This window comes from Blastococcus sp. URHD0036, from assembly GCF_000701365.1.
In the GTDB taxonomy this organism is placed as follows: Bacteria; Actinomycetota; Actinomycetes; order Mycobacteriales; family Geodermatophilaceae; genus Trujillonella.
In genome coordinates, this window is the sequence record NZ_KL370778.1 from 112,158 (window position 1) to 167,736 (window position 55,579).

Below are 55,579 nucleotides of genomic sequence, written 5' to 3' on the forward strand. Positions count from 1 at the left end.
GGCGCTGGCCGACCGTGTCGGCCAGCCGGCCGAGCAGCGGGCCGGCCACCGCGGTGGTCACGGCACCGGCGGCGGCCACCGCTCCGCCGAAGCCGTAGGAACCGGTCTCGGAGGCCACCAGCAGCACCGAGCCGAGGCCCACCATCGACAGGGGGAGGCGGCCGATGAACGCAGCCAGCACCATCGGCACCGCGTGCGGGGTCCGCAGGACGTGCAGGTAGGGAGACACCAGCGCAGGAGCCCGTCGTCTTCGGGGGCAGAGGACCGCAGCCACGCTAACCCACCTGCGCCAGGGAGGCGGGCCGACGCCGGACCTGCCGGACGGAACGGAGCCGGAAGTCGCTCAGTCCCCGGGCGCGGCGTACTGCGGGCCGACGACGGCCACGAAGGCGTCCCACTCCGGCGGCAGATCCGCTCCGGTGAGGACCGCGTCGAGCCGGTCCAGGTACCAGTGCCAGCCGGTGGCGATGTCGGCGACTCCGGTGTCGTCGGGCAGCACCTGGGTGAAGACGAGCGTCGTCGTCCCGCCGTCCTCGGTGAGCTCCACCTCGATCCGCCAGGCCATCTCGTCGAGGTACTGCAGGACCAGCCGGTGCGGCGGCGCGCACTCCACGATGCGCACCTGCCCGACCGGCGAACCCTCCTCGGCGGTCATGGTGAACGGACCCTCCGCGCCCGGGTGCCGCTCACCGTCGTAGTGGCCGATCCAGCGCGCCGAGCGGTCCGGCTCGGTCAGCGCCGCCCACACGGCGGCCGCGGGGTCCGGCCAGGAGCGGCGGAAGACCAGCCGCCGCCGGCCGTCGGCGTCGGTGCTGATCTCGCCGCGGCGTTCGGTTGCCGTCATCGGGGTCCCTCCTCGGGGGCCGCCCGCCGTCCGCGGGCGATCTCGGTGTCCAGTGCGTCCAGCCGCTGCGCCCACAGGTCGCGGTAGGGCTCCAGCCAGGCGTCGAGCTCGCGCAGCGGCGCCGGGTCGAGCGCGTAGAGGTGCCGGCGGCCCTCGACCCGCGCCTGCACGAGGCCCACCTCGCGCAGCACGCGCAGGTGCCGGCTGACGGCCGGCCGGCTGACCGGGAACCGCCGGGCCAGCTCCCCCGCCGAGACCTCGCCCCCCGCCAGCAGGGCGACGATCTCCCGCCGGATCGGGTCGGCGAGTGCCGTCAGCGCCTCCACGGGAGAATGCGTAACACACGAGTTACGCATCTGGCCAGGGTTGCGGTCGCGCGAGCTCGGGAACGGTCCGGGCATGACCGTCACCGATCCCGACGTGCCCGACCCGCTCAACGACCCGCGGACGCTGCAGGCCGACCCCGGCGCGAACGGCCAAGGCGACGACCTCGCCTCGGCCGCCGACGACCCGGCATCGACCGGCGAGGACGAACTGACGACCGGCCGCACCCCGGCCGACGACGCCGGCGGCGCGGACGTCACCGGCGGCCTCGTCGAGGGCGAGAGTGACGAGGACGTCGTCGGCGGCCCGCTGACCGGCGGTGGGACGACAGCCGGCGGCGTCTCCTAGCCCGCGACGGATCGGTCCGTCGCGGCTCCCGTGACGATCTAGACCGCGCAGCTGCCGTCCTCGCAGCCCTCGGCTGCGGGGACGGTCTGCAGGGGCTGCGCGTCGGCCCACGCCTTCTCCAGCACCTGCAGGAGCAGCTCGGCCGGCTGGGCGCCGGACGCGCCGTAGCGCCGGTCCACCACGAAGAAGGGCACGCCGGTCGCCCCGAGGGCCCGGGCCGTGGCGATGTCCTCCTCCACGGCCGGCCGGAACCGGTGGTCGGCCAGCGCCGCGCGGACCTCGTCCTCGTCCAGGCCCACCTCGGCCCCGAGCGCGGCGAGCGAGTCGACGTCGAAGACCGAGCGGCCCTCCTCGAAGTGGGCGTGCAGCAGCCGCTCCTTCGCCGTGTCCTGCACCCCGCGCTCGGCGGCCAGGTGCAGCAGCTCGTGGGCCAGCAGCGTGTTGCCGCTGACGCCGTTGGCGAGGTCGTAGCGCAGGCCCTCGCCGGCAGCGGTCTCCTCGACGTGCCGCATGGTGCCGCGCATCTCCTCGACGCTGCGCCCGTACTTCGCCGCCAGGGCCGGCAGCGTCGCGTGGGTCTCCCCCTCGGGCACCGACGGGTCGAGCTGGAAGGACCGCCACACGACCTCGACGTCGTCCCGGTGGCCGAACCGCTCGAGCGCGGTCTCCAGCCTCCGCTTGCCGATGTAGCACCACGGACAGACGACGTCGCTCCACACCTCTACGCGCACGCCGCGGCCAACGACGGCTCCGCCGCCGTCATTCCGGCCGGTGCACCTGCGCCCGCGCCCGCCCGTCGCCGGGGGTCGGGTCCAGGAAGACGTACCGGACGCCCTCGTGCCGGCCCACCAGCCGCTGCTCGGCCTCGTCGGAGGCCCGCTCGATGTCGGCGACCGTCACCTCGTCGGAGAAGTCCACCTTGGCCATGACGGCGATCTGCCCGGGGCCGAGGACGGTGGTCAGCAGCACCGGGACGGCGACGACCTGGGGCAGGGCCTCGATCTCCGACCGCAGCTCCTCGCGCAGCCGCTCGGGCACCGACTGGCCGATGAGCAGCGACACGTTGGCGCGGGCCAGCACGGTCGCGACGAGCAGCAGCAGGAACCCGATGAGGATCGCCGCGACGCCGTCCCACACCGGGTCGCCGGTGATCTGCTCCATCCCCAGCCCGAGCGCGGCGAGCACCAGGCCGACGAGCGCGGCGGAGTCCTCGAAGGTGACCGCCTTGACCGTGGTGTCGCTGGTCTCGGCCAGGTAGCGGCGGGGCGTCGTCCCCCACTTGCGGGCGGCGCTGCGGACCTGCCGGACCGCCTTCAGCCAGGACGCGCCCTCGAGCACGAAGGAGATGCCGAGGACGATGTAGGCGATCTTCGGGTCGCCCTGCTCCTCGCCCTCCAGGATCGTCTCGGCGCCCTGGTAGAAGGAGAACCCGGCGCCGAGGGTGAAGGTGGCCAGGCAGGCGAGCAGTGCCCAGAAGTAGGTCTCCCGCCCGTAGCCGATCGGGTGCTTCTCGTCGGGGGCCTTGTCGCCACGCTTCAGCGCGACGAACAGCAGCACCTCGGTGATGGTGTCGGCGAGCGAGTGCGCGGCCTCCGACAGCATCGCCGAGGAGTGGCTGATCAGGCCGCCGATCAGCTTGGCGATCGCGATGCCGAGGTTGGCCAGCCCGGCGACGACGACCGTGGCGGTCGACTCACCGCCGGACTCCGCGCCGCCCTTCCCGCTCGCCTCGGGCTGCTCCGCTCCGGAGCTCCCCGCCTCGGAGCGCTGCGCCTCGGCGATCAAGGTGTGCTCGGGGGCGGGCGACGGGTCGGTCATGGCCGCGGGGGTGCCCCTCCGGGCGGCCGGTCATGCACCACGCCGAGGCCTGAGCCGCCCGGTGCGGGCACCGGGCGGCTCGGCGACGGTGCAGCGGCTAGCGGACGCCGACGAGGTCCACCACGAAGACGAGCGTCGCGCCCGGCTTGATGACGCCGCCGGCCCCGCGGTCGCCGTAGGCCTTGTGCGCCGGGATGGTCAGCCGGCGGCGGCCGCCGACGCGCATCCCCTGCATGCCCTCGTCCCAGCCCTGGATGACCATGCCGACGCCGAGGCGGAACTCCAGCGGGTCGCCGCGGTCCCAGGAGGCGTCGAAGGTCTCGCCGGCGTCGTGGGTCACGCCCACGTAGTGGGCGCTGATCAGGTCGCCCGCCTTGGCCTCGGGACCGTCGCCGACGACGATGTCCTCGATCACCAGGTCCGCCGGGGCGGGACCGGTGGGTGGGTCGACGTCCGGTCTGGTCAGCTCGGCCACGGTTCTCCCTCCTGCACCGGGGAGGTCCCGGCGCCGCGGTCCATCCAAGCAGCGCCGGCCGGGGCCGGCTCCCCGACGGCCGCCTCCTCCCCGTCCGGGCCGACGTCGAGCGGGTGCGCCAGCTCGTCGGCCGGCAGCCGGGCGGCGACGACGGCGACGACGGCCATGACCGGCGGCGCCAGGCCGGCGACCAGGAAGGTCGCCGTCGTCCCGATGGCCTCGCTGACCGTGCCGGCCAGGGCCATCGACAGCGGCATGAGGCTCAGCGAGGTGAAGAAGTCGAGGCTGGAGACCCGGCCGAGCAGGGCCGGGGGCACCCGCCGCTGCAGCAGGGTGCCCCAGATGACCGCGGCCGCCTGGAACGTCGCACCCATGACGCCGGCAGCCGCGATCATCAGCCACAGCGCGGGAGAGGCGCCGAACACGACCAGGGGAACGCAGCCGAGCCCCCACAGCAGGTTCATCAGCGTCAGGTAGCGCCGCGGCAGCCGCAGCGAGGCGACGACCAGCGAGCCGACCGCGCCGCCGATGCCGAAGGCCGCCAGCACCCAGGCGTGCTGCGCCGGCCCACCGCCGCCGTCGGCGACGACGTAGGGCACCAGCACCTCGAACGGGCCGATGAAGACCAGCACCATCGCCGCGGCGAACAGCAGCGTCGCCAGCAGCCACGGCGTCCGGACCATGTAGACGAATCCCTCGCGGACGTCGGCGAGCAGCCCCGTCCCCTCGGCCAGTTCGCGGCGCACCGGGGTGGGCGGCAGCGCCCGCACGAGGACGGCGGCCAGCAGCGAGACCACGGCGGTGGCGGCCAGGGCGGTGCCGGGGGAGGTCGCGGCGACGACGAAGCCGGCGGCCGCCGGCCCCCCCGCCTGGGCCAGGAGCGGCCGGACGACGCCCTCCAAGCCGTTGGCCGCGAGAAGCTGGTCGGCCGGCAGCAGCCCGGGCACCAGCGCCGAGTAGGCCGGGTAGTACAGCCCCACCCCCATGCCGGACAGCAGCGAGGCCAGAGCCAGCTGCCACGAGCTCAGCACCCCGGCCAGCGACAGCACCGCGACCGTGCCGACGGCGGAGACCTGCAGCAACTCGCAGGCGAACAGGATCCGCCGTTGCGGCACCCGGTCGGCCAGGGCGCCGCCGAGCAGCGTGCTGACCAGCATGCCGGCGGCACTGGCGCCGGCGACCAGGCCGAGGACGGCGGGCCCGGCACCCAGCTCGACGACCTGCCACACCAGGGCGATCGCCCACATCCCCTGGCCGAACAGCGACAGGGCCAGCGACCCGGCGAGCAGCCGGTAGCTCCGGGCGCGCAGCGGTGCCAGCGCCCGCGGCAGGGTGGCCATGGCCGCCGTCCTCCTCGTCCGCGTGCTCGTCGGGCGCCCATCGTCTCCCGGGGCGGAAGGCCGGTCGCGCGGTTTTCCGGCCGCGGGTGCGCCGCGCGGCCGCTCGTGCTGGGCTGGGCGGGTGCTCCCCGAAGAGGCCCCGTGGTGGACGCGGGCCGTCGTCTACCAGGTCTACCCGCGGTCGTTCATGGACTCCGACGGCGACGGCATCGGCGACCTCGGCGGCGTCCTCCAGCGGCTGGACCACCTGACCGCGCTCGGCGTCGACGTCCTCTGGCTGTCGCCGGTGTACCCCTCGCCGCAGGCCGACAACGGCTACGACATCAGCGACTACCAGGGCATCGACCCCCTGTTCGGCGACCTCGCGACCTTCGACCGGCTGGTCACCGAGCTGCACGCCCGCGGCATCACGCTGCTCATGGACCTGGTGGTCAACCACACCAGCGACCAGCACCCGTGGTTCCTCGAGTCGCGGTCGTCGCCGACGAACCCCAAGCGGGACTGGTACTGGTGGCGGCCGCCGCGGCCGGGCATGGCCGCCGGCGCGCCGGGCGCCGAGCCGACCAACTGGCAGTCGTTCTTCTCCGGCCCGACGTGGGAGCTCGACGAGGCGAGCGGCGAGTACTACCTCCACCTGTTCGACCGCCGCCAGCCCGACCTCAACTGGGAGAACCCCCAGGTCAGGCAGGCGGTGTACGCGATGATGCGGTGGTGGCTCGACCGCGGGGTCGACGGTTTCCGCATGGACGTCATCAACATGCTCAGCAAGGACGTCGCCCCGGACGGCTCGCTGCCCGACGGGCCGCCGCTGCCGGGCTCGGCGTGGGGCGACGGGTCGGCGTCCTACCTCTGCGGCCCCCGCATCCACGAGTTCCTGCAGGAGATGCACCGCGAGGTGTTCGCCGGGCGCGACGGCGCCTTCCTCACCGTCGGCGAGATGCCCGGCGTCACCGTGGAGCAGGCCCGGCTGTTCACCGACCCGGCCCGCGCCGAGGTGGACATGGTGTTCCAGTTCGAGCACGTCGGGCTCGACCACGGGACGTCGAAGTGGGACGTGCACCCGCTGCGGATGCGCGACCTCAAGGCCTCGTTCGGCCGCTGGCAGGCCGGTCTGGCGGAGGTGGGCTGGAACTCCCTCTACTGGGACAACCACGACCAGCCGCGCGCCGTCTCCCGCTTCGGCGACGACTCACCGCGGTACCGCCGGGACTCCGCGACCTGCCTGGCCACCCTGCTGCACCTGCACCGGGGGACGCCGTACGTCTACCAGGGCGAGGAGCTCGGGATGGCGAACGCGCCGCTCCCCACGCTCGCCGACTTCCGGGACGTCGAGTCGCTCAACCACTCCGTGCACGCGGTCTCCGCCGGGGCGGACGCGGCCGAGGTGCTGGCTGCGCTGCGCGTGGCCAGCCGGGACAACGCCCGCACCCCGGTGCAGTGGGACGCCTCGCCGAACGCCGGCTTCACCACCGGGACGCCGTGGATCGGGGTCAACCCCGACCACACGGAGTGGAACGCCGCGGCCCAGTACACGGATCCGGCCTCGGTGTTCGCCCACCACGTGCGGCTGATCGAGCTGCGGCACACCTCGCCCGTGGTGGCGGTCGGGGACTTCACGATGCTGCTCCCCGACCACGACGAGGTGTACGCCTTCACCCGATCGCTGGACGGCGAGTCGCTGGTCGTCGTCTGCAACCTGTCGGCGACACCGCACGACCTGGCCGGCCTGCTGCCCGAGGCGCCCGGCGCCGAGCTCGTGCTGGGCAACCTGGCCGACGCCGGCCCGGAGCTCCGCGCCTGGGAGGCCCGGGTCCTGCGGCTGCCCTGACCGACGAGATCGGGGTCAGCGGACCCCGGCGGCGTCCTCGACGACGGTGTGCAGCTCGGTGATCGCGTGCACCGGGCAGTCGAGCAGGGCGCGGCGCACGCCGTCCTCCTGCTCGGGCGGCACGTTGCCGGAGTGGGTGAGCGACACGTACCCCCACTCGTCGAGGTCGAAGGTCTCCGGCGCCCACTTGGCGCACGCGCCGAAGCCGTCGCACTTGGTCCGGTCGAGCTTGATCTTCACGTCGGTCTCCTCGTCGGACGTCAGGCGGCCGGCACGGCGACGGCGAACGGCGCCCGGGCCAGAGGCCGGCCCTCGACCGGGGCGCAGGTGGCGCAGGTGCCGTCCAGGTGGGTGCTGACGGCCTCGGGGAACTCGCGCAGCACGGCGGCCGCGACGTTCGTGGCCCCGTCGAGCGTGCCGCAGGCCCCGCGTCCGCGGAGCTTGACCGACCAGTTCGTCAGCCGCTCGACGTCGTCGGCCTCGGCGCGGTGGTCGCGCAGCGCCTCCAGCACCGCGCTCATCGCCGCGGTGCCGTTGAAGCAGGAGCCGCACTGGCCGGCGTTCTCGCGGGCGAAGTACGCCATGACCGCGGCCGACACCTCGACGGCGCAGGTGCCGGACGACAGCACGGCGACCGCCCCGCAGCCCAGGCCGCTGTGCAGCGCCTTGATCGCGTCGTACTCCAGCGAGGCGTCGAGGACGTGCCGGCCCAGGACGCCGGCGAAGTAGCCGCCCATCAGGACGCCGTCGACCTGCGCCGGGTCCTCGCCCAGCCAGGTGAGCACCTCGGTCAGCGTCACGCCGAACGGCACCTCGTACAGCCCCGTCGAGGCGCAGCCGCTCAGCGTCAGCAGGAAGGTGCCCGTCGAGGCCACGGTGCCGAGCTCGCGGTAGCCGGTGGCGCCGAGGCGCTGCACCAGCGGGAGGTTGGCCAGGGTCTCCACGTTGTTGATCAGCGTGGGCCGGCCCTTCACGCCCTCCTCGAAGGGCCGCGGCGGCTTGTCGGTCGGCAGGGCGGGGCCGCCGTCGATCGCCTGCACGGCCGCGGTCTCCTCGCCGGCCACGTAGGTCGGCTCCACGACGGTGACGCCCACCTCGGCGTCCCATACGCCGGCGCCGCGCAGCTCCTGGACCGCGGCCGTGACACTGGCCGCCGCCTCGGGGTCGGAGACGTACACGTGCACCTCGTCCGCGGCGACCATGAGCGCGGCGAGCCGCAGCCCGTCGAGCACCAGGTGCGGGCGGGTGCGCAGCAGCCAGCGGTCCTTGACCGAGGCGGGCTCGCCCTCCTCGCCGTTGGCCACGGCCACCGGCACACCGCGGCCGTCGCGGACCGTCCGGATCTTGCGGGCGATCGGGAACGCGGCGCCGCCGCGGCCGCGCACACCCGCCTCGTCCACCTCGTCGAGCAGCCGCTCCAGGTCCTCGACGGCCGCGTAGCCGCCGGTGGCCCGGTAGGCGGCGAGGTCCTCCCGGCCGCCCGCGCGCAGCAGCCGCCCCTCGACCCCGGGATAGGCGGCCACCGTGGCGGTGGCCGGCGCGTCTGTCGCCAGGCTCATGGTGCGGGGACCTCCGGGGTCATCCGGGCACGCCGGAACGGTTCGGTACGGACGAGGACCGTCGGCCGGCGGGCGCGGGATCGCGCCCGCCGGCCGGTGCGGCCGTGCGGATCAGGCCGCGGGAGTTCAGGCCGTGACGATGACGTCGGAGCCCTGCACCCGCACCGGGTAGGTGCGGATGCTCCACTCCGGCTTCACCGCGGTGGTGCCGGTCGCGAGCTCGAACCCCCACTGGTGCCAGGGGCAGTAGATGAACTCGCCGGCCCGGGACTCCGCCGCCCCGCCGGGCACCTCCGGGTCGACGACGGTCACGCCGTGCGTCCGGCCGGAGCACAGCGGGCCGCCCTCGTGCGGGCAGTAGTTGGCGATCGCGTAGAAGCGGCCGTCGACGTTGTAGACGCCCACCCCCCAGCGCCCGATCGGGACGACCTTGTGCTCGCCCGGCGGGATCTCCTCGACCGTCGCCACCACGTGTTCCCGCCCCCGCGCGAGCGGGGTCCGTACGGTCGTGCGCTCCCGCACGCCCCGTTCCTCCACTACTGGGCCCGCTTCTGCCCGGGCAGCGCCGGGACGGTCTCGGGCAGGTTCTTGAAGACCTGCAGCGCGTTCTGGTACATGATCTTGTCCTGCATGTGCAGGGGCAGGTGCTTGCGCACCCACTGCGGGTCGTCGAAGGTCCAGTGCGGGTAGTCCGACGAGAACAGCAGGACCTTGTCGGCCTCCATCCACTCCAGCGAGCGGGTGAACTCGAGCTTGTCCTCGGGCATGTCCAGCGGCTGCGTCGTGCACCAGATGTGGTCCTTGACGTACTCCGACGGCTTCCGCTTCAGGCCGTTCTCCGGGCCGCGCTTGGCGTGGATGGCGTCCATCCGCCACATCAGCGGCAGCAGCCAGTTGAAGGCGTGCTCGATGAAGACGATCTGCAGGTCCGGGAAGCGGTCGAAGACGCCGTCGAAGATCAGGCTCATGACCTGGTTCGCGGCCAGCATCGAGTAGCTGACCATCAGGTCGTGGTTGTAGGTCATGAAGCCGACCGGCGACATCGGCAGCTCGTTGTGCTGCCCGCGGCCCAGGTGGCAGGCCACCGGCAGGCCGTTGCGGGTCGCGGCCTCCCAGACCGGGTCGTACCGCGGGTCGCCCCACGCGGGCCGCAGCTCGGCGCCGATCAGCACCTGGCTCATCATCGGGTGGCCGGCCCAGTGCTCGATCTCGCGGGCGGCGGCCTCGGGGGCCTCCATCGCGGCGACGATCGACCCGCGGTAGCGCCCGTGCCAGTTGTGCTCGCTGTCGAGCCAGCACGCGTCCTGCCACAGGTTGGTGGCCTGGGTGACCGCGTGGTGCTCCTCGTCCGTCTGACCGCCGCCGTTGAGCGGGCCGAGGATCAGCAGGTCGCAGCCGGCCTCCATGATCACCTGACGGAACATCAGGTCGGGGTCGGACCCGGCGAAGTTGCCGTCGCTCGGGAACGAGTCGGTGCGCATCGCGAACGAGTGCGCGAAGTCCGGCGCGTCGTAGTAGACCGGGCTGCCCGCGCCGGTGGCGCGGTTCTCGAACAGGCTGCGGAACTTCGCCGGCAGGAACGGGGTGAGCTCACCCCGCTTCGGGGTGGGGTGGATGTCGCTGTCGACGACCCGCACCTCCGTCATCTCCTGCGAGGCTTCCTTCGGACGCTGCATCTCGATGGTCATGCCGGGTTCCTCTCGTCGCTGCCGGACGGGTCGGGGGGAGCGAGCGCCTCAGGCGGACGCGGGGACGGGGATCGGAGCGGGTGCGGACAGGGGTAGCTCGATGCCGTAGAGCCGGGCGGCGGTCCGCCACAGCACCTTCTCCCGCTGCTCGGGCGTCCATGCCCGCGGGAGGTCGTCGGGGGAGTGCATCTGCCAGTCCGGGTAGCTGGACCCGAACATCGAGTGATCCTCCTTGCCGGTCATGCGCAGCCAGTCGTCGGCGAAGTCGGCGTCGGCGCCGGGACCGTCGAGCGAGCTGTGCACGAAGTAGACGTGGTCGGCCAGGTAGGCGCTGGGGATCTTCGGCGCCCAGGGGGTCTGCTCCAGGTGCGGCCGCCCGAAGGAGTCCATCCGCCAGATGAACGGCGTCAGCATGTCCGCCGCGCCGTCGGCCCAGACGATCTTCAGCTCCGGGAACTCCTCGAAGACACCCTCGGCGATCATGTTGAGCAGGTGCCAGACGAACGTCATCGGCTGGTAGGCGGTCAGGTGCGAGAAGGTCCGGGTGATGCCGGACGGCGTGGGCGGGTGGGTGACGCCGACGCCCATCTCGATGTGGACGGCGACCGGCAGCCCGGCCTCGACCGCGGCCCGCCACAGCGGCCGGAAGTGCGGCCGCCCGTAGGGCGACTGGGTCTGCATGGGCAGGCCGATCTGCACCACGCGCGGGTGGTCGGAGTACCGCTTGATCTCGCGGACCGCGCCGTCGATGTCGTTCGGGTTCACGCGGATGGTCCCGCGGAAGCGGTCGGCGTAGGTGCCGGAGTCCAGCCAGCGCTCGACGAGCATCTGGTTGTAGGCGGCGAAGATCGCCGTCGAGAGGTGCCAGTCCGGCAGGATGCCGGCGTTCGACATCGGGTGCAGGACGGCGATGTCGACGCCGCGCTCCTCGAACAACTGGCGGCCGACGAGCTCCGGGTCCGAGCCCGGGTGGCCCGGCATCCTGGTCACGGGCTGGCCGAAGGCCTGCTGCTCGATCACCGAGTCGGCCTGCGTGCCGGGGGCGTAGCGCACGCCGTCCGGCGGGGCGAACCAGGCCACGTCGACGTCGGGGTACCCGCGGCTCTTGAACGGCTCCTTCAGGTGGTCGCGCAGGTCGCGGTCGGACGCGAAGAACGCGTGCACGCTCGCGTCGATGACGGGCCGGCCCTCGGAATCCAACGCATTTCCTCCCAGACGGCCCGGCCGCGAAACGGCGGACCAAACGATTGCTCCGCCCAGTCTACGACCGCATGACCGCCGTCACAAGGGCGGGGGCGCGAGGCCCGCGGCGGGGGCGCCGGGGTCCGGGGGCGGGGGCGCCGGGGTCCGGGGGCGGGCCGCGCCGCCCCCGGACCGCGGACGTCAGGCGCCCGGCCGGCCGTTCCAGGCGACCGTGGTGGCCGTGCCGGCCTCCTTGCCGTCGAGGAAGTCCACGAGGATCGGGGACGCGAGCACCCAGGAGTCGAAGATGTTCCCGGTGCCGGCCTCGCGGGCCGCGCCGCCGGCCTCCCAGGCGTCCTCCGGCCACGGCGGCTCGATCAGGCGGGAGCCCTTGATCATCGAGTGCACCCGGAACGACGTCGTCGGCGGGTGGTCGATGTCGTTGACGCCCGGCCGGATGACCAGCGTGGGCACCGTGATCTCGCCGAACTGGTAGTCGGCGACCCCGGGGATGGCCTCGTTCGGCTTGGGGATGAACGCATCGAGCCAACGGGTCATCACCCGCTCGAACTCCTCGGCCCCGAGCGCGCGCAGCCGGTCGGCGTTGCGCGGGTTCGCCGCGATCAGGTCGGTCCAGCCGCCGGCGGCCCCGCCGAGCTGGAGGATCCCCTCGATGCCCTTGGCCCGCACCGTGCGGATCTCGTTGAGGATGTAGACGCCGGCCAGCGACATCGTGCTGAAGTTGCCGCCCACGATGTTCCACAGCGCCAGGTGCGTGACCTTCTCCGGGTACATCAGCGCGAAGACGATCGAGTCCCGCGCACCCCCGGACCCACCGAACTTGGCGACCTTCTCGATGCCCAGCTTCTCGAGCAGGACACCGAGGGTCTCCGCGCGCATGTGCGACTCGGACTGCCCGTAGAGCTGGATGTCGGAGTTCCCGCAGTTGGGGCGGTCCCACAGCAGCACCCGCTTGCCGCCCGCGGCGATCCCCTCCGCCATCTCGCGGACACCGGGGAACTCCTTGCTGAACCGTCCGCCGGGCGTCAGGACGACGACCTGGCCGTCCTCCGGTCCGATGAACTCGTGTACGACGATGCCGCCGTTGACCTCTGTCTCAGCCATGTGCACCTCTCCTCATCGTTGAGCGATCTGGGTGAACTCCGGTGATGCGGTACTCCGCCGCATCTCGGGAGCCGCGACGGCGGCCATACTCAGGGGCATGGCCGGCGTGCAGGAGACCGCGGGGCGCGCGGTGTCCCGCGACAGCGCCCGGGCGCAGGTGGTGCGCGCCACGGCGGCTCGCCTGTTCGAGGCGTCGGGCTACGCGGGCACGACCATGAACGACATCGCCGACGCCGTCGGCCTCCTGCCGGGCAGCCTCTACCACCACTTCGCGTCCAAGGAGCAGATCGCCGCCGAGCTGCTGACGGCGTACAGCACCGCGCTCGGCGAGGTGGCCGACGCCGCCGTGGCGGACCCGCCGGCCCCGGGTGCGGCCGCCGAGGAGCGGGTGCGGCAGCTGAGCGCCGACGTGATGGCGCTGAGCTTCGAGCACGCCGCCGCCGTCCGGCTGCGGGCCTTCGATCCCCCCACCGTCGCCACCGCCCGGCTGCGCGAGGCCATGCGACTGCCCACCGAGGCGCTCGAGATCGCCTGGCGCGACGCCGTCGACGGGCTGCGCCCGGCCCGCGAGGGCGGTGCCGACCCGGCGCTGCTCCGCTTCGCGCTCCAGCAGGCGACGCTGGACGGGCCCGGCAGCTACCCGTCGGGCCAGGACCCGCGGGAGGTGGCCGCCCGGCTCTGCGACGTCCTGCTCCAGGGCGTCACGACCGGGTGCCCGCACGACGGCGAGCTCGACGGGTCGGCGGCGTCCCGCGCCGCGGTCGAGGCCCTGGCCGGCTGGCCCGAGCAGGAGCCGCCGGCCGGCCCGCGCGACCGCGACACCATCGTGTCCGCGGCCCGCGCCGAGTTCGCCCGCCGCGGGTACGACGCGACGACCGTCCGCGACATCGCCGCCGCCGCCGGGGTGCGGATGGGGACGCTGTACCGGCGGGTGGAGTCCAAGGAGGCGCTGCTGCGCGAGATCCTGGGCAGCTACTCGGGCCACCTGGGCGAGGCCTTCGGCGCCGTGCTCGCGGCCGGCTCCCCCGAGGTCGAGACGCTCGACGGGCTCGCGCGGGTCTTCGTGCACGCCAGCCGGCGGTTCGAGGCCGAGACGTGCATCGTCCGCTACGGCTGGAGCGGCCGGGAGGCCACGACCAGCCCGTTCCACGACTACTACCTGGCGACGCAGGGCCGGCTCACCGCGCTCGAGGAGCTGATCGACCGGGGTGCGGCGAACGGCCGGCTGCGCACGGTGCCCGACATGGCTCTGCACATCCGCTCCGTCCTGTGGCTGCCGTTCCACCAGCACGCGCGGACCGGGACGGCCCGCGCGCACGCCTTCCTGCGTGCCGCACTGCTACGGGGCGCCCTCCGCGGCTGACCCCGGGCGCGCCGCGGTGTCGACGACGATCCGCACCTCGCAGTTCAGGGCCGCCTCGAGCGCCGTGTGCAGCCGCCCCTCCGGCACCCGCATCGCCTGCTCCGGGTCGAGCACGACGCGCACCACCTCGTCGTCGTCCTCGGTGAACCGCTCGACGTCGACCGCCTGCAGGCCGAACCCGGCGAGCACGCCCCGGGCGTCGTCGTCGGTGCCGCGGCTGATGAAGGTGACGACCCCGGGCGCGGCCGGGAGCCCGAAGGCGCGCGAGCACAGGCCGACGTACTCCTCGCGGTCGGCGAGCTGCGCCTCGTCGAGGATCAACTCCACCTCGCGCCGACGCTCCGGCAGGGAGGCGGGCGGACTCGCGACCACCTCGACCGCCGCCTCGCGGAGCTGGACGAGACCTGCCTCGTACGCGTCCGGCCCGAGAACGCCGTCCGCGTCGATGACCACCCGCATGACGGCCGTACGCACGAGCGGAAGCTACCCGACCCGCCGGTCCCGCGGAACGAATGATTGCTCCGCCGTGGCACGCTCTGGTCCGGCCGTACCGGCGACCGGAGGAGAGCGATGGTGACGACCCGAACGACGAGCCGGCAGCGGACGCGCCGCCTGTCGCTGCTCGGGCCGGCGTTCATCGCGGCGGTCGCCTACGTCGATCCCGGCAACGTGGCCACCAACGTCACCGCCGGCGCGCGCTACGGCTACACGCTCGTCTGGGTCGTGGTGCTGGCCAACGTGATGGCGGTGCTCGTCCAGTACCTCTCGGCCAAGCTCGGCCTGGTCACCGGGAAGTCGCTGCCCACGCAGCTGGGCGACCGGCTGCCGCGGTCCGCCCGTCTCGCGTACTGGCTGCAGGCCGAGGCGGTGGCGATCGCGACCGACATGGCGGAGGTGGTCGGCGGCGCGCTCGCGCTGGCGATCCTGTTCGACGTCCCGCTGGTGCTCGGCGCGATCCTGACCGCCGCGGTGTCCCTGCTGGTCCTGCGGGTGGGCGACGCCCGGGGGCAGCGGGCCCTGGAGCGCGTGATCATGGCCTTCCTGCTGCTGATCGCCGTCGGGTTCATGGCCGGACTCTTCGTGGACCCACCGGACGGCGGCGAGCTCGTGGCCGGCCTCGTGCCGACGTTCGACGGCGCGGACAGCGTGCTGCTGGCCTCGGGGATCATCGGCGCCACAGTCATGCCGCACGTGATCTACCTGCACTCCAGCCTGACGACCACCCGGCTGGGCACCCGCGGCGAGGGGCTCGGCGTCGCGCGGCTGATCCGGGCCACCCGGGGCGACGTCGTCTCCGCCCTGGTCCTGGCCGGCGTGCTGAACCTGTCGCTGCTGGTGGTCGCCGCCTCGAGCCTCCAGGGTTTCCCGGGCACGGACACACTGGAGGGCGTCCACGAGCTGATGACCTCGGAGCTGGGCGGCGGCGTCGCGCTGCTGTTCGCGGTGGCGCTGCTGGGCTCGGGCCTGGCCTCGACGTCGGTCGGCAGCGCCGCGGGGGCGGAGGTCATGAAGGGGCTGCTGCGCAAGCAGATCCCGCTGCTGCTGCGGCGGGTGATCACCGTGATCCCGGCGATCGTCGTGCTCGCGCTGGGCGCGGACCCGAGCGAGACGCTCATCGTCTCCCAGGTGGTGCTGTCCCTCGGCATCCCGTTCGCCCTGGTGCCGCTGGTGCTGTTCACCGCGCGGCGGGACGTCATGGGCGAGCACGTCAACCGGCGCGGGACGACGGCCGCGGCGGCGCTGGTCGCGGGCGCCGTCATCACGCTGAACCTGACGCTGCTCTACCTGACGTTCACGTAGCGGAGTGCGGGAACGCAGGTCTCCTGCGCTCCCGCACTCCGATCAGGACAGGGGGGAGCGGGGCAGCATGCGGTCGCTGATGATCCGCTTCTGGATCTCGCTGGTGCCCTCGAAGATCGTGGTCAGCCGGGCGTCGCGCCAGTGCCGCTCCACCTGGCGCTCGGTGGTGTAGCCGTTGCCCCCGTGCAGCTGCATGGCCTGGTTGGTCACGCGGACGGCCATCTCGGTCGCCTCGAGCTTCACCATCGCCGCCTCCCGCTCGCAGGGGACGCCGAGGTCGAGCAGGTGCGCGACCTGGCGGTAGAACGCGCGGCTCTGCTCGATCTGCGCGGCCATCTCGGCGACGGCGAACCGCAGCGCCTGGAAGTCGGCGATCGGGTGTCCGAACTGCTCCCGCTCCTGGAGGTAGACGACCGAGTCCTCCAGCGCGGCGCGGGCCAGTCCGACGGCACGGGCGGCGGTGTGCACCCGCGCGGTGTTGAGGAACTCCTTGGCCTTGAGCATCCCGGCGCGGGCGGCCTCCTCCCCCTCGCCGTCGGCGGCGTTGGCGTCGTCCACCACGTTGCCGGCCGGGATCCGGACGCCGTCGAAGGTGAGGTCCCAGGTCAGGAAGCCGTGGTAGCCGACCTTGTCGATGGGGTGGCCGGACAGCCCCTCGGGGAACTCGCCGCGCTTCTTCTCCAGCAGCAGGTTCGTCAGCCCGCGGGAGCGGGGCTCCCCCTCCTCGGGGTCGCCGGTGCGCACCAGCACCTGGATGAAGTCGGCGGCCTTGGCGTTGCCGCACCAGCGCTTGTGGCCGGTGACGACCCACTCGTCGCCCTCGAGGACGGCGCGGGTGGAGACGCCGGCGAGGTCGGACCCGGCGTCGGGCTCGGACAGCGCGATGGCGCCGATCCACTCACCGCGGGCGCTGCGTGCCAGCAGGTCGGCGCGGCGGTCGGCGTCGGCGACGGTCGTGCCCAGGCCCTGGGAGCGGGCCAGGATGCTCGCGGTGCTCATCCAGGCGCGGGCGAGCTCCTCGGAGACCATGCAGTACTCGAAGACGCCCAGGCCCAGCCCGCCGTGCTCGGCCGGGACGGTGATGCCGAAGTACCCGAGCTCGGCCAGCCGCTGCAGCAGCGACGCCGGGATCTCGCCCTTCTGCGGGTCGAGCTCGTTGGCGACCGGCAGCACCTCGTCCGTCGCGAACCGGCGGGCCTGCAGCTGGAGCTCCTCCCGCTCGGGCGTGTGCCACGGGGGCAGGAGGTCCGGGGGGCGGGCCTCCTGCAGCTCGGTCTCGGTGGCGCTGTCGCTCGACGTCATCGTCGCTCGCTCCCTGCTCGGCCGGCGGTGGTCGACATCCGTGGGTGCACTGTGGCGGTCTGACCTGCCCACCGCAGCGCGCGGTCACCCACGTTCGTGATCGACGCCACGGACCGGGGGACGTCGTGGAGGAGATCCGTGGGCGCGACGCCGACGGATTCCTCCACCTCAGCGGGCGCCGCGCTCCCGGGCCAGCTCGACGTAGTGGTCCACCAGGGCCGGGTCGTCGACGGCGCCCGCGTTGACCGCCTTCTGCGGGTCGACGCCCTGGAAGAGCCGCTTCAGCGGGACCTCCAGCCGCTTGCCGGTCTTGGTGTGCGGCACCCCGGGCACGGCGATCACCTCGTCGGGCACGTGCCGCGGGCTCGCCTCGGTGCGGATGGCCTTCCGAATGCGGGCCACCAGGTCGTCGGTCAGCTCCGCCCCGGGACGCAGCTGCACGAACAGCGGCATCCAGTAGCCGCCGTCGCGCTGCTCGACGCCCAGCACCACGCAGTCGGCGACCTCCGGGATCGGCTCGACGGCGGCGTAGATGTCCGCCGTCCCCATGCGGACGCCGCCCCGGTTCAGCGTGGAGTCCGAGCGGCCGGTGATGAGGCAGGTGCCGCGCTCGGTGACCTCCAGCCAGTCGCCGTGCCGCCACACGCCGGGCCAGGGCTCGAAGTACGCCTCGCGGTAGCGGGTGCCGTCGGGGTCGGCCCAGAAGTAGAGCGGCATCGAGGGCATCGGCTCGGTCACCACGAGCTCGCCGAGTTCGCCGATCACCGGCCGGCCCTGCTCGTCCCACGCCGCGGCGGCGACCGCCAGCATCGGGCGCTGCAGCTCCCCGGCGGTCACCGGGAGCAGCAGCGAGCTGCCCACGAAGCCGGTGGCGATGTCGGTGCCGCCCGACAGCGAGCCGAGGAAGACGTCGCGGGAGACGGCGTCGTAGACCCAGCGGAAGGCGCTGGCCGGCAGCGGGGACCCGGTCGAGCCGATGGACCGCACGCCGGAGAGGTCGAACGTCTCCCCCGGCCGGACGCCGGCCTTCTCGCAGGCGGTCAGGTAGCCGGCACTGGTGCCCAGGTAGGTCACCCCGGTGCGGGCGGCGAGGGCGAACTGCGCGTCGACCCCCGGATACGCCGGGGCGCCGTCGTGCACGACCACCGTGGCGCCGACCAGCAGCGCCGACGTCGCGATGTTCCACATGATCCAGGCGGTGGAGGCGTACCAGTAGAAGCGGTCGCCCGGCCCGACGTCGCCGTGCAGGGCCAGCTGCTTCCACTGCTCCAGGACGACGCCGCCGTGCCCGTGCACGATGCCCTTGGGCAGCCCCGTCGTCCCCGAGGAGTAGACGATCCACAGCGGGGCGTCGAACGGCAGCGGCTCGAAGACCGGCTCCTGCTCGTCGGCGACGGCGTCGGCCCAGGACAGCGCCCCCTCGGGCAGCTCGTCCGGGAAGAGGCGGGGGACGGCGATCGTCGTCTGCACGGTCGGCAGCGCGGCGCGCAGCTCGGCGACGACGTCGCGGCGGTCGTGCTCGCGGCCGTTGAACCGGTAGCCGTCGACGGCGACGAGCACGGTGGGCTCGATCTGGGCGAACCGGTCGAGGACGCTGCGGGTGCCGAAGTCCGGTGCGCAGGAGGACCAGACCGCACCGATGGACGCCGCCCCCAGGAAGGCCACCACCGCCTCGGGCACGTTCGGCAGGTAGCCCGCGACCCGGTCGCCGCGGCGCACGCCCAGCCGGCGCAGCGTCGCGGCGAAGGCGCCCACCTGCCGGCGCAGGTCAGCCCACGTGAGCTCGACCGGCTCGGCGTCGCCGGCCAGCGTCTCCTCGGTGACGGCGATCAGTGCGGGGTGCTCGTCGGTGGCGTGCCGGAGCGCCTGCTCGGCGTAGTTCACCGTCGTCCCGGGGAACCACTCCGCGCCGGGCATCTCCCGGCGGGTGAGCACGCGCTCGTCGGGAACGCCGGGCAGCACGCCGCTCCAGTCGGCGATCTCGGCCCAGAACTCGTCGAGGTGCTCCACCGACCAGCGCCAGACACGGTCGTAGTCGACCGGGTCGCCCAGGTCCACGCCGCGCCGCTCCTGCACGCGCGCGGCGAACGCCGCCAGGCGCGTGGCGCCGATGGACTCGGGGGTGGGTCGCCAGAGGACGTCGGGGGCACCGTCGGAGGCTGCGTCGCTCACGAACCGCACCTTGCCATCCCGTCCCGCCCGTTTCACGTGACACATCGAGCCCGCTCGACGTGACCGGGTGTGACCGGTCCGTCCCGGAGTCCATCCGATCGGGGGACGCGTTCCACCGCGCGCTTCGGGCGCCTGGAGGTCACGCTGTGCATCCGAACGATCACAGCGAGGAGCTGGCATGGACGGACGACGAGGCGGTGCCCCCGGGCTCCGTCGCGCCCTCGTCCGGACCCTCGCCGTCGCCGGGTTCGGCACCGGGCTGTGGCTGGCCGGGCAGATGTCCGGCACCGCCTCGGCCGACGAGGTGCCCCCTCCCGGCCTGCTGTCCGGCACCGTCTCCGCCGTCGCGGACGTGACCGGCACGGTGGTCGACACGGTGACCGACACGGTGGTCGAGACCCTCCCGCCGGTCCGCGAGCTGCTGCCGCCCGTCGTCCGCCCCGTGGTCGACCAGGTCGTCGTCCCGGTCGTGGACGCCGTGGCGCAGCCCGTGCTGGCCGTCCTCGACCGCACGCCGGCCGCTCCGGTCGTCGACGCGGTCGTCCGGCCCGTGCTGGGCGCGGTGGCCGCGCCGGTCGACCTCCTCCCGTCGCCGGCCCTGCCGGTGCTCTCCGACGTCGCCGCACCGGCGACCGGGCCTGAGACGACCGGTCCGGCTTCCTCCGACGCGGCCGTGGCACCCGCCGCCGCGCCGGTCGCCGCGGCCTCGACCGGGGTCCGGGTCCCGACTCCGCAGGCCGTCGTCGCGGCTGCCGGAGCCGGGATCCCCGCCGCGCCGGCGCCCCTCCCGCTGCCGGCGCTCCCCGTGCTGCCTCCGGCCGGCTCCACGCCGTCGTCGGCCACCGGCGGCGCGGGCACCGACCTGCCCCCGGCCGCCCACCTGTCCGCGGGCACGCCTGCCGACGCCGACCTCCCGTCCGGCGCAGCCGCCGACGGGTCCGCGCCGTCCCTCGACACCCCCGAGGACCCCGGCACCTCTCCCGACTGAGTGCGGCGCCGCCGGCCACGTGCCGGCGCAGCGCCCGACCCCGCCGTCCCGTCCGGGACCGGGGGCACTCCCTCAGTCAGGAGAACTCTCGTGAACACCTTGATCCGTCGCGGCCTGCAGGCCGCTGTGCTCACCGGGGGCCTGTGGGCCCTCGGGACGGGGGTCGCGTCCGCGGACGACGGCCTCGACGTGACCGTGCCGGTCACCGTGACCGACAACGCGCTCGCCGTCCTCGGTGAGGTCCCCGCACCGGGGATCGACCTGCCCGCGCTGCGCGCCGACATCGGCCTGGACCTGGGCGGCGTCTCCCTGTCGGTGCCGGTCACCGTGGGTGGCAACGGCGTCGGCCTGCTCGGGACGACGGCGACGCAGGCGCCGGCCTCCGCGCCGGCAGCGGAAGCCGCGGACGTGAGCGTCCCGGTGACCGTCGCCGGGAACGCCGTCGGCGTCCTCGGGGACGCCACCGCTTCCGGCACCGCCCCCGCGCCGGCCGGCAGCGACGGCGGCCTGCTCGGCGTCTCGGTGCCCGTCACCGTGTGCGGGAACGGGATCGGGGTGCTCGGCGACGCCGCCGGTGCCTGCACCCCCGGCGCTCCGGCGGCCGGGGGTTCCGGCGGCCCGTCGCTGATCGACGTCGACGCCCCCGTGCTCGTGTGCGGGAACGGCATCGGCGTCCTCGGCGACGCGGCGGGCGCCTGCTCGACCGCGCCGGGCACGGGTGGTCCGGGCACGGGTGACCCGGGCACGGGTGGTCCGGGCGTCGACGTCGACGTCCCGGTGACCGTCTGCGGCACCGGCATCGGGCTGCTCGGCAGCGGTTCCGGGACCTGCGGCACCGTCCCCGGCACGCCTGGCACGCCCGGCACCCCGGGGACGCCGACCGGGCCGGAGGGCCCCGGCACCCCCGGGCAGCCGGTGCAGCCCGTGCAGCACGCGCGGTCCGACTCGGCGGGCGGCACGGCAACCTCCGCGTCGTCGCGCGCGGCCGCGCAGGGTGACGGTCCGGCCGAGCTGGCCTACACCGGGGCCGAGACGGGCTCCTGGCTGCTCCTCGCGATCCTGTCCCTGCTGGCCGGGCTCGGCACGGTGGTCGGCGCGCGTCGCCGGGACCGGGTCGCGCGGGACTGACCGCGCACGGATCGGCGGCCGGGCTCCTCTGCGGGGCCCGGCCGCCGGTCCGGCGCGTCCGGCACATCCGGCGGCTCGGCACTAGGTTCGCACCCGTGGCGGACGCGGACCTGCGGTTCTGGTTCGACCCCGTGTGCCCGTTCGCGTGGCTGACCAGCGAGTGGGTCCGGCTCGTCGCCGAGCGCCGGGAGTACGCCGTCGAGTGGCGGTTCATCTCGCTGCGCCTGCTGAACGCGCACGTCGACTACGCCGCGCAGTTCCCGCCCGACTACGAGGCCGGCCACACCGACGGGCTGCGGCTGCTGCGCATGGCCGCGCGGGTCCGCGACGAGCACGGGCCGGCGGCGGTGGACCGGCTGTACCTCGCGCTGGGACGGCGCATCCACGACGCTCCGGCGACGGCGGCGGGTGCCCGCGGCACGGCGGAGTTCGTCGCCCCGGTGCTCGCTGCACTCGACCTGCCGGCCGACCTGGCCGCAGCCCTGGACGACGAGGCCTGGGACGCCGTGGTGCAGGCCGAGACCGACGAGGCGCTGGCGCTCACCGGCCGGGACGTCGGGACGCCGATCCTGCACTTCCGGCCGCCGGAGGGGACGGCGTTCTTCGGGCCGGTGATCAGCCGCCTGCCGGAGCCCGAGGAGGCGTTGGCGCTGTGGGACCACGTCGTGGCACTGGCGGGGTTCCCGGGGTTCGCCGAGCTCAAGCGGAGCCTGCGCGAGCGTCCGCAGCTTGCGTCGTTCGGCGTCGGCACGGGCGAGGCCGGGCAGGAGGAGGACTGGCACGGTGGCAGCCGCCGGAAGCACCGATGAGCAGCGGAGGTGAGCCGGACGTGAGCGAGCCCGGGGAGCTCAACGTGCTGGGCGGTCCGCTGGAGTCGTGCGGCACGCAGCCGATGACCGGCTTCTACCGTGACGGGTGCTGCAGCAGCGGGCCGGACGACCTCGGCCGGCACACCGTCTGCGCCGTCGTCTCGGCCGAGTTCCTCGCGCTGCAGCGGGATCTGGGCAACGACCTGAGCACGCCGCGGCCGGAGTACGACTTCCCCGGTCTGGTGCCGGGCGACCGCTGGTGCGTGGTCGCCGTCCGGTGGCTCCAGGCGTACCAGGCGGGTGCGGCCTCGGGCGTCGTCCTGGCCGCGACGAACGCCCGCGCGCTGGAGGTCGTCCCCCTCGAGGCGCTGCGGCAGCACGCCGTCGACGTGCCCGACGACATCAGCGGACTGAGCTAGCTGCCGTCAGGCCGGCCGGCGACCGAACAGGAAGTAGGTCAACGGCACCGCGCCGAGCGAACCCGTCAGCGCGATGGCGGTGGCCCAGAGCCACTTCGGGCCACGCACGCGGCCGGCGGGACGGCGTCTCAGGTCGCGCAGCGCGGCGGCCTTGGCCACGGAGTCGACGACCACTCCGGCGACGACCAGCCCCCGCTGAGCTCCGGTCAGCTCGCTCCACTGCTTCAGCCCGGCCACGGCCACCCCTCTGCTCCGGCGCACTCCGTCATCGTGACCCTGGACCCGGTCGGGCCGGGGGCTCCGGCGGCGGCCCGATCCTCACCAGTGCCCGTGCGAGCCGACGTTCCTGCTCAGCGGCAGCACCACACGACGAGTTCTCATGAGCACCGCGTGATCATGCCCGGACCGGCGCCCGTGGAGCGCGGACGCTCCCATGTTGGCGCGACGTGATCCGAGGCGCGCGCCGGTGGCCGCCCGCGCACAGGCGCGGGCGGCTGGGACGGGACGACGGGACCTCAGACGGGGACGAGGAGTTCGTCCCGGGCGAGGAGGATCTCGGTGCCGTCGGGGCGGTAGGTGTGCCATCGGCCGTCGGGTCCGCGTTCGACCCGGAAGCCGGCGTGGAGCTTGCCGTGGTGGCGTTCGCAGAACAGGCCGGTGTTCTCCAAGGTGGTCTCCCCGCCGAAGGCCCAGTGCAGGAAGTGGTGGGCCTCGCACCACTCCGGTGGGGCGTCGCAGCCGGCGAACAGGCAGCCGCCGTCGCGCAGGTCCAGCAGGTGCCGCAGCGGGGCGGGCACGATCCGGACCTCCCGGCCGCGGTCGATCGGCACACCGTCGGGTCCCATCACGATCCGGGCCACACTCGAGTCACACGCCAGCCAGCGGGCGCGGGCGGCGGAGATGGTGGCGCCGAATCCCATCCGGGCGGCGGTCTGGCCGGTGGCCGGGTCGACCAGGGCGTCGACGTCGATCACGGCGGCGATACCGGGCTTACGGGTGCGCTGGATCGGCACCGCCCCGGCGGCGAGGGTGTTGTCGGCCCACTGCACGAACGCGTCGCCGCGGATCTGGCCGGGGGTGCGCTCGTCTCCGGCCGTGCGGGAGGTGGCGGCCATCGGCTCGATCACCGCCTTGACCTTCTCCCCGGCGACGGCGTCCAGTTCCACGTGGATGGTGACGGTGCCGTCGGGATGGGTGGTGATGGTCAGCGACCGTTCCTGCGTGGGGTCGGGTTCGGGCCCGTCGGGGTCCAGCTGGGCCAGGTAGTGGTGCACCGCCTCGGTCAGCTTCCGGAAGGTCTGCCCGGCCGCGACCGTGGCCAGCGCCGCGTCGACCTCGGCCAGGTCCACGCCCTGATCGGCGGCGGCGGCCAGCTCCCGCCGGCCGGTGATCGTGGCGATCGCGGTGACGTGCTCGACGCCGATCGCACCCGCCGCGAACGCCGCGGCAGTCGCGGGCAGCAGGTCCAGGACCCGCCCGCGGCACACCAGCGCCGCCGCGGCCGAGTTCTTCATCCCGGTGTGGGTGCGCAGCCACGACTGCATGGTCTTCAGCCCGTCGTGCTCGCAGGCCAACCGCGCATCGGCGACTCGCACCGCACGGGTCAGCCGGGCCTCCACCCGGTTCCGCTCCGCCACCAACCCACCGACCTCGGCCAGCAGGTCGGCGTCCGACATCGCGTGCAGATCGCCGCCTGAACCACTCGAACACATGTACGGATTCTAGCGCCCACAGACGTCCACAGCAGTACGAATCCCCAGGTCAACGCCCTGTCCACAGATCGACGCGACCTCTTGACAGCCATGGCGACTCAAGCAGCGAACAGAGCAGCCACCGCCGCTGCACAACCGTCCGGCACCTCGACGACCTTCGTCCGGCTCGTCGCGCCAGTCACCAGCGCGACCTCACGGCGGCGCACCCCGAGCGCCGAGGCGACCGCCGCCAGCGCCACCTCGGTGGCGCGGCCGTCCACCGCCGGCGCCGCGACGCGGACGACGAGGGCACCGTCGTGCGCGCCGCCGACCGCCGTCCGCCCGGCGCCGGGTCGCACCCGGAGAGCGATCCGCACCGGCGTCAGGGCTGGTACGGCTCGCGGCCCTCGGGCAGGTTCGACAGGTCCGGGGCGATCACGGTCTCCTCGCGGGAGTCCGGCAGCCGCAGGCCGGTCCCGTCCTGAGCGCGCTCGAGCAGCAGGTCGCCCGGCCGGTTCCGCAGCGTCTCGCCGCGGAAGTAGGCCGGGGCGATGACGTTGTAGATCGCCATCAGCACCACGCCCAGCAGGAGCGTGCCGATGCCGATGACGAAGACCCCGCCCACCCCGAACAGCACGGTGAACCCGTAGTCGGGGTCGGCGTACTCGATGCAGGCGACGACGAACACCGCCAGCAGCATCACGCCGCCCAGCAGCGGGATCACGAAGCGCATGACGACGTCGCGGGCCGTGTGGAGGTCGCGCCGGAACTCCCAGGCGCAGGCGAAACCGGTCATGCCGTAGTAGAAGGCGATGAGCAGGCCCACGGCGAGGATCGAGTCCTGAAGCACGTTGTCGCTCACGATCGTGAGGCTGACGTAGAAGGCGATCGAGACCGCCCCCATCCAGATCGTCGACACCGACGGGCTGAGGTACCGCGGGTGGATCCGGGCGAAGGCCACCGGGATCGCCCGGTAGGCGCCCATCGACAGCGTCGCCCGCGCGGTGGGCAGGATCGTCGTCTGCGTCGACGCCGACGCCGAGGTCAGCACCGAGATGATCAGCAGCGCCTCGAAGACGCGCCCGCCGAGGTCGTCGCCGAAGACCACCGGCCCGATCGCGTTGAACACGTCCTCGGCGTTGTCCTCGTTGCCCAGCCCGATCCCCGTCGTCCCCACGCCGGCGAAGGCCACCGTCGCGACCGACACGACGGCGTAGGTGGCCAGCAGCAGGACCGTCGAGATGATCGCCGCGCGGCCTGGGGTGCGGCCGGGATCGGTCGTCTCCTCGTTGATGGCGACCGCGGTGTCCCAGCCCCAGTAGATGAAGATCGCCAGCAGCATGGCCTCGGTGACCGACGACCACTCCAGGCCCGACGGCCACAGCCAGGACAGCGACGGCCGGAGCGAACCGTCCGGTGCGTCGCCCGAGTAGACCTTCACCAGGGCGTACACCGCGAACGCGACGAGGACGACGACCTCGACGCTGAGCAGCACGTACTGCAGCCGCTTGGACACCTCGAGCCCGATGTAGCAGATCCAGGTCATGCCGGCGATCCACAGCACGCCGGCGACCGTCGTCCAGACCGTGGACTCGGCGAGGGAGTCCAGGCCGACCAGCTGGTAGCCGTACGAGCCGGCGATTTGCGCCAGGTTCGCCATGACGATGACGTCGGCGGCGATCAGCCCCCACCCGCCGAGCCAGCCGGTCCGCGGCCCGAACGCGCGGGCCGCCCAGGTGAACGTCGTGCCGCAGTCGGGTTCGCGCTTGTTGAGCTCGGCGTAGGCGACCGCGATGAAGTACATCGGGACGAAGGCCAGCAGCATGATCGACGGCGCCTTCACCCCCACGGCGATGACGACGAAGCCGAGCGTGGCCGCGAGGCTGTACGCCGGCGCGGTCGACGCCGTCCCGATGACGATCGACGACAGCAGGCCGACCGTGCCGGGCTTGAGCCCCTTGTCGAGGGCGGTGCCCTCGGGGAGGCGCCCGGGGGCGTCCGCGACGGCCGACCGGCCGCCTCCGCGAGCGGGGTTCGACACGCAGACCGCCTCTCCGCCGCGGACCCGTGGGGGCGGCCACGCAGCGCGCGCGATCGTATCCGGCAGACCGCGGGGTGCCATCGGCGATCGGGTGTCAGTAAGGTGAGCCTCACCTGACATCGTCCGCCGTCCGCCCGGGAGCCGCCGTGAGCGCCGTGACCGACGCCCCGGCTCCTGCGGCCGCGGCCGTCGCCGACCAGCGGCGCGGGCTGCTGCGCGGCACCGGCGGCAGCGCGGCCACCCTCCTGGTGCTGCTCCTCCTGCTGGTCGTCGCGATGGCGCTGAGCGTCGCCGTCGGGTCGCGGCCGATCGGGCTCGGCACGGTCTGGGACGCGCTGACGTCGAACGGCCCGGACACCGAGGAGTCGGTCATCGTCCGCGAGCTGCGGGTGCCCCGGACGCTGCTCGGCCTGCTGTGCGGGCTCGCCCTCGGCGCGGCGGGCGCGCTGACCCAGGGGCACACCCGCAACCCGCTCGGCGACCCCGGCCTGCTCGGTGTCACCGCCGGCGCCTCGTTCGCCGTCGTCCTGTCCATCTGGCTGCTCGACGTGGGCACCCCCTCCGGCTACGTCTGGTTCGCCTTCGCCGGCGCCCTCGCCGGCAGCGTCGTGGTCTTCGCGCTCGGCTCGGCCGGGCGCGGCGGGGGCACCCCGGTGACGCTCGCCCTCGCCGGCGCCGCGGTCACGGCACTCCTGTACGCCCTCGTCCAGGCGATCCTCGTCAGCGACCAGGAGACCCTCGACGGGTTCCGCTTCTGGGTGGTCGGCTCGCTGGCCGGGCGGGACGCCGACGTCGCCGTCCAGGTCGCCCCCTTCATCGCCATCGGCCTCGTGCTCGCCCTGGTCAACGCGCCCGCGCTGGACCTGCTGGGCCTCGGCGAGGACGTCGCCCGCGGCCTGGGCCAGCGGGTGTGGCTGGCCCGGCTCACCGGCCTCGCGGGGGTGACGCTGCTCTGCGGCGCGGCCACCGCCGCCTGCGGGCCGATCTCGTTCGTCGGCCTCGTGGTGCCGCACGTCGTGCGGGCGTTCACCGGACCGCGGCACCGCTGGCTGATCCCGGGCTCGGCGCTGCTCGGCGCGGTGCTGCTGCTGGGCGCCGACGTCCTCGGCCGCGTCCTCGCCCGGCCCGGCGAGGTGCAGGTCGGCATCGTCCTGGCGTTCATCGGCGCCCCGTTCTTCATCGCCCTGATCCGCCGCCGCCGGCTGGCCGGCCCATGACCGCCACGCAGGAGCGTCCGCCCGCCGTCCCCCCCCGCCGCGGGACGACGGTCGTGCGGGTCGGCCCGGTGTCGGGGCGGATCCGCTGGCGGCAGCTCGTCGTGCCCCTGGCCGCCGCGGCGGCGCTGGTCCTCGTCGGCGCGGTCAGCCTCGGCCGCGGCGACTACCCGATCGCGATCGGCGAGGTGCTGCGCACCCTCGTGGGCCTGGGCGACGGCAGCTCGGAGTTCATCGTCCTCGAGCTCCGCGCGCCGCGGATCGTCGTCGGGGCCCTGGTCGGCCTCGCCCTCGGCCTCTCCGGCGCCCTGTTCCAGACCTTCGCCCGCAACCCCCTCGCCTCCCCCGACATCCTCGGCATCACCCAGGGCGCCTCGGTCGGCGCGGTCGCCGCGATCGTGCTCAGCGGCTCGACGACGACCGGCGAGCTGCTCGGCGGTCTCGGCATCCCGCTGTCGGCGCTGCTGGGCGCGCTCGTGGCCGGGCTGCTGCTCTTCGCGCTGACGTGGAAGGCCGGTATCGACGGGTTCCGGCTGGTCCTCGTCGGCATCGCACTGTGGTCGCTGGGCAGCGCCACGGTGGAGTACCTGCTCACCCGCGCGGAGATCTACGACGCCTCCGCCGCCTACGTGTGGATCACCGGGTCCCTCAACGCCCGCACCTGGGACCACGCCGTCCCGCTGGCGCTGTGCCTGGCGGTCGCGCTGCCGCTGGCCCTGGCCTCGTCGCGGGCCCTCGGGGTGCTGCAGTTCAGCGACGAGACCGCCCGCGGGCTCGGCCTGCGGCTGCCCCTCGCGCAGGCCGCCGTGGTGCTCATCGCCGTCGTGCTGGTCGCGGTGGCGGTGGCCGCGGCCGGACCGGTCGCCTTCGTCGCGCTCATCGTCCCGCAGATCGCCGTCCGCCTCACCGGCGGTTCCCGGCCGCCGCTGCTGGCCTCCGGGCTGCTCGGCGCACTCCTGGTCGTCACCGCCGACCTGCTCACCCGCACCGTGCTGCCGGCGGCCCTGCCGGTCGGCATCCTCACCGCCGTCGTCGGTGCGCCGTACCTGATCTGGCTCCTCGTCCGTGGAAGGCGGCAGTTCACATGAAGGCGACCCAGCTGTGACCGCCCCGCTCGCCCCGCTGGTCGACACCCTCCACCCGGACGGACCGGTCCGCCTCGCCGCGGAGGCCGTACGGCTGGCCTACGACGAGCGGGTGGTCGTCCACGACGTCGACCTCGCCCTCACCGAGGGCTCGTTCACCGCGATCGTCGGCCCCAACGGCTGCGGCAAGTCCACCCTGCTCAAGGCGCTGGGCCGGCTGCTGCGGCCGACGTCGGGCCAGGTGCTGCTCGACGGCCGGGCGATCGCGAAGACCTCCACCCGCGACGTCGCCCGGGTGCTGGGGCTCCTGCCGCAGACGCCGATCGCCCCCGACGGGCTCACCGTGGCCGATCTCGTCGCGCGCGGCCGGCACCCGCACCAGAGCTGGCTGCGGCAGTGGTCCCGGGACGACGAGCAGGCCGTGGCCGCGGCGCTGACCTGGACCGACATGACCGAGCTCGCCGACCGGCCGGTGGAGGATCTGTCGGGCGGGCAGCGGCAGCGCGCGTGGATCTCCATGGCCCTGGCCCAGGGCACCGACCTGCTGCTGCTGGACGAGCCGACGACCTACCTGGACCTGGCCCACCAGATCGACGTCCTGGAGCTGGTCGCCCGCCTGCACGCCGAGCGCGGCCGGACGATCGTCGTCGTCCTGCACGACCTCAACCTGGCCGCCCGCTACGCGCAGCGGCTGGTCGCGATGCGCGACGGCGTCCTCGTCGCCTCGGGGACGCCGGCCGAGGTGCTCACCGAGGAGCTCATGGCCGACGTGTTCGAGCTCGAGGCGCGGGTCGTGCCCGATCCGGTCGCCGGCACCCCGATGGTCGTCCCGGTACGCCGCCTGCGGTGAGCGGTCAGGCGGCGACGCCGACCCGCCAGTAGCCCATGAACGCCACCTCGTTGCGCGGGACGCCGAGGTCGGTGACCAGGTGCCGACGGAGCTGCTTGACCACGCCGGCCTCACCGGCGAGCCAGGCGTAGCACCCGGCGGTCGCGTCGACGTCCGGCACCTCCCAGAGCAGGTCGATGTCGTCCGGGCCGGCGTCCTCCACGACCTCGCCCGTCCGCCCCGGCGAGGCGATGCCCAGCTCGCACAGCGCCGCGTGCACCGCGGGGACCAGCAGCTCGCCGCGCGCGCGACCGCTGCGCGGCAGCCAGTGGACGGTCACCCCGGCCGGGACGTCGAGGGCCTGCTCGTCACCGGTCTCGGGCACCTCCAGCAGCGCGACGACGCGGCGGCCCGGCGCCAGCCCCTCGAGGATCGCGCCGACCGCGGGCACCGCGGTCTCGTCGGCGGCCAGCAGCAGCGTGTGCGCGGTCGCCGGGGGCGCCCACTCGACGCCCCACATCCGCCCGGACCCGGGCCGGTCGGGGCCGAGGACGACCAGCCGGTCGCCGGGGACGGCCGCCGCGGCCCACGTGGCCGCCGGGCCGGCGTGCCCGCCGTCCACCCCGTGCAGGACGACGTCGACGTCGATCTCGGCGCGGTCCGGACGGGCCGCCCGGACGGTGTAGGTGCGCAGGAAGGGCCGGACCTCGTCGGGCAGGGCGCAGTAGGCGGCGTACCACTCGTCGCCCGGGACCAGGAGCTCCATGACGTCGGACCCCGGCTGCCGCGGCAGGACGAACTTGATCCGCTGGTCGTCGCCGGCCACGCCGAATCCGGCCAGCTCCGGGGCGCCCAGCGTCAGGCGCACCGTGCTCGGGCCCAGGCGCCGGCTCCCGGTGACGACCGTGTCGAAGAAGCGCCAGCCCGGCGCCTCGGCCTGGGCGACCTCGGTCGCTGCCTCGGTGGTCGTCACGGGCGGCCCTCTCCCTCGGCGCCGACCCGGGCGGACGGCGGATCAGGTGAGGCTAACCTTCCTCCGCCGTCCGCGGAACCCCGTCACTGGACGGCGGCGGGGTCCATCCACATGACCTCCCAGACGTGCCCGTCCGGGTCGGCGAAGCTGACGCCGTACATGAAGCCGTGGTCCTGGGCGGGCTTCCACGGCTTGCCGCCCGAGGCCAGCGCCCGGGTGAGGAGCTCGTCGGCCTCCTCGCGGCTGCCCGCCGAGATGCAGGTGAGCTGCGTGGTCGCCGCGGCCGGGTCGCCGATCGGGCCGGTCACGAAGTCGGCGAACCGGTCATGGGTCAGGAGCATCACCACGATGTTCTCGTCGACGACGACCGAGGTGGTCCGCTCGTCGGAGAACTGGTCGTTGAACGCGAAGCCGAGGCCCGCGTAGAAGGCCCGCGAGGCGGCGAGGTCGGCGACCGGCAGGTTGAGGAAGACCATGCGCATGACGTGCTCCTTGTCGTGGGGGGCCCGGGTGGCCCGTCAGCGTTACAGACGCACGGTGCGGCCGGAACTGATCGGCGCATCCACCCCCGGTCGGATGCGGCCGGCCGGGGCAGCGGGGACCCTCGACGCGTGACCGAACCGCGCCCGCCGTGGTCTCCGCGCCGGCGGCGGACGCTGATCGGCCTCGGGCTGGCCGCGGTCCTCTTCGGGCTCGCCGGGTTCGGCCTGCCCGACCAGTACGGCGTCACCTCGCTGTTCCTCGCCGCCCTGGCCGCGTTCCTGCTCGTCGTCGCCACGATCGTGTTCGTCGCCGTCCCCGGGCCCGGCACGGTCGACGTCCTGCTCCGCTCGCTCACGCTCTCCAGCGCCGTCCTGGTGGTCGCCGTCCTCCTCGTGCTGTCCACCGCCGGGGAGCCGCTGCGCTGGGTCTGGGTGCTCGCCGCGGTCGCCGCGGTGGCCTGGGTGGCGACGGCCTTCTGGCTGACCCGTCGCGACGGCCCGGCCGGCTGACCGGCGACACTGCCGGGGTGGAGCTGCCCCCCGCCCTCTACCTGCCCGACGGCGCCGGCTTCCTCGCCACCGCCCTCACGATCGGGCCGTGGGACCCCGGCCTGCAGCACGCCGGCCCGCCGGCCGCACTGCTCGCCCGCGAGGTCGAGCGGACCAGCCAGGTACCCGGCGGCCAGACCGTCCGGCTGGCCTACGACATCCTCGGGCCGGTCCCCGTCGGACCCGTCCGCGTGACCGGCCGCGTCCTGCGCCCCGGCCGCCGGGTGGAGCTGGTGGAGGCGACCCTCGAGGCCGACGGTGCACCCCGCATGCGGGTCACGGCCTGGCGGCTGCGCACGCGGGAGACGTCCCCGGTCGACGTCCTCGCACCGGACGCGCCCCACCCGGCCGGCCCCGACGCCGGCCAGGCGGAGACGGCGGGCTTCTTCTCCACCGACGTCGCCTACCACCGCGCGCTGGAGTGGCGCTTCACGGCCGGCTCGTTCAACTCCCCCGGCCCCGCGGCGGCCTGGACCCGGCCGCTGGTGCCGCTGGTCGAGGGCGAGGCGATCACGCCGCTGCAGCACCTGCTGGTGATGACCGACGCGGCCAGCGGCATCTCCGCCGAGCTGGACTGGACGCGGGCCACCTTCGCCAACGTCGACCTCACCGTGTCGCTGTACCGGCAGCCCGCCGGGGAGTGGCTGGCCATGGACGCCGTCACCTCGCTCGGCCCGGCCGGCGCGGCGCAGTGCTTCGCCGACCTCTACGACGGCACCGGCCGGATCGGCCGCTCCGCGGCGTCGCTGTTCGTCGAACCCCGCTGAGCAGCCCTCCCCGCCGGAGTGGCCACTTCGGCGGGAGGTGCGAGGCTGGACCCCGTGCAACCGCTGGACGACCTGCTGGAATGGCTCTCGGGCCGCGGCCTGGAGATCGTGCTGATCATCCTGGCCTCGGTGCTGCTCGCTCGCTTCGTGGCCTGGACCGGCAGGAAGATCACCGACGACATCGACCGCCGCTCCACCGGCGGGGACGCGCTCGTCCGCTCCGAGGCCGCCAAGCACCGCCACTCGCTGACCCAGGTCATCACCTGGACGCTGATCGTCCTGATCTACACCGTGGCGGCGTTCTTCGTGCTGGACCGGCTCGGCGTCCCGGTGACCGGCCTGGTCGCCCCGGCCACCGTGCTCGGCGTGGGCCTGGGCTTCGGCGCCCAGCGGATCGTCGGCGACGTCCTGGCCGGGTTCTTCATCATCACCGAGCGGCAGTACGGCTTCGGGGACGTCGTCTCCATCCAGGTCGTGGGCGGCGGCGACCCGGCCCGCGGGACCGTCGAGGACGTGACGCTGCGGGTCACCCGCCTGCGGTCGGCCGACGGCGAGGTCATCACCCTGCCGAACGGGCAGATCGTGAAGGTCGTCAACCTCTCCCGGGACTGGGCCCGCGCGGTGGTCGACGTCCCCGTGCCGTCGACCGTCGACGTCGGCAAGGTCAACGACCTGCTGCGCGGCGTCGGGCGCGAGGCGTTCGCCGACCCGGCGCTGCGGCCGCTGCTGCTGGACGAGCCCTCGGTGATGGGCGTGGAGAGCCTCGGCCTGGAGGAGGTCAACGTCCGGATGGTGGCCCGCACGCTGCCCGGCAAGCAGTTCGAGGTCGGCCGCGACCTGCGGGCGCGCGTGGTGCTCGCCTTCCGCCGCCAGGGCGTCACGGTGCCCGTCACCACCGGGGACGCCGCCGTCGCCGCCGCGCCCGCCCCCGGCGGCGACGAGTGACCGGCCCCGGCGACCAGCGCCGCGACGAGCCGGCCCGCACGATGCCGACCGCTCCGGCGCCGACGGTGTCCACGGCGCCCGCGGAGGGCCCCCGTCGCTGGTGGGCGGCGATCCCCCGGAAGCTCGGCCGGGCCCGCACGTCGACCGTCGTCCTCGCCGTCCTCTTCGTCGCGATCGGGATCCTCTACCTGTACGTCCGCCCGGAGACCGCCGATCCGGCACCGGCCGGCGATCCTGTCGACGTGGCGGTGGTGCCGGCCCCGGACAGCACGCCGCCCGCCGAGCCGGCGCCGACGACGACGGCGCCCAGCACCTCGGCCCGGCCGACGACGTCGGCGCCGGCCACCAGCGAGGCTCCCGAGGAGAGCGGCGAGCCGGAGCCGACGGACGACACGGAGACCTCGGCGCCGGAGTCCTCGGCGCCGGAGTCCTCGTCCTCCCCCAGCCGGACGGCGACGACCAGCCGCGCCTCCACCAGCAGTTCCGCGCCGGAGACCTGACCGACCGCCGCGACCCCTGTGACGGGTGGGGCGACGGGCGGACTATCTTCTGCGGTGGCTCACGAGAGGCAGCGACAAGCACCTGGCTGGCTGCCCGGCAACCTCCACTCCGTCCGAGGTGCTCCAGGGGAAGAGCCGGTCGGACGGCGCCCGCCGCCCGGCAAGACGGGGTTCCGGTGCGCCGCCGGGTCTCCCGAGCGAGAGGAGACCGGCGCATGACCGATCCGCAGAGCTGGAGCTTCGAGACCCGGCAGATCCACGCCGGCACGAGCCCCGACCCGACCACCGGCGCCCGCGCGCTGCCCATCTACGCCACGACCAGCTACCAGTTCCGCGACGCCCAGCACGCCGCCGACCTGTTCGCGCTGGCCGAGATGGGCAACATCTACACCCGGATCATGAACCCGACGCAGGACGCGCTGGAGCAGCGCGTCGCGTCGCTGGAGGGCGGCGTCGCCGCGCTCGCGGTGGCCAGCGGCCAGGCCGCGGAGACCCTCGCGATCCTCAACATCGCCGAGGCCGGCAGCCACGTCGTCGCGTCCGCCTCGCTGTACGGCGGCACGTACAACCTGCTGCACCACTCGCTGCCCAAGCTCGGCGTCACGGTGTCCTTCGTCGAGGACCCGGACGACCCGGAGAACTGGCAGTCGCTGGTCCAGGAGAACACCAAGGCCTTCTACGCCGAGACGATCGGCAACCCGAAGGGCGACATCCTCGACATCAGCGCGGTGTCGGAGGTCGCGCACCGCAACGGCGTCCCACTGATCGTGGACAACACCATCGCCACGCCGTACCTGATCCGGCCGATCGAGTTCGGCGCCGACATCGTCGTCCACTCGGCGACCAAGTACCTGGGCGGGCACGGCACCGCCATCGCCGGCCTGATCGTCGACTCGGGCAACTTCGACTGGACCGGCGGCAAGTTCCCCGGCTTCACCACGCCCGACCCGACGTACCACGGCGTGGTCTACGCCTCCCTCGGTGCGCCGGCGTTCGCGCTCAAGGCCCGGGTGCAGCTGCTCCGCGACCTCGGCCCGGCGATCAGCCCGTTCAACGCGTTCCTCGTGGTGCAGGGCATCGAGACGCTGTCGCTGCGCATGGAGCGGCACGTGGAGAACGCGCTCAAGGTGGCGCAGTTCCTCGAGGGCCACGACGCCGTCGACCGGGTCAACTACCCCGGCCTGGCGTCGTCGCCGTGGCACACGGCCCAGCAGAAGTACGCACCCAAGGGCGCCGGCGCGGTGCTGACCTTCGAGCTGCACGGCGGCGTCGAGGCCGGCAAGCGCTTCGTCGACGCGCTGGAGCTGCACAGCCACGTGGCCAACATCGGCGACGTGCGCAGCCTGGTCATCCACCCCGCGTCGACGACGCACTCCCAGCTCACGCCGGAGGAGCAGCTCACCACCGGCGTCACCCCGGGCCTGGTCCGCCTCGCGGTCGGCCTGGAGGGCATCGAGGACATCCTCGCCGACCTGGAGGCCGGCTTCCGCGCCGCCAAGGACGCCTGAGGTGTCCGGGGTCCGGGACGCCGGACCGGCGTCCCGGGCCCCCGGCGGCTGGCGGGACGGCGACCCGGTCGGCAACCGCCTGTTCCTCGACCTCGAGGGGCCGGTCGCGCTGGAGCGCGGCGGGGTGCTGCCCGGCGTCCGCGTCGCCTACGAGACCTGGGGGACGCTCGCCTCGGACGGCGGCAACGCGGTCCTCGTCGAGCACGCCCTGACCGGCGACAGCCACCTGGCCGGGCCGGCCGGGCCCGGGCACCCCACGGCCGGCTGGTGGGAGGGGCTCGTCGGTCCCGGCGCCCCGCTGGACACCGACCGGCTGTTCGTCGTCTGCGCCAACGTGCTCGGCGGCTGCCAGGGCAGCACGGGCCCGTCGTCGACCGCACCGGACGGCGCCCCGTGGGGGTCCCGCTTCCCCGCTGTCACGGTCGCCGACCAGGTGGCGGTGGAGGCGGCGGTGGCCGACGCGCTCGGCGTCCACCGGTGGGCCGCGGTGCTCGGCGGCTCCATGGGCGGGATGCGGGCCCTGGAGTGGGCGGTGGCGCACCCCGAGCGGGTCGGCGCGCTGTTCTTCCTGGCCTCCGGCGCCGCGGTCACCGCCGACCAGCTCGGCACCCAGACCACCCAGCAGACCGCGATCCGCGCGGACCCGGCCTGGGCCGGCGGGGACCACCTCCCGGGTCCCGGGCCGGTCGCCGGGCTCGGCGTCGCCCGGCGGATCGCGCACCTGACCTACCGCAGCGCGCTGGAGCTCGAGGAGCGGTTCGGCGCGGCCGTGCAGGACGACGGCCGGTTCGCCGTCGCCTCCTACCTCGACCACCACGCCGACAAGCTGGCCGGGCGGTTCGACCCGGGCAGCTACGTGGTGCTCACCGAGTCGATGAACACCTGGGACGTCGGCCGTGGCCGCGGCGGCGTCGAGGCGGCGCTGGCCCGCGTGACCGCCCGGGCCGTCGTCGCCGGGGTCGACAGCGACCGGCTGTACCCCCTGGCGCTGCAGCAGCAGGTGGCCGACGCCCTCGGCGTCCCGCTCCGGGTGATCGCCTCCCCGTACGGCCACGACGGTTTCCTCATCGAGATCGACGCGGTCGGCGCCCTGGTCCGCGAGCTGCTGGGCACCTGACCCCCCGGTCGCCCCCTCGACGAGATCTGCAACCTCGTCGCCATCAGCGCCCGATGGCGACGACCGTGCAGATCTCGCGGAGGAAACGGGGGCGCAACACGGCGGGCGGAGAGTCGGGGCCCGATCCCGCCGTCCCCGAGGAGAGCGTCCCGTGCCCGAGCCGACCGTCCCGCTGATCGACCTGACCGACTGGTACGGCGGGGACCCCGCGGCCCGGCGCGACGTCGCCGAGCAGGTCGACCGGGCGCTGTCCGGCATCGGTTTCCTCCTCGTCACCGGCCACCGGCTGCGGCCGCCGCTGCTGGACGGCGTCCGCGAGCAGGCCCGCCGGTTCTTCGCCCTGCAGCCGGCGGCGAAGGCGCCCTACGCCTGCCGGGTCGGCGGCCGCGGCTGGATCCCGCCGGGCGCGGAGTCCAACGGCGCCTCCGAGGGGCTCGACACCCCGCCGGACCTCAAGGAGTCGTGGACGTTCGGCCCCGACGGCGCCCCCGGGCGGCTCGTCGGGACGGCGGAGGAGGCCTGGTACGGCGCCAACACCTGGCCGGCGGAGGTGCCCGGCCTGCGGGCCGCCGGTCAGGCGTTCGGCGCGGCGGCCGGCGCCCTGGCCGACGACCTCCTCGAGGTCTTCTCCTCGGCGCTCGGCCTGCCGGAGGAGTTCTTCACCTCCCGCTGCGCCGCCCCGCCCTGGTCGGTCAACCTCAACTGGTACCCGCCGCACAGCGCCGTCGGCACCGTCTCCGACGACCAGTTCCGGATCGGCCCGCACTCGGACTTCGGCACGCTGACGATCCTGGACCGGGAGCCCGGCACCGGCGGCCTGCAGGTGTGCACGGCCGAGGGCGACTGGGTGGACGCGCCGTTCGTCCCGGGCGCGCTCACGATCAACACCGGCGACCTGCTGGCCCGCTGGACCGGCGACCGGTGGCGCTCCACGATGCACCGGGTGCTCCCGCCACCGGCCGACGTCCCGACCGAGGAACTGCTCTCCCTCGTCTTCTTCCACGAGGCCGACCCGGACGTCGTCGTGGAGACGCTGCCCACGGCGGCCGCCGGCCCGACGTCGTACGAGCCGGTCACCGCCGGCGGGTTCCTGCGCTCCCGCCTCGAGTCGATCACCGTCGCGTAGCGGCCGGGCGGGCGGCAGACGGGCCGGCGTGCGGCACCATGGCCCCGTGGCCGACGGGCGCGGGGCGGGCGACGACCGGCTCGGCCGGCGGATCCGGGACCGGCGGCGCCACCAGGGCCTGACCCTGGTCGCCCTGGCGGAGCGGGCGGGCCTCTCCCAGCCGTTCCTCAGCCAGCTCGAGCGCGGCCTGGCCCAGCCGAGCATGGCCTCCCTGCACCGCCTGGCCCGGTCCCTCGGCACGACGACGCCGGCCCTCATGGCGGAGGCGGGTGCCGCTCCCGGGGCGGACACCGGCACCGACGAGAGGCGGGTGAGCCTCGTCCGGGCCGGGTCGGGGACCACCGTGCACCACGCCGGCGGGTCCACCCGGTCGCTGGCGGAGGGCCGCACCGGGCTGCTCCCGCTGGAGTTCACGGTCACCAACCCCGAGTTCGAGGACCCCTACCTGCACGAGGGCGCCGAGCTCCTGTACGTGCTGCGCGGCCGGATCGAGGTCGACCTGGACGCCGACGGCCGGCACGAGCTGGGGGTCGGGGACTGCCTGTACTACGGCGGCGGGGTGCCGCACCGCTTCCGGCTGCTGGGCGCGGACCCCGCCTCGGTGCTCGTCGTCCAGGCCGGGCGCCCGCAGGGAACCGAGATCTGACCCGACGGAAACGCCGGGGAAACGACGCCCCGCGACATTGACCTCGTCAATATCGCCTCGTCACGGGGAGTCCCCATGCGTCCGCACCGTTCCCGCGCCGCCCGCGCGGCCGCCCTCGCCGGCGTCCTCACCCTCGCTGCCTGCGGGGGGTCGGACGACGACGGCGGCAACCAGGCGGTGGGCGGCGACGGCGCCCTCTCCGACTGCCCGGCCACCGTCGTCCTCCAGACCAACTGGTTCCCCGAGCCCGAGCACGCGGCCGCCTACCAGCTGATCGACCACGACCGGGCCGAGCCCGACGCCGACTCCGGCATCTACTCCGGGCCGGCCGTGGCCGACGACAACGTCACCATCGAAATCCGCGCGGGCGGGCCGTTCATCGGCTTCCAGACCAACAGCGCGCTGCTCTACCAGGACCCGGACGTGATGCTCGGGATGGTCGACACCGACGAGTCGGTGCGCCTGTCGGCCGAGCTGCCGACGAAGGCCGTCGTCACGCCGCTGCAGATCACGCCGCAGATCCTGCTGTGGGACCCGGAGAAGTACGACTTCAGCTCGTTCGAGCAGATCGCCGACAGCGACGCGACCGTCCTGTACTTCGAGGGCCAGACCTACATGGACTACCTCGTGCAGCAGGGCTGGGTGCGCGAGGACCAGCTCGACGGCTCCTTCGACGGCGCCCTGACCCGGCTGGTCGTCGGGGAGGACGTCGTCATGCAGGGCTACGTGACCCAGGAGCCGTGGCGCCTGGTCAACGACACCCCGGAGTTCGCCCGCGAGATCGACTACCTGTCGCTGGACGACGCCGGGTACCGCATCTACCCCTCGGCCTGGGCCGGGATCCCGGAGACGGTGGAGGAGAACTCCGACTGCCTCGCCCAGCTGGTCCCGCTGCTGCAGCAGGGGCAGGTCGACTACATGGCCGACCCGGAGCCGGTGAACACCGCGATCTCGGACTACCTCACCGAGATCGACCAGTTCTTCCAGATCACGCCCGAGCGGGCCGACGCCATCACCGACTCGCTGAACGACGACGGCATCGTCGCCAACGGCCCCGACGGCGTCCTGGGCTCCTTCGACCCCGACCGGATGGAGGAGATGACCGAGCTCCTCACCGGGGTGTTCGCCGACCTCGACACCGAGCTGGCCGAGGACCTGACGGCCGAGGACCTCTACACCAACGAGTTCATCGACGAGTCCATCGGCTACGACCCGTCGGCGTTCGTCAGCCCGAGCGCCGGGTGAGCGGGACGCCGGCGTGAAGATCGAGCGGATCGAGTCGTTCCCCCTCCTGCTCACCACCGCGCAGCAGACCATGACCTTCTTCGTCGTCCGGGTGACGACGGACGACGGGCTGGTCGGCCACGGCGAGGCGTGCGACAGCTTCGGGGTCTCGCACCCGACCGTGCTCGCGGCGATCGTGGACGACGCCTTCGCCCCGCTGCTGCGGGGCGCGGAGCTGACGGCGGTCGAGCCGCTGCTGGACGGGGTGCACCGGACGACGCGGCGGGCGCTCGGCGACCGGGGGGTCGCCGGGCAGGCCCGCAGCGCCCTGGCCATCGCCCTGACCGACCTGGTGGCGCAGGCAGCGGGACGGTCGGTGAGCGACCTGGCCGGCCGGGTGCGCGACAGCATCCGGGTCTACGTCGGCAGCAGCCCCTTCCTCGAGTCGGGGCCGGCGGCGGAGCACCTGGACCGGCTGGCACCGCTGCTCGAGCGGGGCATCGACATGGTGAAGATGCGCGTCGGGCTCGACTGGCGGCGCGCGACCGACGTCCTCGCCGACCTGCGCGGGCTGCTCGGCGACGACGTCGAGATCGCCGTCGACGGCAGCGAGTTCTTCACGCTGCCGCAGGCCGTGGCCATCGCGGAGCGGCTGCACGACGTCGGCGTCACCTGGTTCGAGGAGCCGCTGCCGCACGACCAGCACGAGGCCATCGCCCGGCTGGCGGACCGGGTCGCGGTGCCGCTGGCCTACGGGGAGCACTTCTCCTCCCCGGACGCCGCCCTGTCGGCCCTGGTCGCGGGCGAGATGACCGTCGTCCAGCCGGACGCCTCGATCGCCGGGGGGATCGAGGCGGCCCGGTCGATCGCCCGCACGGCCGGCGAGCGGGGTGCCCGGGTCGCCTGCCACCACCACGCCGGCCTGGTGTCGGCCGCGGCGAACCTGCACGTGGCGGCGTCGTCCCCGGCGGTCGACGTCTTCGAGTTCCCCTTCCACCTGGACCCGCTGCTGGCGCCCGGCTTCGGCATCGACGCCGTGGTCGACGGGGCGCTGCCGGTGCCGACCGGTCCCGGCCTGGGAGTGACGCTCGAGCCCGGGTGGCTCGCCGCGCACCGGCTGGGGCGGTGAGCGCGCCGATGCGGGTGCTGGTCACCGGGGCGCGGGGCAAGGTCGGGTCCGCGGCGGTGCGCGCGCTGGTCGGCCGCGGGCACGCCGTCACGGGCACCGACCTGGGCCCGCCGGACTACGACCCGCCGCCGGGCGCCGTCCCCTACGTGCGGGCCGATCTCACCGACGCCGGGCAGGCGTACGCGGTGGTGCGGGACGTCGACGCGGTGGTGCACGCCGCGGCGATCCCGCGCCCGTACCTGGACCCCGATCCGGTCGTGTTCACGACCAACGTGGCGATGAGCGCCCACGTGGTCGACGCCTGCGCGCGCAACGGCGTCCGCCGGCTGGTGAACGTCTCCTCCGACAGCGTCTGCGGGATCACGTGGGCCCGGCAGCCCGCGCCGCCGGCGTACCTGCCCATCGACGAGGACTCCCCCGACCGCCCGGAGGACCCGTACGCGCTCTCCAAGCAGGTCTCCGAGCTGCTCTGCGACGCGCTGGTCCGGCGCAGCGCCTGCACCGCCGTCTCCCTGCGGCCCACGTGGGTGCAGACACCGGAGACCTACGAGCGGAACCTGGGGCCGTTCCTGCGCGACCCGGACCTCGCCAGCCCGATGTTCTGGTCCTACGTCGACGTGGCCGACCTGGCCGACCTCGTGGCGCTGGCGGTCGCCGCCGACACCCCAGGGCACGAGGTGGTCTACGCCGCGGCCGCCGACAACGGTGCCGGCCGGGACCTGCGGGAGGCCGCGCTCGCCGTCCACCCGGGGCTCGACGTGCGCCCGCTGCCGCGCCCGGACGCCTCGGCGATCAGCAGCGCGAAGGCCGAGCGCCTGTTCGGCTGGCGACCGGGGCGCAGCTGGCGCGACGTCCTGGGCGGCTGACGCCGGTCTCGCCGAGACTGGCGGCGTGACCGACGACCTCCCCGACTGGGACGCGCTGCGGGCCGCCTGCGACCGTGCCCTGACCGGCCACGGCCCGGTGCGCGCCGCCGACCTGCTGGCCACGATCCCGCCGGACACCGCGGTCGACCGCTACGGCACCGGCGGGGTGGTCGGCGAGCTCGAGGCCGAGGTCGCCCACCTGCTCGGGATGCCCGCGGCGGTGTACCTGCCCAGCGGCACGATGGCGCAGCAGGCCGTCCTGCGGGTGCACGCCGACCGGCGGGGGCGGCGGACCGTCGTCGCCCATCCGCAGTGCCACCTGTTCCTGCACGAGGGCGGCGCGCTGGAACGGGTGCAGGGCCTCGTCGGCCGGCCGGTCGGCGACCGGGACCGACTGCTCACCCGGGCGGAGCTGGACGCCGTCGCCGAGGTCCCGGCGGCGCTCGTCGTGGAGCTCCCGCAGCGGGAGATCGGCGGCCCGCTCGTGGGCTGGGACGACCTGGCCGCGCAGGTCGCCTGGGCGCGCGAACACGGCGCGGCCGCGCACCTCGACGGCGCCCGGCTGTGGGAGGCGTCCGCCGGCTACGGGCGCGCCCCGGCGGAGGTCGCCGGGCTGTTCGACACCGTCTACGTCAGCTTCTACAAGGGCATCGGCGCGCTCCCCGGCTGCTGCCTGGCCGGGCCGGCGGACGTCGTCGCCGAGGTGCGGGAGTGGCGCGGCCGGATGGGCGGCACCCTCTTCGGGATGTGGCCGGGCGCGGCGTCGGCGCTGACCTGCCTGCGTCGTCGGCTGCCCCTGATGCCCGCCTACCTCGAGCGCGCGCGGGAGGTCGCGGCCGTGGTGCGCGACCTGCCCGGCGTCCGCGTCGTCGTCGACCCGCCGCAGTCGGCGATGCTGCACCTGCTGCTGGAGACGACCCCCGACGCCTTCACCGCGGCGGCCGTCCGGCTGGCCGGTGGCGGACTGTGGACGTGGCAGCAGCCGCAGACCACCGCCGACCCCGCGGTGCTGCGGGTGGAGCTGCCGGTCGGCGACGCCACCCTGGCGCTGTCCCTCGACGAGATCCGGGAGGCCCTCGCCGCGCTGTCCAGCCCCTGAGGGGACTTTCGCGCGCGAAAGTCCCCTCAGTCGGCGGCGTCGCCGGGGGTGAGGCCGGCAGGCGGCAGCTTCCCGCGGACGACGGGGCGGACCCGGCGGGCCGAGGGCAGCCGCTCGCTGTAGGAGAGCGCGTTGCCGCGGATGTGCAAGAGGTCGTCGTCGGTCGCCTGGCGGACCACCTTCGCCGGCACCCCGGCGATGACGGAGCCAGGCGGGAATTGCTTGCCCTGGGTGACGACGGCGCCGGCGGCCACGATCGACCCCGAGCCGATGTGCGCGCCGTTCATCACGATGCTGCCCATCCCGACCAGGACGTCGTCGTCGACCCGCGCGCCGTGCAGCACCACCCGGTGCCCGACCGTCACACCGGTGCCCACGACCAGGGGGAAGCCCGGGTCGCTGTGCAGGGTGCTGCCGTCCTGCACGTTGGAGCCGGCGCCGATCTCGATGACCTCGGCGTCGGCGCGCAGCACGGCGCCGTACCAGACGCTGCTCTGTGGTCCGAGCGTCACCGCCCCGACGACGACCGCGGTGGGCGCGACGAACGCCTCCGGGTCGATCCGCGGTGCGCCGAACTCGAGTTCCCCGATGTAGTTCTCCGCCATCGGCCCACCCCAGCACAGGGCTGCCGCTGTCGCACCCCTCGGGCAGACTTCCGCCCACGCCGACGTCCCCTGGAGGACCCCGATGCCTGCCCTGCCCACCTCGATCGTCGGCAGCCTGCCGCAGCCCGAGTGGCTGGTCGACCACGAGAAGCTGGCCGGTCAGTTCCCCCCGCGGGTGCGGGCCCGGGAGATCTGGCGGGTGGCCTCCGACCTGCTCGCCGGCGCGCAGGACGACGCCACGTTGCTGGCCATCCGCTCGCAGGAGGACGCCGGGCTCGACATCGTCACCGACGGCGAGATCCGCCGGGAGTCCTACTCCAACCACTTCGCCACGGCGCTCGACGGCGTCGACGTCGACACCCCGGGCAGCGTGCTCAACCGCTCCGGGAAGCCCATCCCGGTGCCGCGGGTGGTCGGGCCGGTCAGCCGGCCGCGCCCCATCCAGGCCGACGACGTCCGCTTCCTGCGGGCGCACACCGACCGCACCGTGAAGATCACCGTGCCGGGGCCGTTCACGATGGCCCAGCAGTCCCAGGACGACCACTACGGCGACGACCGCGCCCTGGCCCTGGCCTACGCGGACGTCGTCCGCGCGGAGATCGCCGATCTGTTCGCCGCCGGTGCCGACATCGTGCAGATCGACGAGCCGTGGCTGCAGGCGCGGCCGGAGGTCGCCCGCCGGTACGGCGCGGAGGCGGTCACGCGGGCCGTGGAGGGCGCGCCCGGCCCGGTCCACCTGCACCTGTGCTTCGGCTACGCGGCGATGGTCTCCGAGCGGCCGGAGGGCTACTCGTTCCTGCCGGAGCTGGCCGACACCCCGGTGCACACGGTCGCCGTGGAAACCGCGCAGTCGCACCTGGATCCGGCCCAGCTGCGGCCGCTGCGCGGCAAGGGCATCGCGCTCGGCGTCCTGGACCTCTCCACGCCCGAGGTCGAGACGGCGCAGGTCGTGGCCGACCGGATCCGCCGCGCGCTGGACGACGTGGACGTCGACCGGCTGGTGCTCACCAGCGACTGCGGGCTGAAGTACCTGCCGCGGGAGTCGGCGGCCGGGAAGATGCGCTCGCTCGCCGAGGCGGCGGCGATCCTGCGCGAGGAGTTGTCGTGACCCTCCCGACCGACCTGCCGGTCCTCGCCTTCGCCGACCAGCCAGCCCTCGAGGCGTGGCTGGACGCGGAGGGGGCGACCGCACCGGGCGTCTACGTGCGCCTGGCGAAGAAGGGCTCGGGCATCGCGTCGGTGACCTACGCGGAGCTGGTCGAGAGCTGCCTGTGCTTCGGCTGGATCGACGGCCGCTCCAACCGGCTGGACGAGGCGACCTACCTGCAGCGCATCACCCCGCGGCGGTCCCGCAGCGTCTGGTCGCAGAAGAACGTGGCCACCGTCGGGCGGCTGCTGGAGGCGGGGCGGATGCGCCCGGCGGGGGTGGCCGCGGTCGAGGCCGCCCAGGCCGACGGCCGGTGGGAGCGCGCCTATCCGGGCAGCGCCGACATGACGGTGCCCGACGACCTCGCGTCCGCGCTGGAGGCGGCCGGCACCCGGCCGGCGTTCGACGGCCTCGGCGGCACCGAGCGCTACGCCGTGCTGTGGCGGGTGCACAACGCGGCGACGCCGGAGACCCGCGCCCGGCGGATCACCGCCGCGGTCGAGTCGCTGATGTCGGGCTCCTGACCGGACTCAGCACACCGCCCGAGGTCAGAGGATGCGGCGGGCGCCGGCGTAGCCGCGCATGTCCACGCTGGTGACCGCGACCGGGGTCCCGTAGGTGCGGGCGTGCACCATCTGCCCGTTGCCGATGTAGATGCCCACGTGGCTGACCGGTGAGTAGAAGTAGACGATGTCGCCCGGCTGGAGCTCCGCCCGGGACACCGCGACCCCCATGGACGACTGGGCGCGGCTGGAGTGCGGCAGCGAGACCCCGACGGCGGCGTAGGCGAACGAGGTCAGGCCCGAGCAGTCGAAGCCGTCCGGACCGGAGGCGCCCCACACGTAGGGGTCGCCCACCTGCGCGAGGGCGGCCTCGATGACGGCACCGGCGCTCGCCGACGGGGCGCGGGCGACGACCTGGGCCACGTTCGGCGGGTCGATGACCGGGCCGGCGAGCGCCACGGTGACCACGGCCCGCTCCTCGGCGGTGAGCCGGTCGAAGTCGGCCTCGTACTCGTCGACCCGTGCCTGCACGGCGGCCTGCTGCTCGTGCAGCGTGGCCAGCGCTGCCTCGGCCTGACCCGCGGCCGCCTCGGCCTGCTGTCGAGCCTCCTCCGCCTGACGCCGGGCAGCGGAGACGGCACCGATCACCGAGTCGGTGTGGGAGGCGATCATGTCCAGCGTCGTCATCTGCTGGACGAAGTCCTCGGCCGACTCGCTGGTGAGGAACGCGGCCATCCCGGACGAGGGAGCGCCGGTGTAGCCGGTCTGCGCGATGGCGACCAGTTGCGGCTCGTACCGGGCGACCTCGGCGTGCGCCGCGTCGGCGGCTGCGCGGGCGTCGGCCGCGGCCTGCTGCAGCCCGGCGACGGTCACCTCCGCCTGGTGCACCTGCTCGTCGAGCTGGGTCAGTTCCTGGCCGGCCTGGGCCACGAGGTCGGCCGCCTCCGCCGCGGTCGTCGGTGCGGCGGCGGCGCCGGTCGGGCCCAGCACCACGGCGACGGCTGCGGCGGCCGAGAGCACGGCACCGGCCCACCGGCGGCTCGTCGTCCGATTGCGGTGCATCGTCAGCTCCTCGAGTGCTCCGCGCCCACCGGGGAAGGCGGTGGGAAGTCGCGCGTCGATACGCACGGTAAGGACGACGTGTCGACAGGTGAGGAGGGCACGCTGACTCCGGGCCGGGCGCCTGACCCCGTGAGTCACATCCGCCACGGGGGTGGCCGGACACCGCAGGAGCCCCGTACCGGGCCCTGCCGAGGCGTCAGCGCCAGAGGTCGCCGCGACGGTCGGGGGCCGGCGGGACCAGGCGGTCGGCGACCGCTCCGGTGACGAACGAGTAGATGGCCTTCCCGGCCAGGTCGACGACCTGGTCCTGTCGCGACCAGGTCCACGGCGGGGAGCCGACCCCGGTGGCGTTCTCCAGCGTCTGGTCCGTGGCGAGGCGGACCGAGGTGTGCCAGGCCGAGGCGCGCCAGCCGCGCAGCCCGGCGGCCGACCACACGCCGCGCAGCGCCCCGACGAGTGCGCCGGTGCCCCAGTGCATGAGGTGGTTGCGCACCGGCGGGCGGGCCCGCTCGGGCAGCCGCCGGCCGGTGGTCAGCGCGGTGAGCGTCCGTCCGGGCACGTAGCTGTCCGGACGGTGCGTGACCTGCTGCTCCAGCTCCTCGGCCAGCGTCATGGCCGCGGTGCCGGCCAGGCCGGCCAGAGCACCGCGGAGGGCAGCACGTCCCAGCATGGGGACGCCCTACCCGGGAACGGCGTCCCTATCCGGCGAGGGGCTCCTGCGCCTCCAGCGAGAAGACCTGGTCGAAGTCGCGGATCACGGCGGCGAGCTCGTCGGCGGTCCACGCCTCGCAGCAGTCGCAGCCGCCCTCGCGGTAGCTGACCAGGCCGAGCCGGCCGGCTGCCTGGTCCTCGTCGATGGCGAGGTGCCCGGCGGACGGGTGCCGGTGGCAGGTGCACGCCGTGGCGCACAGCCCCAGACCCCAGCCGGAGACGACGACGGTGCGGCCGTCGTCCCACACCTGACCGATCTGGAAGACCGACGGCTTCTGCGTCCTGCTCATCGGGAAGACTCCCCTCGACAGCCCCGAGGGGCCCGCGTGCCTGTCCGGAGAAAATATCTCCGTCGGGTGTTTAGACGGCAGATCCGAGCGGTAACTGAAGCGGTTTCCGCGATGGTCGGCGCAGCGGTCCCACCCGTCCCATCCGGACCACATCCGGTCCGCCGGCGCGCGGGGCTTGACCTCGAGCGCGCTGCAGGTCCGAGGCTGGCGCCATGCAGACCACTCCGACCCTCCCCGCACCCGCCGACGAGGCCGAGATCCGCGCCCTGGTCCAGGACCTCGCCCGGGCGGTGGGCGACCACGACGTCGCCCGCACCGTCGGCCACCTGACCGAGGACGTCGTCCTCGTCCCGACCTCCGGACAGGTGGTCCGCGGGCTGGACGCGGCCACCCGGGCGCACCAGGAGGCCTTCGCCGGCCCGCTGGCGAACGCCCGCCCGCACTTCCGGCTCGACCACCTCACCGCGCTCGGCCCCGACGCGGCCACCGCCGTCGCCCTCGGCTGGTGGAGCAGCGACCAGGCCGAGGGAGGGGAGCCCCCGACGATGGTCGCCCTCCACGTCTTCGCCCGGCGGGACGGGCGGTGGCAGGTCGTCCGGCGGCAGATGACCGCGGTGGCCTGACCCCGGCTCAGCTGGCCGGAGACACCGAGCTCATGTGGAAGTCCGGCACCCGGACGGCGGGCATCGCGGCCCGGGTGAACCAGTCGTTCCACTCGCGTGGCAGCGTCCGCTCGGTGCGGCCGGCCTGGGCGATCCGGCCGAGCAGGTCGACGGGCGACTCGTTGAAGCGGAAGTTGTTGACCGCCCCGGTGACCTCGCCGCCCTCCACGAGGAAGACGCCGTCCCGGGTCAGACCGGTGAGCAGCAGGTTCTGCGGGTCGACCTCGCGGATGTACCAGAGCGTGGTCAGCAGCAGCCCGCGCTCGGTCGACTCGACCATCTCCTCCAGGCTCGCCGTCCCGTTCGGGTCCTCGAGGATCAGGTTGTCGACCGCGGCGGTGGCCGGCGCGGTGGTCTTCAGCGCCCAGGCCCGCGGACGGACGAGGTTGGTCAGGACGCCGTCCCGGATCCAGTCGACCGCGGGCACGGCCATGCCGTTGTCGAACACCGAGGCCGCCCCCGAGGAGCCGCCCACCACCTGGAAGGGCGCCGACTCCAGCCCCGGGGCGTTCGGGTCGCTGCGCAGCGTGAGCGGCAGCGCGGCCAGCCGCTCGCCGATCCGGCTGCCACCGCCGGCCTTGGCGAAGACGTTGCGGCCCTCGTCGGCGTCGCGCGCCTCCATCGTCCAGTAGGCGTAGATCATCAGGTCGCTGACGGCCGACGGCGGCAGCAGCGTCTCGTAGCGGCCGGCCGGCAGCTCCACCTTCCGCTGCGACCAGGCGAGCTTGCGCTCGACCTCGGCGGCGAGGGCGGCGACCGAGACGTCGAGGAAGTCGCGGGTGCCGACGCCCGCCCACACCGAGCGGCTGAAGTCGCTGCTCTTGCCGTTGAGCTCGACCCGGCCGGTGGGCTGGTCGTGCCGGAGCCGCAGGCCGGTCGACGTGCCGAGGTAGGTCGTGGACATCGAGTGCTCGGCGTAGCCGAAGAGCAGGTCCCCGCGGTCGCGTGCCGAGCCGAAGGCGGCGCCCAGGGCAGGGGCGAACTCCTCGAAGACGTTGATCGAGGTCTCGGCCGGGTCGGCCTCCCAGTCCCCGGCTCCGGGCGGGGGGTCGGAGACCAGCGGGACGGCGTCCTCGGCCGGCCCGGCGTCGCGGGCGGCCTGCTCGCTGGCGGCGACCAGCTCGGCGATGTCCGGGCTGCCCGAGCGGGCGACCGTGCCGGCGGCCATCCCGGCACCACCGTCGACGAAGGAGATGACGACGACCTGGCGCGAGCGCATCGCACCGTTCGTCGTCAGGCTGTTGCCGGCCCAGCGGAGGTTGGCCTCGGAGCTGTCGACGACGTAGGTGACCTGCCCGTCGGCGGTCGAGGCGGCCAGCGCCTGCTCGACGAGCTCCTGCGCCCGGTACTGGCTCACGCGACCTCCTCGCTGGCGCTCGTCGGCCGTGTTCGCCGGGCTGCTGTGCCTCCGGATGAGCTCGCGAGCTCGCTCATCTCCCGCCCTCCTGGACCGTGTTCAGGATGTTCACGCCCTCGAACAGCGCCGACGGGCAGCCGTGCGACACCGGCGCCACCTGCCCGGGTTGGGCCTTGCCGCAGTTGAGCGCGCCGCCGAGCACGTAGGTCTGCTCTCCGCCGAGGGCCCGCATCGAGCCCCAGAACTCGGTGGTCGTCGCCTGGTAGGCGACGTCGCGCAGCTGACCGGCCAGCTGCCCGCCCTCGATCTTGTAGAACCGCTGGCCGGTGAACTGGAAGTTGTAGCGCTGCATGTCGATCGACCAGCTCTTGTCACCGACGACGTAGACGCCGCGGTCGACCCCGGCGATGAGCTCCTCGGTGGAGGGCCCGCCGGCGGCGGGCTGCAGCGAGACGTTGGCCATCCGTTGCACCGGCACGTGCTGAGAGGAGTCGGCGAAGGCGCAGCCGTTGGAGCGCTCCATCCCACGCAGCCGGGCCATGTTCCGGTCCACCTGGTAGCCGACCAGGACGCCGTCCCGGACGATGTCCCACTGCTGGGCCTCGACGCCCTCGTCGTCCCAGCCGACGCTGGCCAGGCCGTGGACGGCGGTGCGGTCACCGGTGACGTGCATGAGGTCGGAGCCGTACTGGAGGGTGCCCAGCTTGTCGACGGTCGCGAACGAGGTCCCGGCGTAGGCGGCCTCGTAGCCCAGCGCGCGGTCCAGTTCGGTGGCGTGGCCCACCGACTCGTGGATGGTGAGCCAGAGGTTCGAGGGGTCGACGACCAGGTCGTACCGGCCGGCCTCGACGCCGGGCGCCTTGGTCTTCTCGCGCAGCAGCTCGGGGATCTCGGCGAGCTCGCGGTCCCAGTCCCAGCTGTCGCCGGTCAGGTACTCCCAGCCGCGGCCGGCCGGCGGGGCGAGGGTGCGCATGCTCTCGAACGCGCCGGTGGTCCGGTCGACGGTGAGGGCCGTGAACTGCGGGTGGATGCGGACCCGCTGCTGGCGAGTGCGGGTGCCGGCGGTGTCGGCGTAGTACTTCTGCTCCTTCACCGCGGTGCAGCCCGACTGCACGTGCTCGACGCCGTCGGCGGCCATCAGCCGCTCCGACAGCTCGGTGAGCAGCGCCGTCTTCTCCGCGTCGGGCACGGTGAACGGGTCGGTCTCGTGGTCGGAGACCCAGACCGCGTCGGCGTACACCGGCTCCGGCGCGAGCTCGACGCGGTCGGTGCTGAGCGGCGCGGAGACCCGGGCGACGGCGACCGCCTCCTCCGCCAGCCGCACCGCCTCGGCCGCGGTGAGGACGACGCCCGCGGCGAAGCCCCACGTGCCCTCGTGCACCACGCGGACGGCCAGCCCGAGGTCCTCGCCGTCGGCCAGGCTCTCCAGCCGGGCGTCGCGCAGGCTGATCGACTGGGTGCGGATCCGCTCCACCCGGATGTCGGCGTGCTCGCAGCCGAGGTCGACCGCGCGGGTCAGCGCCGCCTCGGTGAGCGCGGAGAGCGGGAGGGCGAGGAAGGACGCGTCGACGTCGCGGGGTCCGGCCACGCCCCCTGTCTACCAGCCGGGCCTACCCCAGTTCGCTGTCGATCCAGCACCAGCGCCAGGCCTCCCCCGGCTCCGCGCTGACGACCACCGGGTGCCCCTCCTGCCCGAAGTGCGCCCGTGAGTGCCGCCGCGGGGAGGAGTCGCAGCAGCCGACGTGCCCGCAGGTCAGGCAGGTGCGCAGGTGCACCCACGTCGTCCCCTCGACCAGGCAGTCCACGCAGGCCGCCTCAGGGTGCGACACCCCTGGGGGCGCCGCGCGCAGGTGGTCGCAGCGGGCCTCGGCGGGGCGCGGGGCCAGCGCCCGGTCGCGCTCCAGGGCCTCGAGCTCCTCGTTCCGGTCGAGCAGGGACTCCTCGACGTCGATGGCGGCCAGCGCCGCGGAGAGCACGTCGACCGGTGCGCGGCCCTCGTCGCGGGCCCGCACGATCACCGCCCGCTCGGCGGCCAGCATCTCGGTGCGCAGCCGGCAGTAGGTGGCCGACGGGGTGTCCTGGTCGGCCAGCGGCCGGCCCAGTCGCTCCCAGGCCGCGTGCGACCGCGCCTCCGACCGGTCCCGCAGCCGCTCGACGACACCTTCCGGCTCGTCGCCGGTGACCAGCTCCTCGAGCCGCAGCAGGCCGGCGGCGCTGGCGGCGTCCCCCAGCTCGGCGGCCTGCAGCGCGTCCTCGGCCGCGTCCGGCGGGGGCAGTCCGACCCGGCGCACGAGCCAGGGCAACGTCGAGCCCTGGACCAGCAGCGTGCCGACGACGACGGTGAACGCCGCCAGCAGCAGGACGTCGCGGTGCGGGAGGTCCTCGGGCAGCAGCTGCGCGGCGGCCAGCGTGACCACGCCGCGCATGCCGGCCCAGGAGACGAGCACCGCGACCGGGGTGTCCCACGCCTGGCGGCGCATCCACGGGGTGCCCGCCCGCAGGACCCCGGCCGTCGCGAAGACGAAGACGGTGCGGGCGACGATCGTGGCGACCAGCACCCCGGCGCAGATGCCGGCGATCCGCCAGCCGCTGAGATCGCTGTCCTTCAGGCCGGAGAGCAGGCCCGGCAGCTGCAGGCCGATGACCAGGAACACCGCGTTCTCCAGCACGAACGCGACGGTCCGCCAGGTGATCGCCTCGGTGACCCGGGCCGACGCCGTCTGCACCCGCGGCGAGAGCTGCGCCAGGGTCAGCCCGGTGACGACCGTGGCCAGCACCCCGGAGGCGTGCACCTCCTCGGCGGGCAGGAACGCGAGGTAGGGGGCCACGAAGGAGAGCAGGGTGTCCAGCACCGGGTCGCGCAGCCGGGCCCGGACGACGGCGAGCACCGCCGCCACCGCCCCACCGATCAGCACGGCGCCCACGACCGCCCAGACGAACTCGCCGGCGACCTCGGGGGCCGACGGCGAGGAGGTCAGGGCCGAGACGGCCACCGTCAGCGCGATCAGCGCCGCGGCGTCGTTGACCAGGCTCTCCTGCTCCAGCAGGGTCGCGACCCGCCGGGGCAGCCCCAGCCGCCGGCCGATCGCCGAGGCGGCGACGGCGTCCGGCGGCGCCACGACCGCGCCCAGCGCCAGCGCGGCGGCCAGCGCGACGCCCGGCAGGAGCAGCCAGGTCACCCAGCCGACGACGAGGGTGGTGAAGAAGACCAGCACCACCGACATCGCGACGATGCTCGCCTTGTTGTGCTTGAAGTCGAACAGCGAGGTGCGCTGCGTCGTCGCGTAGAGCAGCGGCGGGAGCAGCACGAACAGCACCAGGTCGGGGTCCAGCGACACCTCGGGCACGCCCGGGAGGAACGACGCGGCCGCGCCGGCCACGACCAGCACGAGCGGCGTCGGCCAGCCGTAGCGGTCGCACAGCCCGGCGAGGACGCCGACGGCGATCACCAGGGCCACCAGCTCCGCGATCACGTCCACGGGCGTCAGCCTCCCTCAGGACCGGCGCTCCGGGTGGGGGAGGTCCTGTGGGCTCCCCCACCCGGCGGCACGGTCAGGCGTCGAGCAGGGTCCACATGACGGTGATGAGGCCGTCCTCGACCAGCGCGACGTCGGTCCCGGTGGCGACCGGCGGCGCCCCGGACGGCCCGAGGGCCCAGCTCGCGATGCCGAGGCCGACGCTCTCCTGCACCGGCCGGCGCAGGGCGAAGGGCAGTCCGCCGGTCCCCGCGAGGAGCTCGGCGATCTTGGCGGCGAAGGCGTCGCGGCCGGTGACCGTCCCCTCGGGGTCGTGGAACACGATGCCCGGGGCGTACGTGGCCGCGATGAGCTCGGCCCGCCGCTCGGCGTCGGCCTCGTTGAAGACCTGCAGGACACTGCGGGTCAGGACCTCGCTGACGGTGGCCATCAGTCGGTGCCCAGCACGCCGCGGAGGAACGAGATGCCCTGCGTGATGACGGTGGGCTCCAGGACGGGCTCGGTCATGGTGGTTCCTCTCGACTTCGGTCGACGGCGGACGGCGCGGCGGGAACACTGCACGCGGCCGACGACCAGGAAGTTACGTGACATGTCATCCAAGGCGGAGTCCCAGCGGGTTCTTCCCGACCCTCCGTTGACCGGGGAGCAGCAGGAGACGTGGCTGGCGTACATGCGCGTCAACCTCCGGCTCAACTACGAGATGAACCGGCAACTGCAGGCCGACAGCGGGCTGAGCCTGGCCGACTACGACGTCCTCAACGCGCTGGCCGACTCGCCCGGGAACCGCCTGCGGCTGACGGTCCTGGCGGCGCGGATCGGCTGGGAGCGCAGCCGGGTCTCCCACCACCTGCAGCGGATGGGCGACCGGGGCCTGGTCGAGCGCTGCCCGTCCGAGCAGGACCGGCGGGCCACCGACGCGGTGCTCACCGCGTCCGGGAGGGCGGCGCTGGACGCGGCCACCCCCGGGCACGCGGCGCTCGTCGCCCGGATGTTCTTCGCCGGCCTGGACCCGGCGCTGGTCCCCGCGCTGCGGGCCGCGCTCGAGCAGGTGCACGAGCAGGTGCTGGCCGAGGGGACGCTTCCCCGCCCGGTGCCCCAGCACCGGCTGCCGGGCCTGTATCCCGACGCCTGAGCGCCGGTGTCGCCCGCCACGGCGGCGGGTAGCCCGACACGCATGGCCGCCGCTCCGCCGTCCCCCGCCGCCGACGTCACGCTCACCTTCGGCGGCAACGCCACGACGCTGCTGCGGATCGGCGGGTTCACACTCCTGACCGACCCGAACTTCCTCCGCCGTGGCCAGCGGGCCTACCTCGGCAAGGGGCTGTGGACCACGCGGCTGACCGAGCCGGCGATCGAGCCCACGCAGTTGCCCGCGCTGGACGCGATCGTGCTGTCGCACCTGCACGCCGACCACTGGGACCGGATCGCCACCCGCACCCTCGACAAGGGGACGCCGGTCGTCACCACGCAGGAGGCGGCGAAGGCGCTCTCCCGCCGGGGCTTCGGGCAGACGCTGGACCTCACGCCCTGGCAACGGCACGAGTTCACCCGCGGCGACGAGACGCTGCGGATCACCTCGGTGCCCGGGGAGCACGGTCCGGGGCTGCTGGCGAAGGTGCTGCCGCCGGTGATGGGCAGCGTGCTGGAGCTGGTCCGCGGCGGCGAGGTCAGCTGGCGCGCCTACATCAGCGGCGACACCCTCTTCCGCCCCTACCTGGCCGAGGTGCTGCAGCGCTGCGGTCCGCTCGACGTGCTGATCCCGCACCTCGGCGGCACGAAGGCGCTCGGCTTCACGGTGACGATGGACGGCCGCCAGGGCGCCGACCTGGTCGAGCTGCTCAAGCCGCCGGTGACCGTGCCGGTGCACTTCGACGACTACTCGCGGTTCGCCTCTCCGCTGGGTGACTTCGTCCGCGAGGTGGCTCTGCGGCGGGTGCCTGGCGAGCTGCGCCCCGTGCACCGCGGCGAGACCATCTCCCTCCGCCCCTAGCGGAGTGCGAGAGTGGAGGAAACCTGCGCTCTCGCACTCCGCCTCAGGCGCCGGCGAGGCGGGCGGCGCGCTGGGCGACGTCGACCCGCAGGGCGTCGGCGTCCACGGTCGTGCAGATGCCGTCCGCGACGACCTGCCGGCCGCTCACCCACACGTCCCGGACCAGCCGCGAGGCGCCGGACCAGATCAGGTGGGTGACCAGGTCGGCGGGATCGCCCACCGGCTCGAAGCCCAGGTCCCGGGTGTCGACGTGCACGAGGTCGGCCCGCCGTCCGACGGCGACCTGCCCGAGGTCCGGCCGGCCGATGGCCTCCGCCGACGCCCCCGTCGCCAGCCACAGCGCCTCGGCGGCGGTCAGCGCGGTCGCCGACGACTCCCGCAGCCGGGCCAGCTGCGCGGCCAGGCGGGCGTCGGCGAGCAGGTCCAGCCCGTCGTTGGACGCCGGCCCGTCGGTGCCCAGCCCCACCCGGATCCCGCGGTCGAGCATGTCGCGCAGCCGGGCGACGCCGCTGGCCAGCTTCGCGTTGCTGGCCGGGCAGTGGCTGACGGCGACGTCGTACTCCTGCCACAGCTCGAGGTCGCCGTCGTCCAGGTGCACGCAGTGCGCGGCCAGCACCCGGCCGCCGAGCACGTCGTGCGAGGCGAGCAGGGCGGGCACCGAGAGGCCGTGCGCGGCCAGCAGGTCGGCACCCTCGGTGGCGGTCTCGGCGACGTGCAGGTGGAGGAGCATCCCGTGGTCGCGGGCCAACCCCGCGGCCTCCCGGAGCAGGGGCAGCGGCACCGTGTAGGCGGCATGCGGGCCGAGGCCGTACTCGACGGTCCCGTCGTCCGGGGCGCCGTCGGCGAGGGCGACCGCCGCGGCCAGCTGCTCCTCCAGGGGCGGCATGCCCGGCAGCGGCACCATCGGGGCCGCGATCACCGCGCGGGCGCCGGTCCGCCCCACCGCCGCGGCGATCCGCTCGGCCTCGAAGTACATCTCCACGCTGGTGGTCACCCCGGCGCGCAGCATCTCCGCCGACGCCGCGGTCATGGCCACCTCGACGTCGTCCGGGGTCAGCCGGGCCTCGCGCGGCCACATCACCTCGTGCAGCCACCGCTCCAGCGGCAGCCCCTCGCCCTGGCCGCGGAACAGCACCATCGGCGCGTGCGAGTGGGCGTTGACCATCCCCGGCATCAGCACCCCCGGGACGGCGACCTGCTCCGCGTCGTCCGCCGGCGGAGCATCGGCGGCCGGACCCACCCAGGTGACCAGCCCGTCGGAGACGTCGACGACCGCGTCGGTTACCACCGTGCCGGACCGGTCCCCCACGACGACCGCCCGGGCGGTGAAGCGCTGACGCATGGCGGCACGCTAGCCCCACCCGCCGTGCCGGGTCGGCCGACACCCGTGATGCCGCCGTTACCGTGGAGGCATGTCCTTCCTCGCCGCCGCCGCCTCCGACGAGGGTGGGATCACCGCCTGGCTGCTCGATC

At 74.4% G+C, this 55,579-nt stretch carries 61 protein-coding genes and 1 riboswitch (2 of these 62 only partly in view); of the genes, 29 read left to right on the forward strand and 32 right to left on the reverse strand.

Features of this window, described 5'->3' with window-relative positions; all coding sequences use genetic code 11:
• The 3 genes from N555_RS0124275 to N555_RS0124285 form a co-directional block, all read right to left on the reverse strand.
• Positions 1-229 carry the 5' portion of an MFS transporter gene (locus N555_RS0124275; RefSeq protein ID WP_231503140.1) on the reverse strand. The gene continues 983 nt to the left of window position 1, outside the view, so only the first 229 of its 1,212 coding nucleotides appear in the window; the start codon lies at positions 227-229; the stop codon falls past the left edge of the window.
• Positions 230-343: 114 nt separating this feature from the next.
• Positions 344-844 (reverse strand): SRPBCC family protein, encoded by a 501-nt coding sequence (locus tag N555_RS0124280; protein WP_029434081.1) that lies wholly within the window; start codon positions 842-844, stop codon positions 344-346.
• On the reverse strand, positions 841-1,170 hold the full coding sequence (locus tag N555_RS0124285) for an ArsR/SmtB family transcription factor (RefSeq protein ID WP_029434082.1): 330 nt from the start codon (positions 1,168-1,170) through the stop codon (positions 841-843). Before N555_RS0124285 ends, N555_RS0124280 begins: the two co-directional genes overlap by 4 nt.
• A 73-nt stretch (positions 1,171-1,243) precedes the next feature.
• Between N555_RS0124285 and N555_RS0124290 the strand changes: the two genes are divergently transcribed.
• The gene (locus tag N555_RS0124290) at positions 1,244-1,516 is read left to right on the forward strand and encodes a hypothetical protein (RefSeq protein ID WP_231503142.1); all 273 of its coding nucleotides are present in this window, start codon (positions 1,244-1,246) and stop codon (positions 1,514-1,516) included.
• 38 nt (positions 1,517-1,554) lie between these two features.
• Here N555_RS0124290 and N555_RS0124295 read toward each other — a convergent pair whose 3' ends face one another.
• The 4 genes from N555_RS0124295 to N555_RS0124310 form a co-directional block, all read right to left on the reverse strand.
• A complete protein-coding gene (locus N555_RS0124295) occupies positions 1,555-2,247 on the reverse strand; it encodes a DsbA family oxidoreductase (protein WP_029434084.1) in 693 nt (230 codons plus the stop codon).
• 28 nt (positions 2,248-2,275) lie between these two features.
• On the reverse strand, positions 2,276-3,334 hold the full coding sequence (locus tag N555_RS0124300; RefSeq protein WP_034512389.1) for a cation diffusion facilitator family transporter: 1,059 nt from the start codon (positions 3,332-3,334) through the stop codon (positions 2,276-2,278).
• Between the two features lie 97 nt (positions 3,335-3,431).
• Positions 3,432-3,809, reverse strand: a complete 378-nt coding sequence (locus tag N555_RS0124305; protein ID WP_029434086.1) for an FKBP-type peptidyl-prolyl cis-trans isomerase — start codon at positions 3,807-3,809, stop codon at positions 3,432-3,434.
• Positions 3,797-5,149 carry an MFS transporter gene (locus N555_RS0124310; RefSeq protein WP_081866467.1) on the reverse strand — a complete coding sequence of 451 codons (1,353 nt, stop codon included), beginning with the start codon at positions 5,147-5,149 and terminating at the stop codon, positions 3,797-3,799. The genes N555_RS0124305 and N555_RS0124310 overlap by 13 nt, the downstream gene beginning before the upstream one ends.
• Before the next feature lie 121 nt (positions 5,150-5,270).
• Between N555_RS0124310 and N555_RS0124315 the strand changes: the two genes are divergently transcribed.
• The gene (locus N555_RS0124315) at positions 5,271-6,977 is read left to right on the forward strand and encodes a glycoside hydrolase family 13 protein (protein WP_029434088.1); all 1,707 of its coding nucleotides are present in this window, start codon (positions 5,271-5,273) and stop codon (positions 6,975-6,977) included.
• Positions 6,978-6,992: 15 nt separating this feature from the next.
• On the opposite strand, the gene N555_RS0124320 is transcribed toward N555_RS0124315, so the two are convergent.
• The 6 genes from N555_RS0124320 to N555_RS0124345 form a co-directional block, all read right to left on the reverse strand.
• Positions 6,993-7,217, reverse strand: coding sequence for a ferredoxin (locus N555_RS0124320; RefSeq protein WP_029434089.1), 225 nt, complete (start codon positions 7,215-7,217; stop codon positions 6,993-6,995).
• Positions 7,218-7,237: 20 nt separating this feature from the next.
• The gene (locus N555_RS0124325; protein WP_029434090.1) at positions 7,238-8,536 is read right to left on the reverse strand and encodes an NADH-ubiquinone oxidoreductase-F iron-sulfur binding region domain-containing protein; all 1,299 of its coding nucleotides are present in this window, start codon (positions 8,534-8,536) and stop codon (positions 7,238-7,240) included.
• A gap of 126 nt (positions 8,537-8,662) precedes the next feature.
• Positions 8,663-9,058 (reverse strand): Rieske (2Fe-2S) protein, encoded by a 396-nt coding sequence (locus N555_RS0124330; RefSeq protein WP_029434091.1) that lies wholly within the window; start codon positions 9,056-9,058, stop codon positions 8,663-8,665.
• A gap of 14 nt (positions 9,059-9,072) precedes the next feature.
• Entirely contained in the window at positions 9,073-10,224 is a 1,152-nt protein-coding gene (locus N555_RS0124335; protein WP_029434092.1) for an amidohydrolase family protein, read from the reverse strand.
• A gap of 48 nt (positions 10,225-10,272) precedes the next feature.
• Positions 10,273-11,424 (reverse strand): amidohydrolase family protein, encoded by a 1,152-nt coding sequence (locus tag N555_RS0124340; protein ID WP_029434093.1) that lies wholly within the window; start codon positions 11,422-11,424, stop codon positions 10,273-10,275.
• A gap of 183 nt (positions 11,425-11,607) precedes the next feature.
• On the reverse strand, positions 11,608-12,531 hold the full coding sequence (locus tag N555_RS0124345) for an alpha/beta fold hydrolase (RefSeq protein WP_051684438.1): 924 nt from the start codon (positions 12,529-12,531) through the stop codon (positions 11,608-11,610).
• Positions 12,532-12,628: 97 nt separating this feature from the next.
• On the opposite strand from N555_RS0124345, the gene N555_RS0124350 reads away from it, so the two are divergent.
• Complete coding sequence (locus tag N555_RS0124350) at positions 12,629-13,894, forward strand: TetR/AcrR family transcriptional regulator (protein ID WP_051684439.1); 1,266 nt, start codon at positions 12,629-12,631, stop codon at positions 13,892-13,894.
• Here the strand turns inward: N555_RS0124350 and N555_RS0124355 are convergent.
• The gene (locus tag N555_RS0124355) at positions 13,871-14,368 is read right to left on the reverse strand and encodes a hypothetical protein (RefSeq protein WP_051684440.1); all 498 of its coding nucleotides are present in this window, start codon (positions 14,366-14,368) and stop codon (positions 13,871-13,873) included. The two genes, N555_RS0124350 and N555_RS0124355, sit on opposite strands and share 24 nt — an antisense overlap.
• 96 nt (positions 14,369-14,464) lie before the next feature.
• On the opposite strand from N555_RS0124355, the gene N555_RS0124360 reads away from it, so the two are divergent.
• A complete protein-coding gene (locus N555_RS0124360) occupies positions 14,465-15,694 on the forward strand; it encodes an Nramp family divalent metal transporter (RefSeq protein WP_029434097.1) in 1,230 nt (409 codons plus the stop codon).
• Positions 15,695-15,736: 42 nt separating this feature from the next.
• On the opposite strand, the gene N555_RS0124365 is transcribed toward N555_RS0124360, so the two are convergent.
• Both N555_RS0124365 and N555_RS0124370 read right to left on the reverse strand, forming a co-directional pair.
• Entirely contained in the window at positions 15,737-16,996 is a 1,260-nt protein-coding gene (locus N555_RS0124365; RefSeq protein WP_029434098.1) for an acyl-CoA dehydrogenase family protein, read from the reverse strand.
• A gap of 168 nt (positions 16,997-17,164) precedes the next feature.
• The gene (locus N555_RS0124370; RefSeq protein WP_029434099.1) at positions 17,165-19,168 is read right to left on the reverse strand and encodes an acetoacetate--CoA ligase; all 2,004 of its coding nucleotides are present in this window, start codon (positions 19,166-19,168) and stop codon (positions 17,165-17,167) included.
• 178 nt (positions 19,169-19,346) lie between these two features.
• Here N555_RS0124370 and N555_RS0124375 point away from each other — a divergent pair, with 178 nt between their 5' ends.
• The 4 genes from N555_RS0124375 (at position 19,347) to N555_RS0124390 (ending at position 22,512) form a co-directional block, all read left to right on the forward strand.
• On the forward strand, positions 19,347-20,156 hold the full coding sequence (locus tag N555_RS0124375; RefSeq protein WP_029434100.1) for a hypothetical protein: 810 nt from the start codon (positions 19,347-19,349) through the stop codon (positions 20,154-20,156).
• 90 nt (positions 20,157-20,246) lie between these two features.
• The gene (locus N555_RS27180) at positions 20,247-21,284 is read left to right on the forward strand and encodes an LPXTG cell wall anchor domain-containing protein (RefSeq protein WP_029434101.1); all 1,038 of its coding nucleotides are present in this window, start codon (positions 20,247-20,249) and stop codon (positions 21,282-21,284) included.
• Between the two features lie 95 nt (positions 21,285-21,379).
• Entirely contained in the window at positions 21,380-22,093 is a 714-nt protein-coding gene (locus tag N555_RS0124385; RefSeq protein WP_029434102.1) for a mycothiol-dependent nitroreductase Rv2466c family protein, read from the forward strand.
• A 20-nt stretch (positions 22,094-22,113) separates the two neighbouring features.
• On the forward strand, positions 22,114-22,512 hold the full coding sequence (locus N555_RS0124390; RefSeq protein ID WP_029434103.1) for a DUF2237 family protein: 399 nt from the start codon (positions 22,114-22,116) through the stop codon (positions 22,510-22,512).
• Positions 22,513-22,518: 6 nt separating this feature from the next.
• On the opposite strand, the gene N555_RS0124395 is transcribed toward N555_RS0124390, so the two are convergent.
• The 4 genes from N555_RS0124395 to N555_RS0124410 form a co-directional block, all read right to left on the reverse strand.
• Entirely contained in the window at positions 22,519-22,773 is a 255-nt protein-coding gene (locus N555_RS0124395) for a hypothetical protein (RefSeq protein WP_197029143.1), read from the reverse strand.
• Between the two features lie 254 nt (positions 22,774-23,027).
• Positions 23,028-24,188, reverse strand: a complete 1,161-nt coding sequence (locus tag N555_RS0124400; protein ID WP_197029144.1) for an HNH endonuclease signature motif containing protein — start codon at positions 24,186-24,188, stop codon at positions 23,028-23,030.
• Between the two features lie 134 nt (positions 24,189-24,322).
• Positions 24,323-24,580, reverse strand: coding sequence for a DUF167 domain-containing protein (locus N555_RS0124405; RefSeq protein ID WP_029434106.1), 258 nt, complete (start codon positions 24,578-24,580; stop codon positions 24,323-24,325).
• A 5-nt stretch (positions 24,581-24,585) separates the two neighbouring features.
• The gene (locus N555_RS0124410; RefSeq protein ID WP_231503143.1) at positions 24,586-26,244 is read right to left on the reverse strand and encodes an APC family permease; all 1,659 of its coding nucleotides are present in this window, start codon (positions 26,242-26,244) and stop codon (positions 24,586-24,588) included.
• A 146-nt stretch (positions 26,245-26,390) separates the two neighbouring features.
• Here N555_RS0124410 and N555_RS0124415 point away from each other — a divergent pair, with 146 nt between their 5' ends.
• From N555_RS0124415 to N555_RS0124425, 3 genes are read left to right on the forward strand one after another with little or no spacing between them, the layout of a single operon-like run.
• On the forward strand, positions 26,391-27,461 hold the full coding sequence (locus N555_RS0124415; protein WP_231503144.1) for a FecCD family ABC transporter permease: 1,071 nt from the start codon (positions 26,391-26,393) through the stop codon (positions 27,459-27,461).
• Entirely contained in the window at positions 27,458-28,546 is a 1,089-nt protein-coding gene (locus tag N555_RS0124420; RefSeq protein ID WP_029434109.1) for a FecCD family ABC transporter permease, read from the forward strand. The genes N555_RS0124415 and N555_RS0124420 overlap by 4 nt, the downstream gene beginning before the upstream one ends.
• Before the next feature lie 13 nt (positions 28,547-28,559).
• Positions 28,560-29,393 (forward strand): ABC transporter ATP-binding protein, encoded by an 834-nt coding sequence (locus N555_RS0124425; RefSeq protein ID WP_051684443.1) that lies wholly within the window; start codon positions 28,560-28,562, stop codon positions 29,391-29,393.
• Between the two features lie 4 nt (positions 29,394-29,397).
• Here the strand turns inward: N555_RS0124425 and N555_RS0124430 are convergent, their stop codons facing one another.
• Entirely contained in the window at positions 29,398-30,345 is a 948-nt protein-coding gene (locus N555_RS0124430) for a siderophore-interacting protein (RefSeq protein ID WP_029434111.1), read from the reverse strand.
• 83 nt (positions 30,346-30,428) lie between these two features.
• Positions 30,429-30,827: a VOC family protein gene (locus tag N555_RS0124435; protein ID WP_029434112.1), complete on the reverse strand. Its 399-nt coding sequence runs from the start codon at positions 30,825-30,827 to the stop codon at positions 30,429-30,431.
• 129 nt (positions 30,828-30,956) lie between these two features.
• On the opposite strand from N555_RS0124435, the gene N555_RS0124440 reads away from it, so the two are divergent.
• The 12 genes from N555_RS0124440 to N555_RS0124495 all read left to right on the forward strand — a co-directional run bounded on the left by N555_RS0124440 (position 30,957) and on the right by N555_RS0124495 (position 42,303).
• Positions 30,957-31,337 carry a hypothetical protein gene (locus tag N555_RS0124440; RefSeq protein WP_029434113.1) on the forward strand — a complete coding sequence of 127 codons (381 nt, stop codon included), beginning with the start codon at positions 30,957-30,959 and terminating at the stop codon, positions 31,335-31,337.
• Between the two features lie 17 nt (positions 31,338-31,354).
• Positions 31,355-32,143, forward strand: a complete 789-nt coding sequence (locus N555_RS0124445; protein ID WP_029434114.1) for a thioesterase family protein — start codon at positions 31,355-31,357, stop codon at positions 32,141-32,143.
• A gap of 54 nt (positions 32,144-32,197) precedes the next feature.
• Positions 32,198-33,088 (forward strand): mechanosensitive ion channel family protein, encoded by an 891-nt coding sequence (locus tag N555_RS0124450; RefSeq protein WP_029434115.1) that lies wholly within the window; start codon positions 32,198-32,200, stop codon positions 33,086-33,088.
• Positions 33,085-33,588, forward strand: coding sequence for a hypothetical protein (locus N555_RS0124455; protein ID WP_029434116.1), 504 nt, complete (start codon positions 33,085-33,087; stop codon positions 33,586-33,588). The genes N555_RS0124450 and N555_RS0124455 overlap by 4 nt, the downstream gene beginning before the upstream one ends.
• Before the next feature lie 57 nt (positions 33,589-33,645).
• Positions 33,646-33,761: riboswitch (SAM riboswitch) on the forward strand.
• Positions 33,762-33,803: 42 nt separating this feature from the next.
• Positions 33,804-35,096 (forward strand): bifunctional o-acetylhomoserine/o-acetylserine sulfhydrylase, encoded by a 1,293-nt coding sequence (locus N555_RS0124460; protein WP_029434117.1) that lies wholly within the window; start codon positions 33,804-33,806, stop codon positions 35,094-35,096.
• Between the two features lies 1 nt (position 35,097).
• A complete protein-coding gene (locus tag N555_RS0124465; protein ID WP_029434118.1) occupies positions 35,098-36,213 on the forward strand; it encodes a homoserine O-acetyltransferase MetX in 1,116 nt (371 codons plus the stop codon).
• A gap of 151 nt (positions 36,214-36,364) precedes the next feature.
• Complete coding sequence (locus N555_RS0124470) at positions 36,365-37,339, forward strand: isopenicillin N synthase family dioxygenase (protein WP_029434119.1); 975 nt, start codon at positions 36,365-36,367, stop codon at positions 37,337-37,339.
• A gap of 46 nt (positions 37,340-37,385) precedes the next feature.
• A complete protein-coding gene (locus N555_RS0124475) occupies positions 37,386-37,985 on the forward strand; it encodes a helix-turn-helix domain-containing protein (protein ID WP_029434120.1) in 600 nt (199 codons plus the stop codon).
• A 75-nt stretch (positions 37,986-38,060) separates the two neighbouring features.
• Entirely contained in the window at positions 38,061-39,230 is a 1,170-nt protein-coding gene (locus N555_RS0124480; RefSeq protein ID WP_029434121.1) for a substrate-binding domain-containing protein, read from the forward strand.
• Between the two features lie 13 nt (positions 39,231-39,243).
• Positions 39,244-40,338: a mandelate racemase/muconate lactonizing enzyme family protein gene (locus N555_RS0124485; RefSeq protein WP_029434122.1), complete on the forward strand. Its 1,095-nt coding sequence runs from the start codon at positions 39,244-39,246 to the stop codon at positions 40,336-40,338.
• A complete protein-coding gene (locus N555_RS0124490) occupies positions 40,335-41,204 on the forward strand; it encodes an NAD-dependent epimerase/dehydratase family protein (protein ID WP_231503146.1) in 870 nt (289 codons plus the stop codon). The genes N555_RS0124485 and N555_RS0124490 overlap by 4 nt, the downstream gene beginning before the upstream one ends.
• A gap of 25 nt (positions 41,205-41,229) precedes the next feature.
• Complete coding sequence (locus N555_RS0124495) at positions 41,230-42,303, forward strand: threonine aldolase family protein (RefSeq protein WP_029434124.1); 1,074 nt, start codon at positions 41,230-41,232, stop codon at positions 42,301-42,303.
• Positions 42,304-42,329: 26 nt separating this feature from the next.
• On the opposite strand, the gene N555_RS0124500 is transcribed toward N555_RS0124495, so the two are convergent.
• Positions 42,330-42,908, reverse strand: coding sequence for a gamma carbonic anhydrase family protein (locus N555_RS0124500; RefSeq protein ID WP_029434125.1), 579 nt, complete (start codon positions 42,906-42,908; stop codon positions 42,330-42,332).
• Positions 42,909-42,990: 82 nt separating this feature from the next.
• On the opposite strand from N555_RS0124500, the gene N555_RS0124505 reads away from it, so the two are divergent.
• Both N555_RS0124505 and N555_RS0124510 read left to right on the forward strand, forming a co-directional pair.
• Positions 42,991-44,016 carry a 5-methyltetrahydropteroyltriglutamate--homocysteine methyltransferase gene (locus N555_RS0124505; protein ID WP_029434126.1) on the forward strand — a complete coding sequence of 342 codons (1,026 nt, stop codon included), beginning with the start codon at positions 42,991-42,993 and terminating at the stop codon, positions 44,014-44,016.
• Entirely contained in the window at positions 44,013-44,579 is a 567-nt protein-coding gene (locus N555_RS0124510) for a YdeI/OmpD-associated family protein (protein WP_029434127.1), read from the forward strand. Before N555_RS0124505 ends, N555_RS0124510 begins: the two co-directional genes overlap by 4 nt.
• Positions 44,580-44,603: 24 nt before the next feature.
• On the opposite strand, the gene N555_RS0124515 is transcribed toward N555_RS0124510, so the two are convergent.
• The 3 genes from N555_RS0124515 to N555_RS0124525 form a co-directional block, all read right to left on the reverse strand.
• Positions 44,604-45,620 (reverse strand): C40 family peptidase, encoded by a 1,017-nt coding sequence (locus tag N555_RS0124515; protein ID WP_029434128.1) that lies wholly within the window; start codon positions 45,618-45,620, stop codon positions 44,604-44,606.
• Positions 45,621-45,816: 196 nt separating this feature from the next.
• A complete protein-coding gene (locus N555_RS0124520) occupies positions 45,817-46,290 on the reverse strand; it encodes a hypothetical protein (RefSeq protein WP_029434129.1) in 474 nt (157 codons plus the stop codon).
• Between the two features lie 28 nt (positions 46,291-46,318).
• Positions 46,319-46,621, reverse strand: a complete 303-nt coding sequence (locus N555_RS0124525) for a hypothetical protein (protein ID WP_029434130.1) — start codon at positions 46,619-46,621, stop codon at positions 46,319-46,321.
• Positions 46,622-46,833: 212 nt separating this feature from the next.
• Here N555_RS0124525 and N555_RS0124530 point away from each other — a divergent pair, with 212 nt between their 5' ends.
• A complete protein-coding gene (locus tag N555_RS0124530) occupies positions 46,834-47,244 on the forward strand; it encodes a YybH family protein (protein WP_029434131.1) in 411 nt (136 codons plus the stop codon).
• Positions 47,245-47,251: 7 nt separating this feature from the next.
• Here N555_RS0124530 and N555_RS0124535 read toward each other — a convergent pair whose 3' ends face one another.
• The 5 genes from N555_RS0124535 to N555_RS28100 form a co-directional block, all read right to left on the reverse strand.
• Entirely contained in the window at positions 47,252-48,640 is a 1,389-nt protein-coding gene (locus N555_RS0124535) for a metallopeptidase TldD-related protein (RefSeq protein WP_029434132.1), read from the reverse strand.
• Between the two features lie 73 nt (positions 48,641-48,713).
• The gene (locus tag N555_RS0124540) at positions 48,714-50,228 is read right to left on the reverse strand and encodes a TldD/PmbA family protein (RefSeq protein ID WP_029434133.1); all 1,515 of its coding nucleotides are present in this window, start codon (positions 50,226-50,228) and stop codon (positions 48,714-48,716) included.
• 22 nt (positions 50,229-50,250) lie between these two features.
• The gene (locus N555_RS0124545; protein WP_029434134.1) at positions 50,251-52,119 is read right to left on the reverse strand and encodes a cation:proton antiporter domain-containing protein; all 1,869 of its coding nucleotides are present in this window, start codon (positions 52,117-52,119) and stop codon (positions 50,251-50,253) included.
• Between the two features lie 73 nt (positions 52,120-52,192).
• The gene (locus tag N555_RS0124550) at positions 52,193-52,546 is read right to left on the reverse strand and encodes a nuclear transport factor 2 family protein (protein ID WP_029434135.1); all 354 of its coding nucleotides are present in this window, start codon (positions 52,544-52,546) and stop codon (positions 52,193-52,195) included.
• Complete coding sequence (locus N555_RS28100; protein ID WP_156036519.1) at positions 52,546-52,707, reverse strand: hypothetical protein; 162 nt, start codon at positions 52,705-52,707, stop codon at positions 52,546-52,548. Before N555_RS28100 ends, N555_RS0124550 begins: the two co-directional genes overlap by 1 nt.
• On the opposite strand from N555_RS28100, the gene N555_RS0124560 reads away from it, so the two are divergent.
• Together N555_RS0124560 and N555_RS0124565 are read left to right on the forward strand one after the other, a co-directional pair.
• Complete coding sequence (locus tag N555_RS0124560; RefSeq protein ID WP_029434136.1) at positions 52,706-53,248, forward strand: MarR family winged helix-turn-helix transcriptional regulator; 543 nt, start codon at positions 52,706-52,708, stop codon at positions 53,246-53,248. The genes N555_RS28100 and N555_RS0124560 overlap by 2 nt on opposite strands.
• 42 nt (positions 53,249-53,290) lie before the next feature.
• Entirely contained in the window at positions 53,291-54,106 is an 816-nt protein-coding gene (locus tag N555_RS0124565) for an MBL fold metallo-hydrolase (protein ID WP_029434137.1), read from the forward strand.
• Between the two features lie 43 nt (positions 54,107-54,149).
• On the opposite strand, the gene N555_RS0124570 is transcribed toward N555_RS0124565, so the two are convergent.
• On the reverse strand, positions 54,150-55,448 hold the full coding sequence (locus N555_RS0124570) for an amidohydrolase family protein (RefSeq protein ID WP_029434138.1): 1,299 nt from the start codon (positions 55,446-55,448) through the stop codon (positions 54,150-54,152).
• A gap of 70 nt (positions 55,449-55,518) precedes the next feature.
• Here N555_RS0124570 and N555_RS0124575 point away from each other — a divergent pair, with 70 nt between their 5' ends.
• Positions 55,519-55,579 carry the 5' portion of a DedA family protein gene (locus N555_RS0124575; protein ID WP_029434139.1) on the forward strand. 614 nt of this gene lie beyond the right edge of the window, so 61 of the gene's 675 nt are visible here — the first part of the coding sequence; the start codon lies at positions 55,519-55,521; its stop codon lies beyond the right edge, outside the window.

Bases quoted from the DNA above. Each gene is read 5' to 3' on its own strand.
- N555_RS0124360 (WP_029434097.1), top strand. From the start codon at position 14,465: ATGGTGACGACCCGAACGACGAGCCGGCAGCGGACGCGCCGCCTGTCG.
- N555_RS0124335 (WP_029434092.1), bottom strand. From the start codon at position 10,224: ATGACCATCGAGATGCAGCGTCCGAAGGAAGCCTCGCAGGAGATGACG.
- N555_RS0124300 (WP_034512389.1), bottom strand. From the start codon at position 3,334: ATGACCGACCCGTCGCCCGCCCCCGAGCACACCTTGATCGCCGAGGCG.
- N555_RS0124280 (WP_029434081.1), bottom strand. From the start codon at position 844: ATGACGGCAACCGAACGCCGCGGCGAGATCAGCACCGACGCCGACGGC.
- N555_RS0124480 (WP_029434121.1), top strand. From the start codon at position 38,061: ATGCGTCCGCACCGTTCCCGCGCCGCCCGCGCGGCCGCCCTCGCCGGC.
- N555_RS0124460 (WP_029434117.1), top strand. From the start codon at position 33,804: ATGACCGATCCGCAGAGCTGGAGCTTCGAGACCCGGCAGATCCACGCC.
- N555_RS0124290 (WP_231503142.1), top strand. From the start codon at position 1,244: ATGACCGTCACCGATCCCGACGTGCCCGACCCGCTCAACGACCCGCGG.
- N555_RS0124500 (WP_029434125.1), bottom strand. From the start codon at position 42,908: ATGGCGGAGAACTACATCGGGGAACTCGAGTTCGGCGCACCGCGGATC.
- N555_RS0124435 (WP_029434112.1), bottom strand. From the start codon at position 30,827: ATGCGCATGGTCTTCCTCAACCTGCCGGTCGCCGACCTCGCCGCCTCG.
- N555_RS0124565 (WP_029434137.1), top strand. From the start codon at position 53,291: ATGGCCGCCGCTCCGCCGTCCCCCGCCGCCGACGTCACGCTCACCTTC.
- N555_RS0124325 (WP_029434090.1), bottom strand. From the start codon at position 8,536: ATGAGCCTGGCGACAGACGCGCCGGCCACCGCCACGGTGGCCGCCTAT.
- N555_RS0124530 (WP_029434131.1), top strand. From the start codon at position 46,834: ATGCAGACCACTCCGACCCTCCCCGCACCCGCCGACGAGGCCGAGATC.
- N555_RS28100 (WP_156036519.1), bottom strand. From the start codon at position 52,707: ATGTCACGTAACTTCCTGGTCGTCGGCCGCGTGCAGTGTTCCCGCCGC.
- N555_RS0124400 (WP_197029144.1), bottom strand. From the start codon at position 24,188: ATGTCGGACGCCGACCTGCTGGCCGAGGTCGGTGGGTTGGTGGCGGAG.
- N555_RS0124505 (WP_029434126.1), top strand. From the start codon at position 42,991: ATGCCTGCCCTGCCCACCTCGATCGTCGGCAGCCTGCCGCAGCCCGAG.
- N555_RS0124515 (WP_029434128.1), bottom strand. From the start codon at position 45,620: ATGCACCGCAATCGGACGACGAGCCGCCGGTGGGCCGGTGCCGTGCTC.
- N555_RS0124350 (WP_051684439.1), top strand. From the start codon at position 12,629: ATGGCCGGCGTGCAGGAGACCGCGGGGCGCGCGGTGTCCCGCGACAGC.
- N555_RS0124520 (WP_029434129.1), bottom strand. From the start codon at position 46,290: ATGCTGGGACGTGCTGCCCTCCGCGGTGCTCTGGCCGGCCTGGCCGGC.
- N555_RS0124560 (WP_029434136.1), top strand. From the start codon at position 52,706: ATGTCATCCAAGGCGGAGTCCCAGCGGGTTCTTCCCGACCCTCCGTTG.
- N555_RS0124310 (WP_081866467.1), bottom strand. From the start codon at position 5,149: ATGGCCACCCTGCCGCGGGCGCTGGCACCGCTGCGCGCCCGGAGCTAC.
- N555_RS0124345 (WP_051684438.1), bottom strand. From the start codon at position 12,531: ATGGCTGAGACAGAGGTCAACGGCGGCATCGTCGTACACGAGTTCATC.
- N555_RS0124375 (WP_029434100.1), top strand. From the start codon at position 19,347: ATGGACGGACGACGAGGCGGTGCCCCCGGGCTCCGTCGCGCCCTCGTC.
- N555_RS0124525 (WP_029434130.1), bottom strand. From the start codon at position 46,621: ATGAGCAGGACGCAGAAGCCGTCGGTCTTCCAGATCGGTCAGGTGTGG.
- N555_RS0124365 (WP_029434098.1), bottom strand. From the start codon at position 16,996: ATGACGTCGAGCGACAGCGCCACCGAGACCGAGCTGCAGGAGGCCCGC.
- N555_RS0124550 (WP_029434135.1), bottom strand. From the start codon at position 52,546: ATGGCCACCGTCAGCGAGGTCCTGACCCGCAGTGTCCTGCAGGTCTTC.
- N555_RS0124570 (WP_029434138.1), bottom strand. From the start codon at position 55,448: ATGCGTCAGCGCTTCACCGCCCGGGCGGTCGTCGTGGGGGACCGGTCC.
- N555_RS0124420 (WP_029434109.1), top strand. From the start codon at position 27,458: ATGACCGCCACGCAGGAGCGTCCGCCCGCCGTCCCCCCCCGCCGCGGG.